The organism is Citrobacter sp. RHBSTW-01044, from assembly GCF_013781945.1.
GTDB lineage: Bacteria > Pseudomonadota > Gammaproteobacteria > Enterobacterales > Enterobacteriaceae > Citrobacter > Citrobacter braakii.
In genome coordinates, this window is record NZ_CP056180.1 from 1,551,131 (window position 1) to 1,608,625 (window position 57,495).

Annotated in this window: 54 protein-coding genes (2 of these 54 only partly in view); 35 read left to right on the top strand and 19 right to left on the bottom strand. The window is 53.5% G+C overall.

Features of this window, described 5'->3' with window-relative positions; genetic code table 11:
- Positions 1 to 775, bottom strand: partial view of an acetate kinase gene (ackA, locus tag HV352_RS07525; protein ID WP_016153843.1) — the 5' portion only. It extends 428 nt beyond the left edge of the window; the window shows 775 of its 1,203 coding nt (coding positions 1-775); its start codon is at positions 773 to 775; the stop codon falls past the left edge of the window.
- Positions 776 to 1,114: 339 nt separating this feature from the next.
- Here ackA and yfbV point away from each other — a divergent pair, with 339 nt between their 5' ends.
- The 4 genes from yfbV to HV352_RS07545 all read left to right on the top strand — a co-directional run bounded on the left by yfbV (position 1,115) and on the right by HV352_RS07545 (position 4,728).
- Positions 1,115 to 1,570, top strand: coding sequence for a terminus macrodomain insulation protein YfbV (yfbV, locus tag HV352_RS07530; protein ID WP_016153842.1), 456 nt, complete (start codon positions 1,115 to 1,117; stop codon positions 1,568 to 1,570).
- 83 nt (positions 1,571 to 1,653) lie between these two features.
- Positions 1,654 to 2,148, top strand: coding sequence for a YfbU family protein (locus HV352_RS07535; RefSeq protein WP_016153841.1), 495 nt, complete (start codon positions 1,654 to 1,656; stop codon positions 2,146 to 2,148).
- Positions 2,141 to 2,818: a sugar phosphatase gene (locus HV352_RS07540; RefSeq protein WP_181635470.1), complete on the top strand. Its 678-nt coding sequence runs from the start codon at positions 2,141 to 2,143 to the stop codon at positions 2,816 to 2,818. The genes HV352_RS07535 and HV352_RS07540 overlap by 8 nt, the downstream gene beginning before the upstream one ends.
- A 77-nt stretch (positions 2,819 to 2,895) precedes the next feature.
- Positions 2,896 to 4,728 (top strand): SLC13 family permease, encoded by a 1,833-nt coding sequence (locus HV352_RS07545; RefSeq protein WP_181635311.1) that lies wholly within the window; start codon positions 2,896 to 2,898, stop codon positions 4,726 to 4,728.
- A gap of 52 nt (positions 4,729 to 4,780) precedes the next feature.
- Here the strand turns inward: HV352_RS07545 and yfbR are convergent, their stop codons facing one another.
- Complete coding sequence (yfbR, locus tag HV352_RS07550; protein WP_003028083.1) at positions 4,781 to 5,380, bottom strand: 5'-deoxynucleotidase; 600 nt, start codon at positions 5,378 to 5,380, stop codon at positions 4,781 to 4,783.
- 95 nt (positions 5,381 to 5,475) lie between these two features.
- The gene (alaA, locus tag HV352_RS07555; protein WP_181635312.1) at positions 5,476 to 6,693 is read right to left on the bottom strand and encodes an alanine transaminase AlaA; all 1,218 of its coding nucleotides are present in this window, start codon (positions 6,691 to 6,693) and stop codon (positions 5,476 to 5,478) included.
- Between the two features lie 928 nt (positions 6,694 to 7,621).
- Between alaA and lrhA the strand changes: the two genes are divergently transcribed.
- From lrhA to nuoN, 14 genes are all read left to right on the top strand, one after another.
- The gene (lrhA, locus tag HV352_RS07560; RefSeq protein WP_181635313.1) at positions 7,622 to 8,563 is read left to right on the top strand and encodes a transcriptional regulator LrhA; all 942 of its coding nucleotides are present in this window, start codon (positions 7,622 to 7,624) and stop codon (positions 8,561 to 8,563) included.
- A gap of 627 nt (positions 8,564 to 9,190) precedes the next feature.
- Positions 9,191 to 9,634, top strand: a complete 444-nt coding sequence (gene nuoA / locus HV352_RS07565) for an NADH-quinone oxidoreductase subunit NuoA (protein WP_003028077.1) — start codon at positions 9,191 to 9,193, stop codon at positions 9,632 to 9,634.
- A gap of 15 nt (positions 9,635 to 9,649) precedes the next feature.
- The gene (nuoB, locus tag HV352_RS07570) at positions 9,650 to 10,312 is read left to right on the top strand and encodes an NADH-quinone oxidoreductase subunit NuoB (protein ID WP_003028075.1); all 663 of its coding nucleotides are present in this window, start codon (positions 9,650 to 9,652) and stop codon (positions 10,310 to 10,312) included.
- Positions 10,313 to 10,397: 85 nt separating this feature from the next.
- The gene (gene nuoC, locus HV352_RS07575) at positions 10,398 to 12,200 is read left to right on the top strand and encodes an NADH-quinone oxidoreductase subunit C/D (protein ID WP_016153837.1); all 1,803 of its coding nucleotides are present in this window, start codon (positions 10,398 to 10,400) and stop codon (positions 12,198 to 12,200) included.
- A 2-nt stretch (positions 12,201 to 12,202) separates the two neighbouring features.
- Positions 12,203 to 12,703, top strand: coding sequence for an NADH-quinone oxidoreductase subunit NuoE (gene nuoE / locus HV352_RS07580; RefSeq protein ID WP_003028069.1), 501 nt, complete (start codon positions 12,203 to 12,205; stop codon positions 12,701 to 12,703).
- Complete coding sequence (gene nuoF, locus HV352_RS07585) at positions 12,700 to 14,037, top strand: NADH-quinone oxidoreductase subunit NuoF (RefSeq protein WP_016153836.1); 1,338 nt, start codon at positions 12,700 to 12,702, stop codon at positions 14,035 to 14,037. The genes nuoE and nuoF overlap by 4 nt, the downstream gene beginning before the upstream one ends.
- An 80-nt stretch (positions 14,038 to 14,117) precedes the next feature.
- Entirely contained in the window at positions 14,118 to 16,844 is a 2,727-nt protein-coding gene (nuoG, locus tag HV352_RS07590; RefSeq protein ID WP_137367495.1) for an NADH-quinone oxidoreductase subunit NuoG, read from the top strand.
- Positions 16,841 to 17,818, top strand: coding sequence for an NADH-quinone oxidoreductase subunit NuoH (nuoH, locus tag HV352_RS07595; RefSeq protein ID WP_016153834.1), 978 nt, complete (start codon positions 16,841 to 16,843; stop codon positions 17,816 to 17,818). The genes nuoG and nuoH overlap by 4 nt, the downstream gene beginning before the upstream one ends.
- A 14-nt stretch (positions 17,819 to 17,832) precedes the next feature.
- Positions 17,833 to 18,375: an NADH-quinone oxidoreductase subunit NuoI gene (gene nuoI, locus HV352_RS07600; RefSeq protein ID WP_005129470.1), complete on the top strand. Its 543-nt coding sequence runs from the start codon at positions 17,833 to 17,835 to the stop codon at positions 18,373 to 18,375.
- A gap of 11 nt (positions 18,376 to 18,386) precedes the next feature.
- Positions 18,387 to 18,941 (top strand): NADH-quinone oxidoreductase subunit J, encoded by a 555-nt coding sequence (nuoJ, locus tag HV352_RS07605; protein ID WP_016153833.1) that lies wholly within the window; start codon positions 18,387 to 18,389, stop codon positions 18,939 to 18,941.
- The gene (gene nuoK, locus HV352_RS07610) at positions 18,938 to 19,240 is read left to right on the top strand and encodes an NADH-quinone oxidoreductase subunit NuoK (protein WP_006683663.1); all 303 of its coding nucleotides are present in this window, start codon (positions 18,938 to 18,940) and stop codon (positions 19,238 to 19,240) included. Before nuoJ ends, nuoK begins: the two co-directional genes overlap by 4 nt.
- Positions 19,237 to 21,078, top strand: coding sequence for an NADH-quinone oxidoreductase subunit L (nuoL, locus tag HV352_RS07615; protein WP_016153832.1), 1,842 nt, complete (start codon positions 19,237 to 19,239; stop codon positions 21,076 to 21,078). The genes nuoK and nuoL overlap by 4 nt, the downstream gene beginning before the upstream one ends.
- 76 nt (positions 21,079 to 21,154) lie before the next feature.
- On the top strand, positions 21,155 to 22,684 hold the full coding sequence (gene nuoM, locus HV352_RS07620; protein ID WP_016153831.1) for an NADH-quinone oxidoreductase subunit M: 1,530 nt from the start codon (positions 21,155 to 21,157) through the stop codon (positions 22,682 to 22,684).
- A gap of 6 nt (positions 22,685 to 22,690) precedes the next feature.
- Positions 22,691 to 24,148 carry an NADH-quinone oxidoreductase subunit NuoN gene (nuoN, locus tag HV352_RS07625; RefSeq protein ID WP_181635314.1) on the top strand — a complete coding sequence of 486 codons (1,458 nt, stop codon included), beginning with the start codon at positions 22,691 to 22,693 and terminating at the stop codon, positions 24,146 to 24,148.
- A 92-nt stretch (positions 24,149 to 24,240) separates the two neighbouring features.
- Here the strand turns inward: nuoN and HV352_RS07630 are convergent, their stop codons facing one another.
- Together HV352_RS07630 and rbn are read right to left on the bottom strand one after the other, a co-directional pair.
- The gene (locus HV352_RS07630) at positions 24,241 to 25,245 is read right to left on the bottom strand and encodes a chemotaxis protein (protein WP_016157041.1); all 1,005 of its coding nucleotides are present in this window, start codon (positions 25,243 to 25,245) and stop codon (positions 24,241 to 24,243) included.
- Between the two features lie 64 nt (positions 25,246 to 25,309).
- Positions 25,310 to 26,227: a ribonuclease BN gene (rbn, locus tag HV352_RS07635; RefSeq protein ID WP_029139612.1), complete on the bottom strand. Its 918-nt coding sequence runs from the start codon at positions 26,225 to 26,227 to the stop codon at positions 25,310 to 25,312.
- A 67-nt stretch (positions 26,228 to 26,294) separates the two neighbouring features.
- Between rbn and HV352_RS07640 the strand changes: the two genes are divergently transcribed.
- From HV352_RS07640 to pmrD, 9 genes are all read left to right on the top strand, one after another.
- Positions 26,295 to 26,756: a GNAT family N-acetyltransferase gene (locus tag HV352_RS07640; protein WP_181635315.1), complete on the top strand. Its 462-nt coding sequence runs from the start codon at positions 26,295 to 26,297 to the stop codon at positions 26,754 to 26,756.
- A 63-nt stretch (positions 26,757 to 26,819) separates the two neighbouring features.
- Positions 26,820 to 27,125 carry a stress response protein ElaB gene (elaB, locus tag HV352_RS07645; RefSeq protein WP_003027683.1) on the top strand — a complete coding sequence of 102 codons (306 nt, stop codon included), beginning with the start codon at positions 26,820 to 26,822 and terminating at the stop codon, positions 27,123 to 27,125.
- A gap of 104 nt (positions 27,126 to 27,229) precedes the next feature.
- Complete coding sequence (menF, locus tag HV352_RS07650) at positions 27,230 to 28,528, top strand: isochorismate synthase MenF (protein ID WP_029139611.1); 1,299 nt, start codon at positions 27,230 to 27,232, stop codon at positions 28,526 to 28,528.
- Positions 28,529 to 28,612: 84 nt separating this feature from the next.
- Complete coding sequence (menD, locus tag HV352_RS07655) at positions 28,613 to 30,283, top strand: 2-succinyl-5-enolpyruvyl-6-hydroxy-3-cyclohexene-1-carboxylic-acid synthase (protein ID WP_019077287.1); 1,671 nt, start codon at positions 28,613 to 28,615, stop codon at positions 30,281 to 30,283.
- Positions 30,280 to 31,038, top strand: coding sequence for a 2-succinyl-6-hydroxy-2,4-cyclohexadiene-1-carboxylate synthase (gene menH, locus HV352_RS07660; RefSeq protein WP_019077286.1), 759 nt, complete (start codon positions 30,280 to 30,282; stop codon positions 31,036 to 31,038). The genes menD and menH overlap by 4 nt, the downstream gene beginning before the upstream one ends.
- Positions 31,039 to 31,052: 14 nt before the next feature.
- The gene (gene menB, locus HV352_RS07665; RefSeq protein ID WP_019077285.1) at positions 31,053 to 31,910 is read left to right on the top strand and encodes a 1,4-dihydroxy-2-naphthoyl-CoA synthase; all 858 of its coding nucleotides are present in this window, start codon (positions 31,053 to 31,055) and stop codon (positions 31,908 to 31,910) included.
- Entirely contained in the window at positions 31,910 to 32,872 is a 963-nt protein-coding gene (menC, locus tag HV352_RS07670; protein WP_019077284.1) for an o-succinylbenzoate synthase, read from the top strand. Before menB ends, menC begins: the two co-directional genes overlap by 1 nt.
- A complete protein-coding gene (menE, locus tag HV352_RS07675) occupies positions 32,869 to 34,293 on the top strand; it encodes an o-succinylbenzoate--CoA ligase (protein ID WP_019077283.1) in 1,425 nt (474 codons plus the stop codon). The genes menC and menE overlap by 4 nt, the downstream gene beginning before the upstream one ends.
- Before the next feature lie 95 nt (positions 34,294 to 34,388).
- The gene (pmrD, locus tag HV352_RS07680; protein WP_181635316.1) at positions 34,389 to 34,652 is read left to right on the top strand and encodes a signal transduction protein PmrD; all 264 of its coding nucleotides are present in this window, start codon (positions 34,389 to 34,391) and stop codon (positions 34,650 to 34,652) included.
- Between the two features lie 2 nt (positions 34,653 to 34,654).
- Here the strand turns inward: pmrD and arnF are convergent, their stop codons facing one another.
- From arnF to nudI, 8 genes are all read right to left on the bottom strand, one after another.
- Positions 34,655 to 35,041 carry a 4-amino-4-deoxy-L-arabinose-phosphoundecaprenol flippase subunit ArnF gene (gene arnF, locus HV352_RS07685; RefSeq protein WP_016153820.1) on the bottom strand — a complete coding sequence of 129 codons (387 nt, stop codon included), beginning with the start codon at positions 35,039 to 35,041 and terminating at the stop codon, positions 34,655 to 34,657.
- Positions 35,041 to 35,376, bottom strand: coding sequence for a 4-amino-4-deoxy-L-arabinose-phosphoundecaprenol flippase subunit ArnE (arnE, locus tag HV352_RS07690; protein WP_016153819.1), 336 nt, complete (start codon positions 35,374 to 35,376; stop codon positions 35,041 to 35,043). Before arnE ends, arnF begins: the two co-directional genes overlap by 1 nt.
- Entirely contained in the window at positions 35,373 to 37,031 is a 1,659-nt protein-coding gene (gene arnT, locus HV352_RS07695) for a lipid IV(A) 4-amino-4-deoxy-L-arabinosyltransferase (RefSeq protein WP_019077281.1), read from the bottom strand. The genes arnE and arnT overlap by 4 nt, the downstream gene beginning before the upstream one ends.
- Positions 37,028 to 37,930, bottom strand: a complete 903-nt coding sequence (arnD, locus tag HV352_RS07700) for a 4-deoxy-4-formamido-L-arabinose-phosphoundecaprenol deformylase (protein ID WP_019077280.1) — start codon at positions 37,928 to 37,930, stop codon at positions 37,028 to 37,030. Before arnD ends, arnT begins: the two co-directional genes overlap by 4 nt.
- On the bottom strand, positions 37,927 to 39,909 hold the full coding sequence (gene arnA, locus HV352_RS07705) for a bifunctional UDP-4-amino-4-deoxy-L-arabinose formyltransferase/UDP-glucuronic acid oxidase ArnA (RefSeq protein WP_019077279.1): 1,983 nt from the start codon (positions 39,907 to 39,909) through the stop codon (positions 37,927 to 37,929). The genes arnD and arnA overlap by 4 nt, the downstream gene beginning before the upstream one ends.
- A complete protein-coding gene (gene arnC, locus HV352_RS07710; RefSeq protein ID WP_049268972.1) occupies positions 39,906 to 40,889 on the bottom strand; it encodes an undecaprenyl-phosphate 4-deoxy-4-formamido-L-arabinose transferase in 984 nt (327 codons plus the stop codon). The genes arnA and arnC overlap by 4 nt, the downstream gene beginning before the upstream one ends.
- A 2-nt stretch (positions 40,890 to 40,891) precedes the next feature.
- Positions 40,892 to 42,031 carry a UDP-4-amino-4-deoxy-L-arabinose aminotransferase gene (arnB, locus tag HV352_RS07715; protein ID WP_109017491.1) on the bottom strand — a complete coding sequence of 380 codons (1,140 nt, stop codon included), beginning with the start codon at positions 42,029 to 42,031 and terminating at the stop codon, positions 40,892 to 40,894.
- A 291-nt stretch (positions 42,032 to 42,322) separates the two neighbouring features.
- Positions 42,323 to 42,748, bottom strand: a complete 426-nt coding sequence (gene nudI / locus HV352_RS07720; protein WP_016153813.1) for a nucleoside triphosphatase NudI — start codon at positions 42,746 to 42,748, stop codon at positions 42,323 to 42,325.
- Positions 42,749 to 43,066: 318 nt separating this feature from the next.
- Between nudI and HV352_RS07725 the strand changes: the two genes are divergently transcribed.
- The 6 genes from HV352_RS07725 to yfaU all read left to right on the top strand — a co-directional run bounded on the left by HV352_RS07725 (position 43,067) and on the right by yfaU (position 49,286).
- On the top strand, positions 43,067 to 43,609 hold the full coding sequence (locus HV352_RS07725) for a YfaZ family outer membrane protein (protein ID WP_016153812.1): 543 nt from the start codon (positions 43,067 to 43,069) through the stop codon (positions 43,607 to 43,609).
- Positions 43,610 to 43,688: 79 nt separating this feature from the next.
- On the top strand, positions 43,689 to 44,891 hold the full coding sequence (locus HV352_RS07730) for a nicotinamide mononucleotide deamidase-related protein YfaY (protein ID WP_115190386.1): 1,203 nt from the start codon (positions 43,689 to 43,691) through the stop codon (positions 44,889 to 44,891).
- A gap of 218 nt (positions 44,892 to 45,109) precedes the next feature.
- A complete protein-coding gene (locus tag HV352_RS07735; protein ID WP_016153810.1) occupies positions 45,110 to 45,892 on the top strand; it encodes an IclR family transcriptional regulator in 783 nt (260 codons plus the stop codon).
- 13 nt (positions 45,893 to 45,905) lie between these two features.
- Entirely contained in the window at positions 45,906 to 47,111 is a 1,206-nt protein-coding gene (gene rhmD, locus HV352_RS07740; protein ID WP_016153809.1) for an L-rhamnonate dehydratase, read from the top strand.
- A gap of 56 nt (positions 47,112 to 47,167) precedes the next feature.
- The gene (locus HV352_RS07745) at positions 47,168 to 48,457 is read left to right on the top strand and encodes an MFS transporter (RefSeq protein WP_016153808.1); all 1,290 of its coding nucleotides are present in this window, start codon (positions 47,168 to 47,170) and stop codon (positions 48,455 to 48,457) included.
- Positions 48,458 to 48,482: 25 nt separating this feature from the next.
- Positions 48,483 to 49,286 carry a 2-keto-3-deoxy-L-rhamnonate aldolase gene (yfaU, locus tag HV352_RS07750; protein ID WP_049268981.1) on the top strand — a complete coding sequence of 268 codons (804 nt, stop codon included), beginning with the start codon at positions 48,483 to 48,485 and terminating at the stop codon, positions 49,284 to 49,286.
- Between the two features lie 235 nt (positions 49,287 to 49,521).
- Here the strand turns inward: yfaU and HV352_RS07755 are convergent, their stop codons facing one another.
- The 5 genes from HV352_RS07755 to glpA form a co-directional block, all read right to left on the bottom strand.
- Complete coding sequence (locus tag HV352_RS07755; RefSeq protein WP_019077272.1) at positions 49,522 to 49,803, bottom strand: helix-turn-helix transcriptional regulator; 282 nt, start codon at positions 49,801 to 49,803, stop codon at positions 49,522 to 49,524.
- Complete coding sequence (locus tag HV352_RS07760; protein WP_019077271.1) at positions 49,784 to 50,113, bottom strand: type II toxin-antitoxin system RelE/ParE family toxin; 330 nt, start codon at positions 50,111 to 50,113, stop codon at positions 49,784 to 49,786. The genes HV352_RS07755 and HV352_RS07760 overlap by 20 nt, the downstream gene beginning before the upstream one ends.
- Positions 50,114 to 50,506: 393 nt before the next feature.
- Positions 50,507 to 51,697 (bottom strand): anaerobic glycerol-3-phosphate dehydrogenase subunit GlpC, encoded by a 1,191-nt coding sequence (gene glpC / locus HV352_RS07765; protein ID WP_016153805.1) that lies wholly within the window; start codon positions 51,695 to 51,697, stop codon positions 50,507 to 50,509.
- On the bottom strand, positions 51,694 to 52,953 hold the full coding sequence (gene glpB / locus HV352_RS07770) for a glycerol-3-phosphate dehydrogenase subunit GlpB (RefSeq protein ID WP_181635317.1): 1,260 nt from the start codon (positions 52,951 to 52,953) through the stop codon (positions 51,694 to 51,696). The genes glpC and glpB overlap by 4 nt, the downstream gene beginning before the upstream one ends.
- A complete protein-coding gene (gene glpA, locus HV352_RS07775) occupies positions 52,943 to 54,571 on the bottom strand; it encodes an anaerobic glycerol-3-phosphate dehydrogenase subunit A (RefSeq protein ID WP_181635318.1) in 1,629 nt (542 codons plus the stop codon). Before glpA ends, glpB begins: the two co-directional genes overlap by 11 nt.
- Before the next feature lie 270 nt (positions 54,572 to 54,841).
- Between glpA and glpT the strand changes: the two genes are divergently transcribed.
- A complete protein-coding gene (glpT, locus tag HV352_RS07780; protein ID WP_016153802.1) occupies positions 54,842 to 56,200 on the top strand; it encodes a glycerol-3-phosphate transporter in 1,359 nt (452 codons plus the stop codon).
- 3 nt (positions 56,201 to 56,203) lie between these two features.
- On the top strand, positions 56,204 to 57,271 hold the full coding sequence (gene glpQ / locus HV352_RS07785; protein WP_016157024.1) for a glycerophosphodiester phosphodiesterase: 1,068 nt from the start codon (positions 56,204 to 56,206) through the stop codon (positions 57,269 to 57,271).
- Between the two features lie 172 nt (positions 57,272 to 57,443).
- Here the strand turns inward: glpQ and yfaE are convergent, their stop codons facing one another.
- Positions 57,444 to 57,495, bottom strand: the final stretch of a protein-coding gene (gene yfaE / locus HV352_RS07790; RefSeq protein ID WP_016153800.1) for a ferredoxin-like diferric-tyrosyl radical cofactor maintenance protein YfaE. 203 nt of this gene lie beyond the right edge of the window; only the last 52 of its 255 coding nucleotides appear in the window; the start codon falls outside the window, past its right edge; it ends in the stop codon at positions 57,444 to 57,446.

Consider the following 57,495-nt stretch of genomic DNA (forward strand, 5'->3'; position numbering starts at 1 on the left):
GGGTGTCGTGCAGGTGGAAGATGATCGCTGGGTCGATGTCACCGGAACGCGTACCCATCACCAGACCTTCCAGCGGGGTCAGACCCATGGAGGTATCAACACATTTACCGTTACGGATAGCAGAAACAGAACCGCCGTTGCCCAGGTGGCAAGTGATGATGTTCAGCTCATCAACCGGTTTGTTCAGAATTTTTGCCGCTTCCTGAGTCACGAAGAAGTGGCTGGTACCGTGCGCGCCGTAACGACGAACACCGTGTTCTTTGTACAGGCTGTATGGCAGAGCATAGAGGTAAGACTCTTCCGGCATGGTCTGATGGAACGCGGTGTCGAACACAGCCACGTTTTTGTCTTTCAGATTCGGGAAGGATTTCAGCGCTTCTGCGATACCGATCAGGTGTGCAGGGTTATGCAGCGGTGCAAAAGAGGCTGCGTCTTTGATACCCTGAATAACAGAATCGTCGATAACCACAGAGCCGGTGTATTTCTCGCCGCCGTGAACAACACGGTGACCAATCGCAGTCAGCTGAGCAGACAGTTCTGGTTTTTGTGCCAGAATAGTATTAACGATAAAATTCAGCGCTTCACTGTGAGCGGCGCCTGCACCTAAAGCCGCTTCTTGTTTACCGCCGTCCATTTTCCACTTGATACGTGCTTCTGGGAGATGGAAACATTCGGCTAAACCAGAGAGGTATTCTTCACCGTTTACTGCATCGATGATGGCAAATTTCAGTGAGGAGCTACCGCAGTTCAGAACCAGTACTAACTTACTCGACATGGAAGTACCTATTTATGATACGTGGCTAAAAAAACGTCAGGAAGTCATAGAGCGTAGCGCATGATGACACCGACGTTTATGATTAACATCATGCGCCATAGTCTTTTTGGGCACGATGGAATAAATACCTTTGAGTCTATGTCATTTTGCGTATTTTTCAGCCAATGGCATACTATGTGTCAATTTGACGACTCAATGATTTTGGACTAAAGGCCTTACAGGCCGGCACAGGATACCTGAATGTGGGTATCAAAGACAAAATGTTTTGAACGATGTCCCTTGTAGTTGTTGTTTTGCACAAATTTTTTAATTTTTATATGTGAAGTTGAGGTAACCGCCATGTCGACACCGGATAATCGTTCCGTCAATTTTTTTAGCTTGTTTCGCCGGGGGCAGCACTATGCGAAGACGTGGCCAATGGAAAAGCGCCTCGCGCCTGTGTTTGTAGAGAACCGCGTGATCCGCATGACGCGTTACGCGATCCGTTTTATGCCGCCTATCGCCGTCTTCACCTTATGCTGGCAAATTGCGTTAGGGGGGCAGTTGGGACCGGCCGTGGCGACTGCGCTGTTTGCGCTCAGCCTGCCGATGCAGGGCATGTGGTGGCTGGGTAAACGTTCTGTAACGCCGCTGCCGCCTTCAATACTCAACTGGTTCTACGAAGTACGGGGTAAATTGCAAGAAGCCGGGCAGGCGCTCACTCCGGTAGAAGGAAAGCCTGATTATCAGGCGCTGGCTGACACGCTTAAGCGCGCCTTCAAACAACTGGATAAAACTTTCCTTGATGATTTGTAATTGACCCCTGATTACGCATATAAAAGAAGGCACAAGATGCCTTCTTTTTTTTCATCGCAGTAGTAGTGATACAGGAGTCCCAAATGGAAATGACCAACGCTCAACGTCTGATTTTGTCTAATCAGTACAAAATGATGACTATGCTCGATCCCACTAACGCCGAGCGTTATCGTCGTTTGCAGACGATTATTGAACGCGGTTACGGCTTGCAGATGCGCGAGCTGGATCGTGAGTTTGGTGAGCTGACGGAAGAAACCTGTCGTACGATAATCGATATTATGGAGATGTATCACGCATTACATGTGTCCTGGACTAATCTTAAGGACGCGCAGGCTATTGATGAGCGCCGCGTGACCTTCCTTGGCTTTGACGCCGCAACGGAAGCCCGTTACCTCGGGTACGTACGTTTTATGGTTAATGTGGAAGGTCGTTATACCCACTTTGATGCGGGTACGCATGGCTTCAACGCCCAGACCCCGATGTGGGAAAAATATCAGCGTATGCTGAATGTCTGGCACTCTTGCCCGCGCCAGTATCACCTGAGTGCGAATGAAATTAACCAAATCATTAATGCCTGAGGGGGCGAGCGTGCAGTGCAAAGGTTTTCTGTTTGATCTGGATGGAACGCTGGTCGATTCCTTACCCGCAGTAGAACGCGCGTGGTGCAACTGGGCCGATCGTTTTGCCCTCGATCACGCCGAGGTGCTCGGCTTTATTCATGGCAAGCAGGCCATTACCTCCCTGCGACACTTTATGGTGGGCAAATCTGAAGCTGAGATCGCCGCGGAATTCACCCGCCTGGAGCAGATCGAAGCGACGGAAACCGCTGGGATCACTGCGCTGCCGGGAGCGGTTGATTTACTCAACCACCTCAATAAAGCGGGTATTCCATGGGCGATTGTGACCTCCGGATCCATGCCGGTCGCACGAGCGCGTCATCGTGTCGCGGGGCTGCCTGCTCCTGAAGTGTTTGTCACCGCCGAGCGGGTAAAAAGAGGCAAACCCGAGCCTGACGCCTATCTGTTAGGCGCCCAGCTTCTGGGTCTTGCGCCACAGGAATGCGCGGTGGTGGAAGATGCGCCCGCTGGGGTGCTTTCAGGACTGGCGGCAGGGTGTCATGTGATAGCGGTCAACGCGCCTGTGGACACGCCGCGTCTGGATGAGGTCGATTTTTCGCTGACCAGTCTGGAACATATTTCTGTGACCAAACAGCCTAACGGAAATGTGGTCGTAGTAAGAAGTACCTGAACATGATTTAGCCCCAGATTGTTGGGGCTTTTTTATGGCAGAATCGATCCATCCCTCTCATTTAACAAGGATATGTTGTGAACGGTGAATTGATATGGGTTCTCTCATTGCTGGCGATTGCCGTCGTCTTGTTTGTCACTGGCAGAGTGCGTATGGACGCGGTCGCTTTGCTGGTCATCATTGCCTTTGTTCTGAGCGGAACATTGAGCATCACAGAAGCCTTTTCCGGATTCAGCGATCCTAACGTTATTTTGATAGCGGCATTATTCATTATCGGCGACGGCCTGGTGCGTACCGGGGTGGCGACGGTAATGGGTGCCTGGCTGGTGAAGGTGGCTGGCAGCAGTGAAGTCAAAATGCTGGTGTTGCTGATGATTACCGTTGCCGGGCTCGGGGCGTTTATGAGTTCGACCGGCGTGGTCGCCATCTTTATCCCGGTGGTCTTAAGCGTTTCCATGCGCATGGAAATTTCCCCTTCACGCCTGATGATGCCGCTGAGCTTTGCCGGCCTGATAAGCGGCATGATGACGCTGGTGGCGACGCCGCCTAACCTGGTTGTCAACAGTGAACTGTTACGTGAAGGACTTAACGGGTTCAGCTTTTTTAGCGTTACCCCGCTGGGGCTGGTGGTTCTGGTTCTCGGCATAATTTATATGCTGCTGATGCGCTTTATGCTCAAGGGAGAAGATTCCAAACAGCCGGGAGACGGCTGGAAACGCCGGACCTTTCGCGATCTGATTAAAGAATATCGCCTGACCGGGCGCGCGCGTCGGCTGGCGATTCGTCCCGGTTCTCCTATGATTGGCCAGCGTCTGGATGATCTGAAGCTGCGTGAGCGCTACGGAGCAAACGTGATTGGCGTGGAACGCTGGCGTCGCTTTCGTCGCGTAATAGTCGACGTTAACGGGGTTTCTGAGTTTCGCGCCCGTGACGTATTGCTGATTGATATGTCCGCGGCCGATGTCGACCTGCGTGAATTTTGCAGTGAACAGTTTCTGGAACCGATGGTACTGCGCGGCGAATACTTCTCGGAGCAGGCGCTTGATGTGGGGATGGCCGAGATCTCTCTGATCCCTGAATCGGAATTGATCGGCAAAACGGTACGGGAAATCGCTTTTCGTACCCGCTACGGGCTGAATGTCGTTGGGCTGAAGCGCGATGGTGCGGCTCTGGCTGGAGCGGTGGTGGATGAGCCATTGCTGATGGGCGATATCATATTAGTGGTGGGCAACTGGAAGCTCATCACACTGTTGGGACAAAAAGGGCGTGATTTTGTCGTGCTGAATATGCCCGAGGAAGTCAGTGAAGCTTCTCCGGCGCACAGCCAGGCACCGCATGCGATTTTCTGTCTGGTGCTGATGGTCGCTCTGATGCTCACTGATGAAATTCCCAATACGGTGGCTGCGATCATCGCCTGTCTGCTGATGGGGAAATTTCGCTGTATTGATGCCGAAAGTGCCTATAAAGCGATTCACTGGCCAAGCATTATTTTGATTGTCGGGATGATGCCCTTCGCGCTGGCTTTACAAAAAACCGGCGGTGTCGATTTGGTGGTGAAAGGGCTGATGGATGTCGGCGGCGGGTATGGTCCGTATATGATGTTGGGCTGCCTGTTCGTGCTGTGTGCGACTATCGGGTTATTTATCTCCAACACCGCGACGGCGGTGCTGATGGCGCCAATCGCGCTGGCGGCTGCAAAGTCGATGGGCGTTTCACCGTATCCTTTTGCGATGGGGATTGCGATGGCGGCATCCGCAGCCTTTATGACACCTGTCTCTTCCCCGGTAAACACTCTGGTGCTCGGACCTGGCAACTACAGCTTTAGCGATTTCGTGAAGATTGGCGTACCGTTTACCATCATTGTGATGGCGGTGTGCGTGGTGATGATCCCGATGCTGTTTCCGTTTTGATGTTGCTGGCGGATGGCGACGGGGATGTCTTCGCCGCCACCGGGTCATGCGTTTATAGCGGAGAATCCTGGCTGATTTCATCTAATGAGAGGTGAAAACTCGGGACAAACACGTCCATAAAGTAGTCCATCTCTTCGCTGCGTCGCGACTCGAGCGTTTTTTCCAGACGCGTCTTGGCAAGCAGAAATTCGTTGTTACCGGCAGAGAGTTCCTCCAGACACTTCAGATACGCGCACAGGGCATCGGCCTGTTTAACAATCGATCTCTCTTCTTCACTTAAGGCATGTTCATCAATGAGCGGCGCAAAAATATCGCGCAGTTCATCAGGTACCATATCGACCAGTTTTTGCTGGGCAATTTTCTCTATCGCTTTATATTCCTGCGCAATCTGCGAGTTGAAATATTTCACCGGGGTAGGGAGATCACCGGTCAGCACTTCTGACGCATCGTGATACATCGCCAACAGAGCAATACGCTCAGCATTAACCTGACCACCAAATTTGCGGTTTTTGATCGCGGCCAGCGCATGGGCAACCATGGCAACCTGCAGACTGTGTTCAGACACGTTTTCGGTGCGCACGTTGCGCATCAGCGGCCAGCGATTAATGAGCTTCAGACGGGAGAGGTGGGCAAAAAAATGGCTCTGCTTCATAACGACCCTTATATGATGGCAACCTAAGAGTCATTTTGCGCAGAGAAGGCTGTCAGATGCAAATACTCGTCATTCATCCGACAGCCTTTGTTTAATTACAACTGGTGATACCCTGACAGGAAACGCTCAAATTTACTCAGCGACATTTCAATATCGTCAATACGCGGCAGCGTGACGATGCGGAAATGATCCGGCCACGGCCAGTTGAACGCTGTTCCCTGAACCAGCAGTACTTTTTCCTGCAGCAGGAAGTCGAGTACCATCTTCTGGTCGTCATGAATGTTGAAGCGTTTAGCATCAATTTTCGGGAACATATACAGCGCGCCGCTCGGTTTTACGCAGGAGACACCAGGAATGTCATTGAGCAGTTCCCAGGCGCGGTTGCGTTGTTCATACAGACGCCCACCAGGCATGATAAATTCGCTGATGCTCTGGTATCCGCCCAGCGCGGTCTGAATGGCATGTTGCGCCGGAACGTTGGCACACAGGCGCATAGAGGCCAGCATCTCAAGACCTTCAATATATCCTTTAGCATGTTTCTTCGGCCCGTTCAGCACCATCCAGCCCTGACGGAAACCGGCAACGCGATAGGTTTTTGACAGGCCATTGAAGGTGATGGTCAGCAGATCCGGCGCCATTGCAGCGATGGAGTGGTGTTCAGCATCGTCGTAGAGAATTTTGTCGTAAATCTCATCCGCAAAGATGATGAGGTTGTTCTGGCGAGCAATCTCAACAATCTCCATCAGCAGCTCTTTAGAGTAAACAGCGCCGGTTGGGTTGTTTGGGTTGATGATGACGATTCCACGCGTACGCGGCGTGATTTTGGCGCGGATATCATCCAGGTCCGGGAACCAGTCTGATGATTCGTCACACAGGTAGTGCACGGCATTACCGCCGGAGAGCGATACCGCCGCCGTCCACAGCGGATAATCAGGAGCAGGAACCAGCATTTCGTCCCCACTGTTCAGCAATGCCTGCATAGCCTGCACAATTAATTCAGAAACGCCGTTGCCGATATAAATATCTTCCACGGTTACGTCGCGCATACCACGGGCCTGGTAATGCTGCATAATCGCTTTACGGGCGGAATAAAGGCCTTTGGAGTCGCAATATCCTTGCGCTGTTGGCAAATTGCGGATCACATCCACCAGTATTTCATCTGGCGCTTCAAACCCGAATGGCGCCGGGTTGCCGATGTTCAGTTTCAGAACCTTATTGCCTTCTTCTTCCAGGCGCTTTGCTTCCTTCAGAACCGGGCCGCGAATGTCATAACAGACGTTTTCTAATTTGCTGGATTTTTCAATGGGGGACATGAACGTTGACCTTTTTAGCTGTGAATGCCACTCCCTGCCATGGAAGTCAGCCCAGCACAATGTACTCCCACGGCGGTGAGTTTTGAAGGGTCTTTAGTAGAAGATTTTGAAAAGCTATGAAGTGATAATTAACTGTTAACAACTAAATAATGTAAATATTATGAGATAATAATCTATCTAGATGTGTTTTGTTGGTAGTATGTTTTGTTTTATTGGTTTGGTTGTGGTGAATTGTTTGGTCAAAAAAAGTTAAGCCTGTAAAGCGAAATGTCACGGGTGTCTAAGCTGGATGAGGTAATTCGAAAATACTGAGGTTTTAACTGCGGGACCTGTTATCGGCCTGATCCGTACGTGATACGGTGTGAATTCATTGTTAAGCAGAATTAATGAATTGAAGAATTCTTAATTAATTATTATTTAATATTTAAACGACATTAAATTGAATGGGCCAATAATAGCAAAACCGCTGCTCTGACATAACACCTGGTAGCCTGGAATTATTCACGATAACACTTATAAATATAGTGGTTTTAGGTTAAGATAAGTCTCATGAAATGGTAAGTAGTCTGAATTTTAAGATAATTCAAATGTTTGTTGGTTGTTCCTAACACACTGAAAAGTTAGTTTTTAATGTGTAAATTATTGTTCGTTAACTTTTTTTTAAATTTACAAAATTTACATGTTTTCCCTAAGTCAGAATCATCCAGCAGCTAAAAATTCGGCTCTTTCTCGTTGCTATATTCCGATGAATGTCACGGGAATTAAAATAGCCAGGAAAGAGAATTGTTTCGTTTGTTAAACCAAATACATCCTTATTTTCACTTGGTTACACTAAGCGAAACTGCGAGGGAGGCACATTACAAATGGAGTTGTTTGATTCCAAATGCACAGCATTAACCCGGTATGACCCGCGAGTAAGTGAAAAACTATGATAAATGCAAATCGTCCGATAATTAACCTCGACCTCGATCTGCTGAGAACCTTCGTTGCTGTTGCCGACCTGAATACCTTTGCGGCTGCGGCAGCTGCGGTATGTCGAACTCAGTCTGCGGTGAGTCAGCAAATGCAGCGTCTTGAGCAACTCGTGGGGAAAGAGTTGTTCGCGCGCCATGGACGCAACAAACTACTGACCGAACATGGTATACAACTGTTGGGTTACGCCAGAAAAATACTGCGCTTTAATGATGAGGCATGCTCATCATTAATGTTTAATAATCTTCAGGGAGTGTTAACTATCGGTGCTTCTGATGAATCAGCCGATACCATACTGCCTTTCCTGCTCAACCGAATAAGTTCGGTTTATCCGAAGCTTGCGCTGGATGTGAGGGTCAAGCGTAACGCCTACATGGTGGATATGCTGAAGTCGCAAGAAGTGGACTTGGTTGTGACTACCAACCGTCCTGGCGATTTTGAATGTCTGAATCTGCGTACCTCGCCAACGCATTGGTACTGTGCTGCCGAATATATTCTGCAAAAAGGTGAGCCGGTACCGTTGGTTCTGCTGGACGATCCGAGCCCGTTTCGCGATATCGTGCTGGCGACATTAAACGCTGCTGCTCAGATCCCGTGGCGTCTGGCTTATGTTGCTTCAACATTACCTGCGGTTCGCGCGGCGGTAAAAGCAGGGCTCGGCGTCACTGCGCGGCCTGTTGAAATGATGAGTCCGGATTTACGCGTACTGGGCGCCGCCGACGGATTACCGCCATTGCCTGATACTGAGTATTTGTTGTGCTGCGATCCGTCCACGCAAAATGAGTTGGCAGAAGTTATCTTTAAGTCGATGCAAACGTATCAAAATCCTTGGCAATACAATCAGTTTACCCCGGAAGGGGGAGATGACTCGCTGATTGTTGAAGGCGACTTTGAGTAATCCGTCACAAAAAATCGTTTTAAAATGTTAGTGTAAAAAAGAGCCACTGGTGATGAAAAAACATCCAGTGGCTCTTTTTTTATGCAAATATTGCCGCTTTATGTCATTTGCTATACTAAAACTTAACAAAATCAGAAGGTAAAAAAACGGCCTGACATCTGGTTGAAAAATAAGCAGCAGCGTTACTAATTGTTTCCATGTTAAAAAACTAGAGAAATTGTTGCTGTTTTTTATGGTGAATTAACAAAAGCGTGTCACAGATCAAGAAAATACTCCCATTTAGGGGGAGGCATCTGGGTGAATTCCTGTCAAAATAGGTGAGTATTATCTTTTTTACTTCACTACGGACACGATTCAACAACATTAAAAATGACCGATGATGCGATCGAAATTGGTCTAAATAGCACTTTATGTTAATGAAGTTGGAGCGGTGTAAAATAATGTGAGGAAACTTTTGTTAAAGTTGACAAAAGGTTATAGAAAGGAGTAAAAAACCCCATCAATTAGCTGTATAAAATGGTTTTTCACAGTGATTGTAAGGTTTTTTTTATTCCTCCCCATGAATCGATGTGGCGTTCATCTGCCGAAAAGAGCAGAGAATTTGGCGCTACTTTTGATGAGTAAGCAATGAGTATGTCAACATCCACTGAAATCATCGCTCATCACTGGGCATTCGCTATCTTTCTTATTGTTGCCATTGGCCTGTGCTGCCTGATGCTCGTCGGCGGCTGGTTTTTAGGTGGTCGCGCGCGCGCGAGATCTAAAAACGTGCCGTTTGAATCAGGTATCGACTCGGTCGGCACCGCCCGCTTGCGCCTGTCTGCCAAGTTTTATCTGGTAGCCATGTTCTTCGTTATCTTCGACGTTGAAGCGCTGTATCTGTTCGCATGGTCAACTTCTATCCGTGAAAGCGGCTGGATTGGCTTTGTGGAAGCTGCAATTTTTATTTTTGTGTTACTGGCAGGTCTGGTTTATCTGGTGCGTATTGGCGCGCTGGACTGGACGCCCGCGCGTTCACGCCGCGAGCGTATGAACCCGGAAACGAACAGTATCGCTAATCGTCAACGCTAACCGCGAGGCATTAAGATGGATTATACGCTCACCCGCATAGATCCTAACGGTGAGAACGACCGTTACCCCCTGCAAAAACAGGAGATCGTAACCGACCCCCTGGAGCAAGAAGTTAACAAAAACGTGTTCATGGGCAAGCTGCATGACATGGTTAACTGGGGCCGTAAAAACTCAATTTGGCCATATAACTTTGGCCTTTCCTGCTGCTACGTTGAGATGGTGACCTCGTTTACCGCCGTGCACGATGTGGCCCGTTTTGGTGCGGAAGTACTGCGTGCATCGCCGCGTCAGGCTGACTTGATGGTCGTAGCCGGAACCTGCTTTACCAAAATGGCGCCGGTTATTCAGCGCCTCTACGATCAGATGCTGGAACCGAAATGGGTTATTTCCATGGGCGCATGCGCCAACTCCGGCGGTATGTACGACATCTATTCTGTGGTGCAGGGCGTTGATAAATTTATTCCGGTCGATGTGTACATCCCGGGATGCCCGCCGCGTCCGGAAGCGTATATGCAGGCTCTGATGCTGCTGCAAGATTCCATTGGCAAAGAACGCCGTCCGCTCTCCTGGGTGGTTGGCGATCAGGGCGTTTATCGCGCCAATATGCAGTCAGAACGCGAGCGTAAACGCGGCGAACGTATTGCTGTAACGAATCTTCGTACACCAGACGAGATTTAATTTGCGCCTGTCGGCAGCAGCACTTCCTTCGCTTATCACTACATAAATAGCGCGAAGCACTGCCGACCACCACGGACCATTTGCAATGGTGAACAATATGACCGACTTAACCGCGCAAGACGCTGTATGGCAAACACGGGATCACCTTGATGACCCGGTCATTGGCGAACTGCGCAACCGTTTTGGGCCGGATGCCTTTACCGTTCAGGCGACTCGCACCGGGGTACCTGTTGTTTGGGTCAAGCGTGAACAATTACTGGAAGTTGGCGATTTCTTAAAGAGACTGCCGAAACCTTACGTCATGCTGTTTGACTTACACGGCATGGACGAACGTCTGCGTACGCACCGCGAAGGGTTACCTGCCGCGGATTTTTCCGTTTTCTATCACCTGATCTCCATTGAACGCAATCGCGATATCATGCTCAAGGTGGCATTGTCTGAAAACGACCTGCGTGTACCGACGTTCACCAAACTGTTCCCGAACGCCAACTGGTATGAGCGTGAAACCTGGGAAATGTTTGGCATCGACATCGAAGGTCACCCGCACCTGACGCGTCTGCTGATGCCGCATACCTGGGAAGGTCATCCGCTGCGTAAAGACTACCCGGCGCGTGCGACCGAATTCGATCCGTTTGAGCTGACCAAAGCCAAACAGGATCTGGAAATGGAATCACTGACCTTCAAACCAGAAGAATGGGGCATGAAGCGTAGTTCCGAAAACGAGGACTTCATGTTCCTCAACCTCGGTCCTAACCACCCGTCTTCTCACGGTGCGTTCCGTATTGTGCTGCAGCTTGATGGCGAAGAAATCGTCGACTGCGTGCCTGACATCGGCTACCACCACCGTGGCGCTGAAAAGATGGGTGAACGTCAGTCCTGGCATAGCTACATTCCGTACACCGACCGTATCGAGTACCTCGGCGGCTGCGTTAACGAAATGCCTTACGTACTGGCCGTTGAGAAACTGGCTGGCATCACCACGCCGGATCGCGTCAACGTGATTCGCGTTATGTTGTCTGAACTGTTCCGTATCAACAGCCACCTGCTGTACATCTCCACGTTCATCCAGGACGTCGGCGCGATGACGCCGGTCTTCTTCGCCTTTACCGACCGTCAGAAAATCTATGACGTAGTGGAAGCGATCACCGGTTTCCGTATGCACCCGGCCTGGTTCCGTATCGGCGGTGTGGCACACGATCTGCCGCGCGGTTGGGACAAACTGCTGCGTGACTTCCTCGACTGGATGCCAAAACGTCTGGATTCCTACGAGAAAGCCGCACTGCGTAACACCATCCTGAAAGGCCGTTCGCAGGGCGTTGCCGCTTACGGTAAGAAAGAAGCGCTGGACTGGGGTTGTACCGGTGCTGCGCTGCGTGCGACCGGTATTGATTTTGACGTGCGTAAAGCGCGTCCATACTCTGGCTACGAAAACTTTGACTTTGAAGTCCCGGTTGGCGGCGGCGTGTCCGACTGCTATACCCGCGTGATGCTGAAAGTTGAAGAGCTGCGCCAGAGTCTGCGCATCCTTGAGCAGTGCCTCAACAACATGCCGGAAGGCCCGTTCAAAGCGGATCACCCGCTGACTACGCCGCCGCCGAAAGAGCGCACGTTGCAACATATCGAAACCCTGATCACCCACTTCCTGCAAGTTTCGTGGGGACCGGTTATGCCGGCAAACGAGTCCTTCCAGATGGTGGAAGCGACCAAGGGTATTAACAGTTACTACCTGACCAGCGATGGCAGCACCATGAGTTACCGTACCCGTATCCGTACCCCGAGCTATGCGCACCTGCAGCAGATCCCGGTAGCGGTACGTGGCAGCCTGGTGTCCGACCTTATCGTCCACCTGGGTAGTATCGATTTTGTTATGTCAGATGTGGACCGCTAATTATGCACGAGAATCAACAACCACAAACCGAGGCTTTTGAGCTGAGTGCGGCTGAGCGTGAAGCGATTGAGCACGAGAAGCACCACTACGAAGACCCGCGTGCGGCGTCCATTGAAGCGCTGAAAATCGTTCAGAAACAGCGTGGCTGGGTGCCGGATGGGGCGATCTATGCGATCGCTGATGTGCTGGGGATCCCGGCAAGCGACGTAGAAGGTGTTGCCACGTTCTATAGCCAGATCTTCCGCCAGCCGGTAGGTCGCCACGTGATCCGCTATTGCGACAGCGTGGTGTGCCATATCAACGGCTATCAGGGGATCCAGGCTGCGCTTGAGAAAAAACTCAACATCAAGCCGGGGCAGACGACCTTTGACGGTCGTTTTACGCTGCTCCCGACCTGTTGCCTGGGGAACTGCGATAAAGGGCCGAACATGATGATCGATGAGGATACTCATGCTCACCTGACCCCGGAAGGCATTCCCGAACTGCTGGAGCGGTATAAATGAAAGACATTATCCGTACTCCCGAAACGCATCCGCTGACCTGGCGTCTGCGTGATGACAAACAGCCGGTCTGGCTGGACGAATACCGTAGCAAGAACGGCTACGAAGGTGCACGTAAGGCCCTGACCGGGCTGTCACCGGACGAAATCGTTAACCAGGTAAAAGACGCTGGCCTGAAAGGGCGCGGCGGTGCGGGCTTTTCCACCGGTCTGAAGTGGAGCCTGATGCCGAAAGACGAATCCATGAACATCCGTTACCTGCTGTGTAACGCCGATGAAATGGAGCCGGGTACCTATAAAGACCGTCTGCTGATGGAACAACTGCCGCACCTGCTGGTGGAAGGCATGCTGATCTCCGCGTTTGCGCTGAAAGCGTACCGTGGTTACATCTTCCTGCGTGGTGAATATATCGAAGCGGCTGTGCATCTGCGTCGCGCGATTGCCGAAGCAACCGAAGCCGGCTTGCTTGGCAAAAACATCATGGGCACCGGTTTCGACTTCGAACTGTTTGTCCACACCGGGGCAGGGCGCTATATCTGCGGTGAAGAGACGGCGCTGATTAACTCCCTTGAAGGTCGTCGTGCTAACCCACGTTCCAAGCCGCCGTTCCCGGCAAGCTCTGGCGCTTGGGGTAAGCCGACCTGCGTTAACAACGTCGAAACCCTGTGTAACGTACCGGCTATCCTCGCGAACGGCGTGGAGTGGTACCAGAACATTTCGCAGAGCAAAGATGCGGGCACCAAGCTGATGGGCTTCTCCGGTCGCGTGAAGAACCCTGGCCTGTGGGAACTGCCTTTCGGTACTACCGCGCGCGAGATCCTCGAAGATTACGCGGGCGGCATGCGCGATGGCCTGAAATTCAAAGCCTGGCAGCCGGGCGGCGCGGGTACTGATTTCCTGACTGAAGCGCACCTCGATCTGCCGATGGAATTCGAAAGCATTGGTAAAGCCGGTAGCCGTTTGGGCACCGCGCTGGCAATGGCCGTCGATCACGAGATTGGCATGGTTCCTCTGGTGCGTAACCTCGAAGAGTTCTTTGCCCGCGAGTCCTGCGGCTGGTGTACGCCGTGCCGTGACGGTCTGCCGTGGAGTGTGAAAATTCTGCGCGCGCTGGAGCGTGGCGAAGGCCAGCCAGGGGATATCGAGACGCTTGAGCAACTGTGTCGTTTCCTCGGCCCGGGTAAAACCTTCTGTGCACACGCACCGGGTGCGGTGGAGCCGCTGCAGAGCGCCATTAAATATTTCCGCGAAGAATTCGAAGCTGGCATCAAGCAGTCCTTCAGCAATACCCATCAGATTGGTGGTATTCAGCCGAACCTGCTGAAAGAGCGCTGGTAATAGCAGGGTAACCCTGAATCGCGATCAGAAATTCGATTAACGCTCGGTTTTAGACCGAGCCAACTGGAAGCATGCTGACTATGGCTACGATTCATGTAGACGGCAAAGAATATGAGGTCAACGGAGCGGACAACCTGCTGGAAGCTTGTCTGTCTCTCGGCCTTGATATTCCGTACTTTTGCTGGCACCCGGCGCTGGGAAGCGTCGGTGCTTGCCGCCAGTGTGCGGTGAAGCAATATCAAAACGCGGAAGACACGCGTGGTCGCCTGGTGATGTCTTGTATGACACCGGCCACCGAAGGCACCTTTATTTCAATTGATGACGAAGAAGCGAAGCAGTTCCGCGAAAGCGTAGTGGAGTGGTTGATGACTAACCACCCGCACGACTGTCCGGTCTGTGAAGAGGGCGGTAACTGCCACCTTCAGGATATGACCGTCATGACCGGTCATAGCTTCCGTCGCTACCGCTTCACGAAGCGTACTCACCGCAACCAGGACCTGGGGCCGTTCATCTCTCACGAAATGAACCGCTGCATCGCCTGCTATCGCTGCGTACGTTACTACAAAGATTACGCCGATGGTGCGGATCTGGGCGTCTATGGCGCACATGACAACGTCTACTTTGGTCGTCCGGAAGACGGTACGCTCGAAAGCGAATTCTCCGGTAACCTGGTGGAAATTTGCCCGACCGGCGTCTTCACCGATAAAACGCACTCCGAGCGTTATAACCGTAAATGGGACATGCAGTTTGCGCCGAGCATCTGCCAGCAGTGTTCTATCGGTTGTAACATCAGCCCGGGCGAGCGCTACGGTGAACTGCGTCGTATCGAAAACCGCTACAACGGTACCGTTAACCACTACTTCCTCTGCGACCGTGGTCGTTTTGGCTATGGTTACGTGAACCTGAAAGACCGTCCGCGTCAGCCGGTACAGCGTCGTGGCGATGACCTGATCACGCTGAACGCCGAACAGGCGATGCAGGGCGCGGCAGATATTCTGCGTCAGTCGAAGAAAGTGATTGGTATCGGCTCCCCGCGTGCCAGCGTTGAAAGTAACTTCGCGCTGCGTGAACTGGTCGGTGCGGATAACTTCTATACCGGTATTGCCCAGGGCGAGCAGGAACGTCTGCAACTGGCTCTGAGCGTGCTGCGTGACGGCGGTATTCATACCCCGGCACTGCGCGAAATCGAGTCATACGATGCGGTTCTGGTCCTGGGCGAAGATGTCACCCAAACCGGCGCGCGCGTTGCGCTGGCAGTGCGTCAGGCGGTGAAAGGTAAAGCGCGTGAAATGGCGGCGGCGCAGAAAGTGGCCGACTGGCAGATTGCGGCAATCCTCAACATTGGCCAGCGCGCCAAGCATCCGCTGTTCGTTACCAACGTCGATAACACCCGTCTGGATGATATCGCGGCATGGACCTACCGTGCGCCGGTTGAAGATCAGGCGCGTTTAGGTTTCGCGATCGCCCATGCGCTGGATAACAACGCACCGGCGGTTGACGGTATCGACCGTGACCTGCAGAACAAAATTGACGTCATCGTTCAGGCTCTGGCCGGGGCGAAGAAACCACTGATTATTTCCGGTACCAACGCCGGTAGCGCCGACGTGATTCAGGCTGCTGCCAACGTGGCGAAGGCGCTGAAAGGCCGTGGCGCAGACGTCGGGATCACCATGATTGCTCGCTCTGTCAACAGTATGGGGCTGGGTATGATTGGCGGTGGTTCCCTCGACGACGCGCTGACCGAACTGGAAACAGGTCGTGCTGACGCCGTTGTGGTGTTGGAAAATGACCTGCATCGCCATGCTTCAGCAACGCGTGTGAACGCCGCGCTGGCGAAAGCGCCGCTGGTACTGGTCGTTGACCATCAGCGCACGGCTATTATGGAAAACGCCCATCTGGTGCTTTCCGCCGCTAGCTTCGCTGAAAGCGATGGTACGGTAATTAACAACGAAGGGCGCGCCCAGCGTTTCTTCCAGGTCTATGACCCATCCTACTACGACAGCAACACCGTAATGCTGGAAAGCTGGCGCTGGCTGCACTCGCTGCACAGTACCGTGCAGAGTCGTGAAGTGGACTGGACGCAGCTCGACCATGTTATCGACGCGGTCGTTGAGAAGTTACCGCAGTTGGCGGGTATTAAAGATGCCGCGCCGGATGCAAGCTTCCGTATCCGTGGACAGAAACTGGCACGTGAACCGCACCGCTACAGTGGCCGTACCGCAATGCGCGCCAACATCAGCGTCCACGAACCGCGTCAGCCGCAGGACAAAGACACCATGTTCGCTTTCTCTATGGAAGGGAACAACCAGCCGTCTGCGCCGCGTTCACAAATTCCGTTTGCCTGGGCTCCGGGCTGGAACTCCCCACAGGCGTGGAACAAGTTCCAGGATGAAGTGGGCGGTAAACTGCGTCATGGCGATCCGGGCGTGCGTCTGATCGAAGCTTCTGCAGATGGTCTGGATTACTTCACAACCGTTCCGGCGAGCTTCCAGGCTCAGGATGGTCAGTGGCGTGTCGCGCCTTACTATCATCTGTTTGGTAGTGACGAAATGTCCCAGCGTGCGCCTGTCTTCCAGACCCGTATGCCGCAACCGTACATCAAACTCAACCCGGCTGATGCCGCGAAGTTGGGTGTGAATGTCGGTACGCGCGTTTCTTTCAGCTACGATGGCAACACGGTTACGCTGCCGGTTGAAATCGCTGAAGGATTAACGGCAGGGCAGGTTGGTTTGCCAATGGGTATGCCTGGCATCGCGCCGGTTCTGGCTGGTGCACGTCTTGAGGATCTGCAGGAGGCACAACAATGAGTTGGATTACACCCGATCTGATTGAGATCCTGCTGAGCGTTCTCAAAGCGGTCGTGATTCTGCTGGTGGTGGTCACCTGCGGGGCATTCATGAGCTTTGGCGAACGTCGTCTGCTCGGTCTGTTCCAGAACCGTTACGGACCGAACCGTGTTGGCTGGGGCGGTTCGCTCCAGCTGGTTGCGGACATGATCAAGATGTTCTTTAAAGAAGACTGGATCCCGAAATTCTCGGATCGCGTCATCTTTACCCTGGCACCGATGATCGCCTTCACCTCGCTGCTGCTGGCTTTCGCCATCGTGCCGGTGAGCCCGAACTGGGTGGTTGCAGATCTGAACATCGGGATCCTGTTCTTCCTGATGATGGCAGGCCTCGCGGTATACGCGGTGCTGTTCGCAGGCTGGTCCAGTAACAACAAATACTCGCTGCTCGGTGCGATGCGTGCGTCTGCGCAGACGTTGAGCTACGAAGTATTCCTCGGACTTTCCCTGATGGGCGTGGTGGCGCAGGCCGGTTCATTTAACATGACCGACATCGTCAACAACCAGGCTGATATCTGGAACGTTATTCCGCAGTTCTTTGGTTTTGTCACCTTTGCCATCGCGGGCGTGGCGGTGTGTCACCGTCACCCGTTTGACCAGCCAGAAGCCGAGCAGGAACTGGCCGACGGTTACCACATTGAATACTCCGGTATGAAATTCGGTCTGTTCTTCGTGGGTGAGTACATCGGCATCGTCACCATTTCTGCACTGATGGTTACCCTGTTCTTCGGTGGCTGGCATGGTCCGTTCTTACCGCCATTCGTCTGGTTCGCGCTGAAAACCGCGTTCTTCATGATGATGTTCATTTTGATTCGTGCGTCGTTACCGCGTCCTCGTTATGACCAGGTAATGTCCTTCGGCTGGAAAGTCTGTCTGCCGCTGACGCTCGTCAACTTGCTGGTAACGGCGGCTGTCATTCTCTGGCAGGCGCAATAAGGGACACAAAGACCATGACCTTAAAAGAATTGTTAGTAGGTTTCGGCACCCAGGTACGCAGTATCTGGATGATCGGCCTGCATGCGTTCGCGAAACGCGAAACGCAGATGTACCCGGAAGAGCCGGTCTATCTCCCGCCCCGTTTTCGTGGTCGTATCGTTCTGACCCGTGACCCGGACGGCGAAGAGCGCTGCGTTGCCTGTAACCTGTGTGCGGTAGCGTGTCCGGTAGGCTGTATCTCTTTGCAAAAAGCAGAGACCAAAGACGGCCGCTGGTATCCGGAGTTTTTCCGCATTAACTTCTCACGCTGCATTTTCTGCGGCCTGTGCGAAGAAGCCTGTCCGACAACGGCTATTCAGCTGACTCCAGATTTCGAGCTGGGTGAGTACAAGCGCCAGGACCTGGTTTACGAGAAAGAGGATCTGCTGATCTCCGGTCCGGGTAAATACCCGGAATATAACTTCTACCGGATGGCAGGTATGGCAATCGACGGCAAAGATAAGGGCGAAGCAGAGAACGAAGCCAAGCCTATCGACGTCAAGAGCCTGTTACCGTAAGGAGAGGGGCAATGGAGTTCGCTTTTTATATCTGTGGCCTGATAGCCATTCTCGCAACCTTGCGGGTGATCACCCATACCAATCCGGTACACGCACTGCTGTACCTGATTATTTCGCTGCTGGCGATTTCCGGGGTGTTCTTCTCGTTAGGTGCTTACTTCGCGGGGGCGCTGGAAATAATCGTCTACGCGGGCGCCATCATGGTGTTGTTCGTGTTTGTGGTCATGATGCTCAACCTCGGTGGTTCTGAAATTGAACAGGAACGCCAGTGGCTGAAACCGCAGGTGTGGATTGGACCGGCGATTCTGTCGGCCATCATGCTGGCGGTTATTGTTTATGCCATTCTGGGTGTTAACGATCAGGGCATCGACGGGACGCCAATTAGCGCGAAAGCTGTCGGTATTTCCCTGTTCGGACCGTATGTACTGGCGGTCGAGCTGGCTTCGATGCTGCTGCTGGCAGGTCTGGTTGTAGCCTTCCACGTAGGGCGCGAAGAGCGTTCTGGTGAAGTGCTGAGCAATCGCACCGATGACCGCGCGAAAAGAAAAACGGAGGAGCACGCATGATCCCCTTACAACATGGACTGATCCTCGCGGCTGTTTTATTCGTACTGGGCTTAACCGGTCTGGTTATCCGCCGCAATCTGCTGTTTATGCTGATCGGGCTGGAAATCATGATTAACGCCTCCGCGCTGGCCTTCGTGGTCGCCGGAAGCTACTGGGGCCAGACCGATGGTCAGGTGATGTATATTCTCGCCATCAGCCTTGCGGCTGCGGAAGCGAGCATTGGACTTGCGCTGTTGCTGCAACTTCATCGCCGTCGCCAGAACCTGAACATCGATTCAGTAAGTGAGATGCGTGGATGAACATGCTTGCCTTAACCATTATTCTGCCATTTATTGGCTTTGTATTACTGGCGTTCTCTCGCGGTCGTTGGTCAGAAAATCTGTCCGCCACCGTGGGCGTCGGGTCGATTGGCCTGGCGGCGCTGGTGACCGCGTTTGTTGGCGTTGACTTCTTTGCTAATGGTCAACAGGCCTACAGCCAGCCGCTGTGGACGTGGATGTCTGTCGGTGACTTCAATATCGGTTTTAACCTGGTGCTGGACGGCCTGTCGCTGACCATGCTCAGTGTGGTGACCGGTGTGGGTTTCCTGATCCACATGTTCGCCTCCTGGTATATGCGCGGTGAAGAGGGATACTCCCGTTTCTTCGCCTACACCAACCTGTTTATCGCTAGCATGGTGGTTCTGGTACTGGCGGATAACCTGCTGCTGATGTACCTCGGCTGGGAAGGCGTGGGCCTGTGCTCCTATCTGCTGATCGGTTTCTATTACACCGATCCGAAGAATGGCGCTGCGGCAATGAAAGCCTTCGTCGTGACCCGTGTGGGTGACGTGTTCCTCGCCTTCGCATTGTTTATCCTCTACAACGAGCTGGGTACGCTGAACTTCCGCGAAATGGTGGAACTGGCGCCTGCTCACTTTGCAGATGGTAACAACATGCTGATGTGGGCAACCCTGATGCTGCTGGGCGGTGCGGTGGGTAAATCCGCGCAGCTGCCGTTGCAGACATGGCTTGCTGACGCGATGGCAGGTCCGACGCCTGTCTCCGCGCTGATCCACGCTGCGACGATGGTTACCGCCGGTGTCTACCTGATTGCACGTACTCACGGCCTGTTCCTGATGACGCCGGAAATCCTGCATCTGGTGGGGATTATCGGGGCTATCACTCTGGTACTGGCTGGTTTTGCCGCGCTGGTACAGACCGACATTAAACGCGTTCTCGCGTACTCCACCATGAGCCAGATTGGTTATATGTTCCTGGCTCTCGGGGTTCAGGCGTGGGACGCGGCGATTTTCCACCTGATGACGCACGCCTTCTTTAAAGCGCTGCTGTTCCTGGCATCCGGCTCGGTTATCCTGGCCTGTCACCACGAACAGAACATCTTCAAGATGGGCGGTCTGCGTAAGTCTATTCCGCTGGTGTATCTCTGCTTCCTGATCGGTGGCGCGGCGCTGTCGGCTCTGCCGCTGATTACCGCAGGCTTCTTCAGTAAGGATGAGATTCTGGCCGGTGCGATGGCGAACGGTCATATCAATCTGATGGTTGCAGGTCTGGTCGGTGCGTTCATGACCTCTCTGTACACCTTCCGTATGATTTTCATCGTGTTCCACGGTAAAGAGCAAATTCACGCTCACGCAGGGAAGGGGATTACACATCATCTGCCGCTGATTGTGCTGATGATCCTGTCCACCTTCGTTGGCGCACTGATTGTGCCACCGCTGCAGGGTGTACTGCCTGCGACGACCGAGCTTGAGCATGGTCGCGTGATGACCCTGGAAATTACCTCCGGTATCGTCGCGATTGCAGGCATTCTGATCGCTGCATGGCTGTGGCTGGGTAAACGTACGCTGGTGACGTCGATTGCCAACAGTGCGCCAGGCCGTCTGCTGGGTACCTGGTGGTATAACGCCTGGGGCTTCGACTGGCTGTACGACAAAGTGTTCGTCAAGCCGTTCCTGGGCGTTGCATGGCTGCTGAAACGCGATCCGCTGAACGCAATGATGAACATTCCGGCGATCCTTTCCCGCTTTGCAGGTAAAGGCCTGTTGTTAAGCGAGAACGGCTATCTGCGTTGGTATGTAGCATCAATGAGCATCGGTGCCGTCGTTGTGCTGGCTCTGTTGATGGTACTGCGTTGATCGTAAAGTGAATTTTATCCAAATTCGTTGAAAATCAGGCCTCTATTAGGGGCCTTAAAAAGGAATAAAAATCGCCATGTTACTACCCTGGCTAATATTGATTCCCTTTATCGGTGGCTTCCTGTGCTGGCAGACCGAACGCTTTGGCGTGAAGGTGCCGCGTTGGATCGCGCTGATTACCATGGGACTGACGCTGGCGCTTGGCCTGCAACTTTGGTTGCAGGGCGGCTATTCACTGACGCAATCCACTGGCATTCCGCAGTGGCAGTCTGAGTTTGTCCTGCCGTGGATCCCACGCTTTGGCATCTCGATTCATCTTGCTATCGACGGTCTGTCGCTGCTGATGGTGGTGCTGACCGGCCTGCTCGGTGTTCTGGCGGTACTTTGCTCCTGGAATGAAATCGAAAAATACCAGGGCTTTTTCCACCTGAACCTGATGTGGATCTTAGGCGGCGTAATCGGCGTGTTCCTTGCCATCGACATGTTCCTGTTCTTCTTCTTCTGGGAAATGATGCTGGTGCCGATGTACTTCCTGATCGCGCTATGGGGGCATAAAGCCTCTGACGGTAAAACGCGTATCACGGCAGCAACCAAGTTCTTCATTTATACCCAGGCGAGTGGTCTGGTGATGTTGATTGCCATCCTGGCGCTGGTATTTGTGCACTACAAAGCGACCGGCGTGTGGACTTTCAACTATGAAGAATTGCTGAATACTCCGATGTCCCACGGCGTGGAATACCTGCTGATGCTGGGCTTTTTCATCGCTTTCGCGGTGAAAATGCCGGTGGTTCCGCTGCACGGCTGGTTGCCGGATGCTCACTCCCAGGCACCGACCGCAGGTTCCGTTGACCTGGCAGGTATCTTGCTGAAAACCGCAGCCTACGGTCTGCTGCGCTTCTCCCTGCCGCTGTTCCCGAATGCGTCAGCGGAGTTTGCACCTATCGCAATGTGGCTTGGCGTCATCGGCATCTTCTACGGCGCGTGGATGGCCTTTAATCAGTACGACATCAAACGTCTGATTGCTTACACCTCCGTATCCCACATGGGCTTCGTACTGATTGCTATCTACACCGGCAGCCAGCTGGCATACCAGGGTGCGGTGATTCAGATGATCGCGCACGGCCTGTCCGCAGCCGGTCTGTTCATCCTGTGTGGTCAGCTGTACGAACGTCTGCACACGCGTGATATGCGTATGATGGGCGGCCTGTGGGGCAAAATGAAATGGTTGCCTGCGCTGTCAATGTTCTTCGCAGTGTGTACGCTGGGTATGCCGGGTACAGGTAACTTCGTTGGCGAATTTATGATTCTGTTCGGCAGCTACCAGGTGGTTCCGGTTATTACCGTGATCTCGACATTTGGTCTGGTGTTTGCTTCTGTTTACTCGCTGGCGATGCTGCATCGCGCTTACTTCGGTAAGGCGAAGAGCCAGATTGCCAGTGTTGAACTGCCAGGGATGTCGCTGCGTGAGCTGTTTATCATCCTGTTGCTGGTCGTGCTTCTGGTACTGCTTGGCTTCTATCCGCAGCCGATTCTGGATACCTCGCATTCTGCGATGAGCAACATCCAGCAGTGGTTTGTTAATTCCGTTACTACTACAAGGCCGTAAATCGCCATGACAATAACTCCACAACACCTGATTGCGCTGCTACCGCTGCTGATCGTCGGCTTGACGGTGGTGGTTGTGATGCTCTCCATTGCGTGGCGACGCAATCACTTCCTCAATGCCACGCTGTCGGTCATTGGGCTTAACGCCGCACTGGTTTCGCTCTGGTTTGTTGGCCAGGCGGGCGCTATGGACGTCACCCCGCTGATGCGGGTTGACGGTTTCGCCATGCTCTACACTGGGCTGGTGCTGCTGGCGAGTCTTGCCACCTGTACCTTCGCTTACCCGTGGCTGGAAGGCTACGACGACAACCGGGAAGAGTTCTATCTGCTGGTGCTGATTGCCGCGCTCGGCGGTATTCTGCTGGCTAACGCTAACCATCTGGCGGCGCTGTTCCTTGGTATTGAGCTTATCTCTCTGCCGCTGTTTGGTCTGGTTGGCTATGCGTTCCGTCAGAAACGTTCGCTGGAAGCCAGTATCAAATACACCATTCTGTCTGCCGCAGCGTCTTCCTTCCTGCTGTTTGGTATGGCGCTGGTGTACGCGCAGTCTGGCAACCTGTCGTTTGTTGCGCTCGGTAAGAGCCTCGGCGACGGTATGCTGCAAGAAACGCTGCTGCTGGCGGGCTTCGGTCTGATGATTGTTGGCCTCGGCTTTAAACTCTCGCTGGTTCCATTCCACCTGTGGACGCCAGACGTATACCAGGGCGCTCCGGCTCCGGTTTCCACCTTCCTGGCGACGGCGAGCAAAATCGCTATCTTCGGCGTGGTGATGCGTCTGTTCCTGTACGCACCGGTAGGTGATAGCGAAGCGGTACGGATCGTGCTGGGTGTGATTGCCTTTGCTTCTATTATCTTCGGTAACCTGATGGCGCTGAGCCAGACCAACATCAAACGTCTGCTTGGTTACTCTTCTATCTCTCACCTTGGTTACCTGCTGGTGGCGCTGATTGCCCTGCAGAGCGGCGAGATGTCGATGGAAGCGGTTGGCGTTTACCTGGCCGGTTATCTGTTCAGCAGCCTCGGTGCGTTCGGTGTGGTCAGCCTGATGTCCAGCCCGTACCGCGGCCCGGATGCAGACTCTCTGTTCTCCTACCGTGGTCTGTTCTGGCATCGTCCGATTCTTGCCGCGGTGATGACGGTGATGATGCTGTCTCTGGCGGGTATTCCGATGACGCTGGGCTTTATCGGTAAGTTCTACGTACTGGCGGTGGGTGTGCAGGCTAATCTGTGGTGGCTGGTTGCCGCCGTGGTGGTGGGTTCCGCGATTGGTTTGTACTACTACCTGCGCGTTGCCGTGAGCCTGTATCTGAGCGCACCGCAGCAACTGAATCGCGATGCGCCGTCCAACTGGCAGTACAGCGCGGGCGGTATCGTGGTGCTGATTTCTGCTCTACTGGTACTGGTGCTGGGTATCTACCCGCAACCGTTGATCAGCATCGTGCAGTTAGCGGCTCCGTTGATGTAATTCGCCATGCTGTGATCGAAAAAGAGTCTGGACAATGTCCAGACTCTTTTTTTTACCTGTCTATACTCGTCATACTTCAAGTTGCTGGAGCGTCAGGCCGAAAGTTGACGGCTCACCAGCGGGCCGCTGATGCCTTTCGCTGTGCGATCCATCACTTCCTGAATGACTGAAGACAGCTCATTGACTTCGAATTTGGCCACGTAACCATCTGCTTTCACTCGGCGTACGTGATCTTCATTGGCGCTACCGGAAAGTGAGGAGTGGATAACGACCGGGATCTTCTTCAGGCGTTCGTCGGTTTTTATCTTACGGGTAAGCGTAAAACCGTCCATCTCCGGCATTTCCAGATCGGTGAGCACCAGCGCAATCTTCTCGCTGATTGGTTTACCTTCCGCTTCTGCTTCTTCAGATAGCTGTTGTATCTTTTCCCACGCATCCTGGCCCGTCACATGCATCAAGTGTGGGATCTCCATGGCGTTAAGCCCTTTTTCCAGCATCGCGCGAGCCACTTTGGAATCATCAGCCACAATCGCCACCGCACCCGGCGTAATGTTGAACTTATTGGTTTTCAGCTCTGTTGCGCGCAGGTCGTGGTTCGACGGTACGATGTCGTACAGGATCTGTTCGACATCGAGCACCAGCGCCAGATTGTTAGTCTCTTTGTTGTCGTCCAGACAGGCGATACTGGTAATGTAGCGACCATTGACGGCTTTCTCGGCGGTATGCACTTGTTGCCAGTCCAGACGCATAATGTTTTCTACCGACTCCACCGCAAACGCCTGAACGCTGCGGGCATATTCCGTGATCAACAGGATGTTGAGTCCGGTCTCTGGCTTACAGCCCGCGACGGCAGGCAGATCAATCACCGGGATCACCTGATCGCGAATGTTAACCATACCCAGCAACGGGGCTTTCATACCTGCGGGACGCGTAAAGGTCGGCATCGGTACGATTTCACGCAGTTTGAATACGTTGATGCCAAACAGTTCTGATTTCTGCTCCTCGACGGATTTGCCAAGGCGAAACAGCAGCAGTTCAAAACGGTTAGACAGGGTTAGGTTTGTCCTGTCATCAATATCTTTCTGGAAATTGTTCATCCTGTCCTCAGTGTGAAAGCCAGCCTTTCCACTGTTATCGGCACTGAGGCGGAAAAATGGAGCATTAAACGGTGAAAATGGCGAAATCGTGAGCCAGTTCAGTGTCTGGAAATATCGCTTTGCACTCTTCGAGTAACCGCTGACAGCCTTTTTCATCGTAGCGTGAGCTAACGTGGGTCATGATCAGGCGTCCCACTCCGGCCTCAAGCGCCAGCTGGGCGGCTTGTCGGGTCGAGCTGTGACCGCGGCTGTTGGCTTTTTCCTCCATTGAGGAGTCCAGTGTGGTTTCATGTACCATCACATCCACACCGCGTGCCAGTTCAATGGCGGACGCGCAAGGTCCTGTGTCGCCGAAAATAGCCACAGATTTTCCTCTGGTGGCAGGGCCGAGAAAAACGGCGCCGTTAATCGCTCGACCATCCTCCAGCACGATGGTTTTCCCGGCTTTCAAATCCTGGAACCACGGGCCCGCTTTAACACCAGCCGCCTTCAAGGCGCTGGCGTCAAGTGCCCCCGGTTTGTCGTGCTCTTCAACACGAAAACCGTAGCACTCCAGCGGATGCTCCAGCGGGTACGCCGTTACTTTACGCAGGCCGTCATCGACAATTTCACCCGCGGTGATTTCGACAATATTCAGCGGATAATCGGTCCAGGAGCCGCTCAAACGCAAAGCCGTTTCGGTAAACTCTCGCAACCCCTTTGGTCCGTAAAGCGTCAGTGGCTGGACGTTCCCGGCCATTGAGCGACTGCACAGCAGCCCCGGTAAACCAAACAGGTGATCGCCGTGTAGATGGCTGATAAAAATACGCTCGAGTTTTCCAGGGTTAAATGGCGTGGTCAGCATCTGATGTTGCGTTCCTTCACCACAATCGAAAAGCCACAGCCCCGCCTGAGTCGGGTGTTGCAGATTCAGTAAAATTGCCGTTACATTGCGTGAGCGCGTGGGGACTCCCGCAGACGTGCCTAAAAATAGTAATTCCATCTTCGCGTTACACTTTTCGCCATCAATAAGGCAGGGTGTTCAGGTTATCACAACAAAGGGGCAGACTATGATTCACTGGCAAGATCTCCACCATGCAAAGCTCAATACACAGCAGCTGTACGCCATTCTTGAGCTTCGCTGTGCGGTATTTGTTGTTGAGCAACGGTGTCCGTATCAGGATGTGGATGGTGATGACCTGAGTGGTGAAAACCGGCACATTCTGGGTTGGCATAACGATGAACTGGTGGCGTATGCGAGGATTCTGAAAAGCGATGATGAGCTTGAGCCGGTCGTCATTGGGCGGGTGATCGTAAGCGAAGCGCTGCGGGGTGAAAAATTGGGGCAACAGCTAATGACTCAGACGCTGGCCTCCTGTACGCAGCATTGGCCGCACAAGGCGCTGTATCTGGGGGCGCAGGCACATTTGCAGTCATTCTATGCGCGCTTTGGCTTTGTGCCGGTCACGGATATCTATGACGAAGACGGTATTCCACACGTCGGAATGGCGCGGGAAGCATATCAGGCGTAAACAGGCGCAAACACGCCTGATTGTCTATAGTTAGCGGGTACGTCAATAGAAAGGGAGAATAAAATGTCTTTTCATTCTTATGAATCACGTATCGATGACGATCTGGAATTATTGAGTGAAACGCTGGAGGAGGTGCTGCGTTCTTCCGGCGATCCAGCCGATCAAAAATACCTTGAGTTAAAAGCGCGGGCAGAGCGGGCGTTAGAAGAGGTGAGAAATCGCGTCAGCCACGCCTCTGACAGCTACTATTACCGCGCGAAGAAAGCCGTTTGCCGGGCGGATGATTATGTGCATGAAAAACCCTGGCGCGGAATCGGCGTTGGTGCCACGGTCGGTTTAGTGATGGGATTATTGTTAGCACGGCGATAAATTCCATTCCGTCAGCGCATTTGTACGTACTCCCTAACTGGGGGTACTGCTTTTTCTGCTCAGTACCCCGTATAATGTGAGGTTTTTAACAGGGAGAGGTCCGCGTGCATTCAATTACTACTGCGCTGGAAAGTCTGATGCGTCATTTGTCGCAAGAGATACCAGCAGCACCTGGAATTCGTATTTACGATATCCCTTTCCCACTGAATGATGCGTTTGACGCTTTAGGATGGCTGGCCAGTCAACCTGTCTGGCCCCAGTTTTACTGGCAACAGCGTAATGGCGATGAAGAAGCCGCCGTACTGGGCGCTGTTGCTACATTTTCCTCGCTCGAATTAGCCCAGCATTTTTTACATCAGCATAATGATAATCCTGACCTGCGTATCTGGGGCCTGAATGCCTTTGAGCCTCAGCGCGGCCATTTGTTATTGCCACGGCTGGAGTGGCGACGTTGCGCCGGGGTGGCGAGCTTACGCTTACATCTTTTTAGCGACGTGTCGCTGCGTGAAGACGCCGCGCAGGCGGTGGCGTTTATCTCATCGCTCGCCAACGTAAAGCCGCTGCCCGCATTGCGTCTGCGTTTGACGGGAGAACAGAACTGGCCGGATAAAACTGGCTGGACAGACCTGATAAAGCTCGCCACGCAAACGATCAATAGGGAACAGCTCGATAAGGTCGTGCTGGCGCGGGCGACCGATTTACAGTTTTCTCAGTCGGTTAACGCCGCGGCCGTGATGGCTTCCAGTCGTCGTCTAAACCTGAACTGCTACCATTTCTTTATGGCGTTCTCCGCAAAGTGTGCGTTTCTTGGTTCTTCCCCTGAACGGCTGTATCGGCGGCGTGACACGGCGCTGCGCACCGAGGCGCTGGCGGGAACCGTTGCCAACCACCCTGAGGATCATCGGGCCTGGCAGTTGGGGGAATGGCTAATGAAAGATGATAAAAACCAGCGCGAGAATATGCTGGTGGTCGAAGATATTTGCCAGCGTCTGCAAGGCTGTACGCAAACTCTTGATGTGCTGCCGCCGCAGGTGCTTAGACTGCGCAAAGTGCAGCACCTGCGCCGCTGTATCTGGACGGAACTGAATCAGGCTGATGATACGCTTTGTCTGATGCAGCTCCAGCCCACGGCGGCAGTCGCAGGTATTCCGCGTGAGCTGGCGCGTGAATTTATCCAACATAATGAACCGTTTGAACGCGAGTGGTATGCCGGTTCTGCGGGTTACCTTTCTCTGTGCCAAAGCGAGTTTTGCGTGTCATTACGGTCGGCGAAAATTAGTGAAAATGTGATACGCCTGTATGCCGGGGCAGGGATCGTGCGTGGTTCAGATCCTGAACAGGAATGGCAAGAAATAGACAATAAAGCGGCAGGACTGCGCACTTTATTACAGATGGAAGGGTAATGAGTTGTATATTACCGACTCATATCAAAAATCCATTTATTCGATTCTTTATACTGTGTCGCAATATTGATACCGGACAATCTCATGTCAGTAAGCGCATTTAACCGACGCTGGGCGGCGGTCATTCTGGAAGCACTCACTCGCCACGGCGTCAGGCATGTCTGCATTGCCCCTGGCTCTCGTTCTACACCGTTGACTCTGGCGGCTGCGGAAAACCCCGCTTTTATTCACCATACTCATTTTGATGAGCGTGGCCTTGGGCATCTGGCCTTAGGTCTGGCAAAAGTCAGCCGGCAGCCTGTCGCTGTGATTGTGACGTCCGGTACGGCGGTGGCAAATTTGTATCCCGCGTTGATTGAAGCGGGCCTGACCGGTGAAAAGCTGATTCTACTCACGGCTGACAGACCTCCTGAGCTTATCGACTGCGGCGCTAACCAGGCGATTCGTCAGGCCGGAATGTTTGCCTCGCATCCATCGCAAACGCTCTCTTTACCGCGCCCGACTCAGAACATTCCGGCTAGTTGGCTGGTATCCACCATTGATAACGCCTTAGCTGCGCTGCATAGCGGGGCGGTTCATATCAATTGCCCATTTGCGGAACCGCTGTATGGCGACATGGACGAAACGGGGATTGACTGGCAGCAGCGCCTTGGCGACTGGTGGCAGGATGATAAACCCTGGCTGCGTGAGTCGCGTCGGCTGGAAAGCGACAAACAGCGTGACTGGTTTTTCTGGCGACAAAAACGCGGCGTTGTTGTTGCAGGCCGCATGAGCGCGGAAGAGGGCAAAAAGGTTGCGCAGTGGGCGCAGATGCTAGGCTGGCCGCTGATTGGCGATGTTCTGTCGCAAACCGGACAACCTTTGCCGTGCGCCGACCTGTGGCTGGGGAATGCGAAAGCGGTCACTGAATTACAGCAGGCGCAGATTGTGGTGCAGCTTGGCAGTAGCCTGACCGGAAAACGGCTCCTGCAGTGGCAGGCCAGCTGTGATCCGCAGGAATACTGGATTGTCGATAATATCGAAGGCCGCCTTGATCCGGCTCACCATCGTGGGCGCAGGCTGGTAGCGACGGTTGGCGACTGGCTGGAGCTGCATCCGGCGGAGAAACGTCAGCCCTGGTGCGTGGAGATCCCACGCCTGGCGCAACTGGCCTGGCAGGCGGTAGAAGCCCGTCGTGACGCGTTTGGTGAAGCGCAATTAGCCCACCGTATCCGCGAATACTTACCGGAGCAGGGGCAACTGTTCGTGGGCAACAGTCTGGTGGTGCGCCTGATCGATGCGCTGTCGCAGCTTCCGGCGGGTTACCCGGTCTATAGCAACCGTGGCGCGAGCGGCATTGACGGCCTGCTGTCAACGGCAGCAGGCGTACAGCGTGCCAGCGCGAAATCGACGCTGGCTATCGTCGGCGATTTATCTGCGCTGTATGACCTCAATGCGCTGGCGTTATTGCGCCAGGTTTCCGCGCCGTTTGTCCTGATAGTGGTCAATAATAACGGCGGGCAAATTTTTTCCCTGTTGCCGACGCCAGCAAGCGAACGCGAACGATTCTACCTGATGCCGCAGAACGTGCATTTTGAGCATGCTGCCGCCATGTTTAACCTTAAATACCAGCGCCCGGAAAACTGGGAGCAACTGGAGCGCGCGCTGACTAACGCCTGGCGTACTCCGGCGGCAACGGTGATTGAGCTGGTGGTAAACGAAACTGATGGGGCGCAAACCCTGCAGCAACTGCTGGCGCAGGTAAGCCATCTATGATCCTGCACGCGCAGGCGAAAGTGGGCCAGACGGGATTTCCCTGGCTGGTTTTCCTGCACGGTTTTTCCGGTGATTGTCGGGAATGGCAGACGGTTGGCGAAGCGTTTAAGAATTATTCGCGGCTGTATATCGACCTGCCGGGACACGGTGGATCCGCTGACATCAGCGTGAGCGGATTCGACGACGTAAGCGCTTTGCTGCGTAACACGTTGCTTAGTTACAACATACTTAAATACTGGTTGGTAGGTTACTCTCTTGGCGGCAGAGTCGCGATGATGGCGGCTTGTCAGGAGATGCCAGGACTGTGCGGTCTGGTGGTTGAAGGTGGACATCCAGGCTTGCAAAGTGAGGAGGCGCGCGTTCAGCGTCGCCTCTCTGATGGTCGCTGGGCTGCGCGTTTTCGCGCTGAGCCGTTGTGCGAGGTGTTTATTGACTGGTATCAACAGCCAGTTTTTTCCTCGCTGAATGCGGCGCAAAGAGAAGCGCTGGTCGCACTGCGTAGCCAGAATAACGGGCATACGCTGGCGGCGATGCTGGAGGCCACCTCGCTAGCCGTACAACCTGATTTACGTGCGCAACTCACTATGCGCACATTTCCGTTTTATTATTTATGTGGTGAACGTGACGATAAATTCCGCGCTCTGGCGGCGGAAATATCCGTACCAAGCCATGTGATTCGTAATGCCGGACACAACGCGCATCGGGACAATCCCGCTGGCGTGGTGGACTGTCTGGCTCAGATTCTGCATCGCTGACTATAGGACATTTTATGATCTATCCTGATGAAACAATGCTTTACGCACCGATAGAATGGCACGATTGCTCTGAAGGCTACACCGACATTCTCTACGAGAAATCCACCGACGGTATCGCAAAAATCACCATTAATCGTCCGCAGGTACGCAATGCCTTCCGTCCGGTCACCGTGAAAGAGATGATCCAGGCGCTGGCGGATGCTCGCTATGATGACAACATTGGCGTGATTATTTTGACCGGTGCTGGCGACAAAGCGTTCTGCGCAGGTGGCGATCAGAAAGTGCGCGGTGACTACGGCGGATACCAGGATGATTCCGGTGTGCATCACCTGAACGTACTGGACTTCCAGCGCCAGATTCGTACCTGTCCGAAGCCAGTAGTGGCGATGGTTGCAGGCTTTTCCATCGGCGGCGGCCATGTGCTGCACATGATGTGTGACCTGACCATTGCGGCTGAAAACGCCATCTTCGGCCAGACCGGTCCGAAAGTCGGTTCCTTCGATGGCGGTTGGGGTGCCTCTTACATGGCGCGTATTGTCGGTCAGAAAAAAGCGCGTGAAATCTGGTTCCTGTGCCGTCAGTACGATGCGAAGCAAGCGCTGGATATGGGCCTGGTAAACACCGTGGTTCCGCTGGCCGATCTGGAAAAAGAGACCGTACGCTGGTGTCGCGAAATGCTGCAAAACAGCCCGATGGCGTTGCGCTGCCTGAAAGCTGCACTGAACGCCGACTGCGATGGTCAGGCTGGTCTGCAAGAGCTGGCGGGTAACGCCACCATGCTGTTTTACATGACGGAAGAAGGTCAGGAAGGCCGTAACGCCTTTAACCAGAAACGTCAGCCGGATTTCAGCAAATTTAAACGGAATCCGTAATGCGTAGCGCGCAGGTATACCGCTGGCAGATCCCCATGGACGCGGGGGTGATTCTGCGCGACAGGCGGTTAAAAACGCGTGACGGGCTGTACGTTCGCCTTTGTGACGGCGAGCGCGAAGGGTGGGGAGAGATCTCCCCGCTGCCGGGCTTCAGTCAGGAGAGCTGGGAAGAGGCGCAAACCGAGCTGCTGGCCTGGGTCAACGGCTGGCTACAGGGGGATTCTTCCTTACCGCAGCTGCCTTCGGTCGCCTTTGGCGCAAGCTGTGCGCTGGCCGAACTGGCTGGCGTATTGCCAGAAGACGCAGACTACCGTGCAGCACCGCTGTGTACGGGTGATCCTGATGATCTGGTACTGCAACTGGCTGACATGCCGGGTGAAAAAGTAGCGAAGATCAAGGTCGGACTGTATGAAGCGGTTCGTGACGGTATGGTCGCCAACCTGCTGCTTGAGGCTATCCCGGAGCTGCATTTGCGACTTGACGCCAACCGAGCCTGGACGCCGTTGAAAGCCCAGCAGTTCGCGAAGTACGTTAATCCAGAGTACCGCGGGCGCATCGCTTTTCTCGAAGAGCCATGCAAAACCCGCGATGACTCTCGTGCTTTTGCGCGTGAAACCGGCATTGCCATTGCCTGGGATGAAAGCTTGCGTGAAGCGGATTTCATTTTCGAAGCCGAAGAGGGCGTCAAGGCAGTGGTTATCAAACCTACGCTGACGGGCAGTCTCGATAAAGTGCGAGAACAGGTGGAGGCGGCGCATGCACTTGGTCTCACCGCTGTTATTAGTTCGTCGATCGAGTCGAGCCTGGGCTTAACCCAACTGGCGCGAATTGCCGCCTGGCTGACGCCGCAGACCATTCCGGGGCTGGATACCCTGAGCCTGATGCAGTGCCAGCAGGTACGCACCTGGCCGGGTAGCGCATTGCCGTGTATCGATGTTGATGCGCTGGAACGCCTGCTATGACCCAGCGGGAAATGCCCGATAGCGTAAGCATATCGGGCCTGGTACAACCCGATGACTGGCCGTGGCGTCACTGGCGACAGGTTCGTGCAGAGGTGCCTGCTCTACGCCTCAACGATGAAGTATTAAGCTGGAGCGAGCTTTGCACGCGCGTTGACCATCTGGCCAGCGGTTTTGCCGCTCAGGGCGTGGAAGAGGGAGATGGCGTCCTGCTTCGCGCCTGGAATCATCCACGTGCTTTGCTGGCCTGGCTGGCATTGCTGCAATGTGGGGCGCGGGTTTTACCTGTTAACCCACAGCTGCCTCAATCGCTGCTTGACGCGCTGGTCCCGGACTTAACGCTGCGTTTTGCGATGGATCTGGAGACCGCTAATGTTCTCACGGGACTCCATCCGTTGCAGATGCAGGCAGTGCCAGGCAAGCATGCCGCCGCGTGGTTACCCCAGCGTTTGAGTACGATGACGTTAACCTCAGGTTCTACCGGATTGCCAAAGGCAGCGGTGCATACCTGTCAGGCTCATCTGGCAAGCGCGCAGGGCGTGCTGTCATTAATGCCGTTTGACGCTGAAGATGACTGGCTGCTCTCGCTGCCGCTGTTTCATGTTTCCGGCCAGGGTATTTTGTGGCGTTGGTTGTTTGCCGGGGCACGAATGACCGTGCGCGACAAGCAACCATTGGAGCAAATGCTGGCTGGATGCACTCATGCTTCGCTGGTGCCCACGCAGCTGTGGCGCCTGCTGGTCAACAAAACGGCGGTAACGCTCAAAGCAGTGCTCCTGGGTGGCGCGGCAATTCCTGTTGAATTGACGGAACAGGCGCGCGAGCAAAGGATTCGCTGCTGGTGCGGTTACGGTTTAACGGAGTTTGCTTCTACGGTCTGTGCGAAAGAAGCGGATGGCCTGGCGGATGTGGGGTCGCCCCTGGCAGGCAGAGAAGTCAGAATCGTTGGTGGTGAAGTCTGGCTGCGTGCCGCCAGCATGGCACAAGGTTACTGGCGTAACGGGCAGCTGATTCCTTTAGTAAATGCGGAAGGCTGGTTTGCCACCCGCGATCGCGGGGTGTTGAAGGACGGCAAGTTAACCATTGTCGGTCGGATGGACAATCTGTTCTTTAGCGGCGGGGAAGGCATACAGCCGGAAGAGGTGGAACGCGTGATTGCTGCGCATCCGCATGTTCTGCAAGCCTTCATTGTGCCGATAGAAGACAAAGAGTTTGGTCATCGCCCGGTGGCGGTCGTTGAGTATGACACCAATGCGGGTGACACAAATCTGGCAGAGTGGGTGAAAGATAAGCTGGCCCGCTTTCAGCAACCGGTATGCTGGCTGACATTGCCACCCGAACTAAAATCCGGAGGGATTAAAATCTCTCGTCGTGCGCTGTCAGATTGGGTAAGTGCTTCATTGTTAAAATTAAGCAAACAGTAATTACATTTCTCACTTTCACCATTAAGTCGCTATTGTCATTTTGTTTATCTGCTAAAGTGTAACCTGTTGTGAAATCTTTTAACAAAAGGTGCGCTATGGAATGGCATGTGAAGAAGTCTTGCTGTCACAAAAAAGCAGGCAGGCTCTATATCGTACTTTGTGATAGCGGCGGTTCGCTAAAGATGCTGGCTGAGGCGCAATCTTCCGAGTGGGTTAAGCCCGGAGACCCCCTTTCACCGCTGAAAGATGCACTGTATTGCATTAATCGCGATACCTCACGGTTAATCAAAATAGTTGATGCCAGACAGTACATGTGCGACGAATGGGAACGCCTGTTACGACTGTCTGAAGATAAATAATCTCAGGGTTGGCGCTGGTGTGAAGGTAAAAAAATCGTCAGTAGCCCTGCCATGATGCACAGCACACCGGCGAGCGCTTTCGCTGAAAATATTCCCTGCCAGCCGGGCAGGATCATTGATGCAACCCACACCAGTACATAGCTCAGGCTGAGCAGGGCATACGCTTTGCTCAGTGCGAGCTGGTGCAGCGCTTTATGCCAGCAAATCACCGACAGTAAATACCCTGCCAGTCCGGCATACAGAGCAAACGCGCCAACGCTAAGAGAGAATACGGCAGAAATGAATTGCTGCGGCTGCAGCATTGGCGGCAGATTATCCATCGCAAAGCCGAGACTCAACTGGGCGGCTGAAGTGATAATAACGCTGCATAATCCCCAAAAGATGCCCATTACACCGCACTCCCAAGAATAAAGATGCCGGTGATGATTAACCCCACTCCCAGCCAGTGGCGCGGGGTGACGGGTTCGCGCCAGATTTTCCAGGCAGCCAGAGTCACCCATACAAAATTAAGACTCAGCATGGGGTAGGCGATGCCGACCGGAATGTTCTGCAGCACCGCCAGCCATAGCAGCATGGCCAGACCGAGACTTGCCAGAGCAAGCCCAATCCATAGCGTAATGTGGCGTTTTCGCGCTCGAACGGGAACGGGTCGCGACGCCTGCTTCTGACATAACTGACCGCAGACGCTGAGCAGGCTGGCGAGAACTAAGGCTATCCAGATCATTTCGGCCGATACTGAATCAGGACCAGACGCCCCTGATTATCGATATAGTCAGCGGGAGGGATAGCAAGTCGATTAATATCTTCATCCTTATCGACTGAAAGCACGAGCGTAATGTTTCCTTGCTGACGATGTTGCGCTAACCACTCGGCAAAGTTCCCCCGACCGACAAAACGCCCCTGGGCATCCGGGTAGTTAAGGCCATATTTTAACTCGCCCGTTTGTCCGTACATTATGATGTCGTCACGCTTCAGGCTCCAGGCCAGCCCCGCGGCGACGCCAACGCTGTCGGTGAGAATATAACGGCTCGACTCCAGCGACTCTTTGGTCATCTCGACAAAAAATTGTGGCTGTTTAGATTCCATCACCCGGTCAGGAATGGAGAAGCCAAACAACAGTGCCAGGCCTAATGGACACAGCGCTGCGAACGTCCAGTTCTTCTCGCGGTTATTTAGCGTATACCAGCCAAAGAGTGTCCAGATGATAAAAATGCCCCACGCACAAAACACCTTATACGTTTCGATATGCGACCAGACCGGCGTCTTTAATGGACCCAGTGTAGAAACAATAAACGTGGCGACAATGCCGGTTACACCGAACAGAACGTTGATCCAGCCATTCACGCGCAGCGCGGTTGCGCCTTTTTCCGCGGCCTGCAGGCCGAAACGCGCCGTCAATATTGCCAGCGGCGCGAAGCAGGAAAGAATATAGGTCGGCAGTTTTCCTTTCGCGATGCTGAAAAACAGGATTGGCATGATAATCCAGCTTAACAGGTACAGTGCGCTGCGCGGAACATCCCGTTCACGCCAGCCCGTACGCAGCGCGCCGGGGAGCAGCCCGAGCCACGGTAATGCGCCAGCCACCAAGACCGGAATGTAGTACCAGACGGGGGCCTTATGTTGGGCATCCTCTTGCGCGAAGCGTTGAATATGTTCGACCCAGAAGAAGTAATGCCAGAAATCCGGCTCACGCCGGGCAATCGCTATTCCCCAAGGCAGCACAGTCACGATGCAACCGACTACTGCCAGCAGACCGTAGATAATGAGATCTTTCCAGCGCTTTTGTACGAAAACCCACGGCAGTACGCTGAGCACAGGAACGGCGAGTGCCAGGAAACCCTTGGTCATCACGCCCATGCCGCAGGTTAACCCTAACAGCAGAAAGGCGGTAATTTTGCGCGTTCTGCTGGTGGCTTGCATCCCCTCCCAAAAGCAGCACATGCCCGCCATTAGCCAGAGCGCAATGATAGGATCAAGTACCGCGTAGGTACCGATGCTGTAAACCGAAAAAAACGTTAAAAAGATAACCGAAGAGAGTACGGCGGTGCGCTTATCCCGCCACAACCGCATGGCAAGCCAGGCTACCATTAGCGCCGTCAGCAAAGTGGCAAAAATGGCTCCTGCTCTGACGCCGAAATTATTGGCGCCAAACAGCCATTGCCCGATGCTGTTTAACCAGTATCCGGCAATCGGTTTTTCAAAATACCGCAGCCCTAAAAAGTGCGGAACGATCCCATCGCCAGAGGTCAGCATTTCCCGACTGATTTCGGCATAGCGCGTTTCATCAGGTTGCCACAGCAGGCGACTGTTGATGGGGAGAATAAAATACAGCGCAATAAAAGCGATAAATGCCAGGGTGTAGCGGACAGTAAGTTTCATCTTGTCACACTCACTGGTTGTTGGCGGCCGACCCATCCCTCTCTGCCGGGTATTTTGCCACGCACGATCTGCCCTGTTGGCAGCGAACTAACATCGTCCGGTAACAGGTCGCCGAGCGGGCAAAATGTTATCCCCATGTCTGCGGCGCGAGTAAGCAGCTCGTCAAAATTCTGCTGAAAGGCGATGCCTTCAACTTCCGCATGAATGGTATACACCGGTGTTCCTCTGCTCATCTGGATGTGGGAGAGAATGTAAGCGTTGAAGTCCACTGCCTGGACTTCCTGACCAACCACTTCATCCCAGGTGGGTAGCGTGACGGGAATTTGCGGCGTACCTGTTTTCCCGGACGTCAGCACCGGACGGAATAACGACGTTCCCCGACAGTCGCTGTTATAACGCAGATGGAACGTTTCTTTGGCGTGGACGACGCGATCGTCGGCACGCCATCCGGCAACGGCAGAGCAGGTGACGGGTTGTCCGATAAGAGTTTCAAGGGCCGTGATGCCTCGTGAAATATCATCAATCAGCTGTTTGTCATTCCAGTTTCCGCTTCGCGCCTGCCAGGCATGGTGATCCCAGGCATGCAGACCGGTTTCATGAAGCAGGGCGGTTTGCGCAATGATCGCCGCGTTGGCCTGGCCGATCTCTTTTCCCGGCCAGGCGGTTCCCGCCAGCAATATATCCCATCCGTAAAGTGATGCGGCGTTTGAGCGCAGCATCTTCCACAGAAATTGTGGTTTCACAAGACGCCAGAGATGGCGTCCCATGTTGTCCGGTCCAACGCTAAAGAAAAAACTTGCCCGCACGTTATGTCGGTTCAATGTCTCCAGCAGGCGGGGTACGCCTTCGCGCGTCCCCCTGAAAGTATCGACATCTATGCGCAAGCCGACTTGGGTCATGATGTGTGTTCCGTGATATTCACACTGCGTAAGAAGAAGTCCAGCGTCTCTTCTACCGTTTCCTGCATCTCAATGGTGGGCTCCCAGTTCAGGCAGCGTTTCGCATTGCGGATGTTGGGCTTACGATGTTCAACGTCTTGATAACCTTTACCATAGTAGCTGCTGCTTTCGACGTCACGGAAACCGGCAAACGGCGGGAAGTGGTTACGCAATGGATGTTTTTCAAAGCAGGTAAGCAGCATTTCTGCCAGTTCCTGAATACTCGCTTCGTTCTGCGGATTACCGATGTTGATAATCTCACCGTCGCAGCGTCCGCCTTCGTTTTCAATGATGCGGTACAGGGCTTCGATACCATCCCGAATGTCGGTAAAGCAGCGTTTTTGCTTGCCGCCTTCAATCAGCTTAATCGGTGAACCTTCCACCAGATTGAGGATCAGTTGGGTAATGGCGCGTGAGCTGCCGATACGCGCGGCGTTAAGGCTGTCCAGACGCGGTCCCATCCAGTTAAATGGCCGGAACAGGGTGAAACGCAATCCCTCTTTTTCGCCGTATGCCCAGATTACGCGGTCCAACAACTGCTTGGAAACGGAGTAGATCCAGCGTGGTTTATTCACCGGACCGACGATCAGATTTGAGCTGTCCTCATCGAAGACTTTGTCGGTACACATGCCGTAGACTTCGGACGTTGACGGGAAAATGATGCGCTTACGGTATTTCACGCAGTAGCGAATGATTTTCAGGTTCTCTTCAAAATCGAGCTCAAATACGCGCAGCGGGTTGCGGGTATATTCGATTGGCGTTGCGATCGCCACCAGCGGCAGCACGACGTCGCATTTTTTAACATGGTATTCAATCCATTCGGAGTGAATGCTGATGTCGCCTTCGACGAAGTGGAATCGCGGATGCTGCAGAAAACGCCCAATGGCGTCACTGCCAATATCGAGACCATACACTTCGTAATGATCTTCTTGCAGCAGGCGTTCGGTCAGATGGTTACCAATGAAGCCATTAACGCCGAGGATCAGCACGCGTGTACGACGTTTAGTGGTGGCAACCGACTGGCTGTTCAGGCGGGAGCCTGGAACCAGGCCCAAAACCTGAGCCAGTTGCGAGCCTTGCATTGCAATACCATCGCCAGCTTGTCCGGTAATAATTTCCAGGGCGCCATCGCCACAGGCGATCAGCAAAGGAGAAACGGAGATGACGGTACCCGGTTGGGTCGCTGAGTCATTTACGCAAACGCGCGATGACCAGACGGTGAACTTTTGTGTACCGACATAGCTAAATGCGCCCGGCCACGGATCGCTGACGGCGCGGACCTGGTTATGCAACTCTGCGGCAGGTGTGTTCCAGTCGAGGAAGCTATCTTCCGGTGTACGGCGACCAAAACAGGTAGCATCTGCTTCCTGTTGGGGGCGTTCTGCATAATCCCCGGTTTTAATCGCGGGCAGTGCCTGTTCCAGCAGGTGACGCGCAGCCTGGCACAATTTATGGTGCAGCGTTAACGCCACGTCATCCGGCGAAATAGCGACGCGCTGCTGGGCAATAATGGCACCAGCATCCGCGCGTTTGACCATGCGGTGAAGCGTGACGCCGGTTTCGGTTTCGCCATTGACCAATACCCAGTTCAGCGGCGCGCGACCACGGTATTTCGGCAGCAACGAACCGTGCAGATTAAAAGCCCCCGCAGGCGCAAGACTGAGGATCTCATCACTCAGTAAATGACGATAGTAGAACGAGAAGATAACATCCGGTGCCAGTTGGCTAATGCGTTCAATCCACAAGGGATGATTGACCTCGTCCGGGGCGTAAACCGGAATTCCGGCGCTGGCGGCAAGGCGGGAAACCGAACCAAAAAATGCTTTTTCGCCCGGATTATCGGTGTGCGTAAAAATGGCAGCGATTTCATAACCGGCATCCAACAAAGCCTGGACACCCTGACATCCCATATCGTGATAGGCAAATACGATGGCTTTCATGCGCGGTTTTCCTCGGTTGGCTGCGTGGTTTGTGGGCGGATAACGTGTTGAACAAAATAGCGGGGGCGGGCGCGGACATCGTTATAGATGCGACCGATATATTCGCCGAGTAAACCCATGCCAATAAACTGTGCGCCGATAAAGGTAAACAGGACGGCAAACAGCATGAATACCCCTTCCGCGGCCCACTGTGGACCGAGCGTCAGACGCAGAACCACAAGCAGGATAGACAAGATAAAGCCAGTGGCGGCGATTACGCTGCCCAACAGGCTCAACATACGAAGTGGCGTTGTGGTCAGACAGGTCACCAGGTCATACATCAGGTTGATCAGACGCATAAAGCTGTATTTGGAGTCACCAAATTCTCGCTCTGCATGGTGTACCGGGATTTCCGTAGCACGCCGGGCAAAAATGTTGGCCAGAATCGGGATAAAGGTGCTGCGCTCCTGGCAATGCAGCATGGCATCGACGATGTGGCGGCGATAAGCGCGTAACATGCAACCGTAGTCGCCCATCGCTTTACCGGTGGTGCGCTGAATCAGATGGTTAATCATTCGCGAGGCGGTCTTACGAAATACGCTGTCCTGACGGTTCTGACGTACCGTGCCGACCACATCGAAGCCTTCATCTGCGGTGGCGACCAGCCGTGGGATCTCCTCCGGCGGGTTTTGCAAATCGGCATCCAGTGTGATGATCACGTCGCCGGTGACATGACTGAAACCGGCCATAATCGCCGAGTGTTGCCCGTAATTGCGATTCAATAAAATAGAAACAATATGACTGTTCGGTGCCTGGGAAGCGTCCATCATCAGCTGAGCGGAATGGTCGCTGCTGCCGTCATCAATTAGCAGAATTTCATAGTCTTTGCCCAATTTTTCGCAGGCAGCGCTGGTACGTCTGATTAACTCTGGCAAGCTTTCCTGTTCATTAAAAACGGGAATGACCACCGAGACTTTTTTGATCGGTGCTGCTTCAAACATGGTTATTGTCCTGCAATCTCGCGAAGTGCCGTAATTACCCGCTGGGTGTCATCGGCGGTCATGTCGGGGAATAACGGCAGTGAGCAAATGCGCGCGCTATTCCATTCTGTATTGGGGAGCGAAAGGGTAGTGAAGCGTTCGCGGTAATATTTTTGCGTATGGGCCGCACGAAAATGCAGACCGGTGCCGATATTTTTGGCCTTTAACGCCTCCATTAAGGCATCTCTGCTCAGACCGCAGCGGGCTTCGTCAACGCGAATGATGAACAGGTGCCAGGCGTGAACGTGCGCCCACTGGGGCAGACTCAGTGGTTGAAATGGCGTATCGGCCAGCGCCTGTTGATACTCGCAGGCAATTTGCGCCCGGCGTGAGTTCAGGTGTTCCAGTTTATTTAGTTGTACCAACGCAATGGCGGCGTTGATATCCGTGAGGTTGTACTTGTACCCTGGCGCAAGAACTTCGGCCTGCGGCGCCCGGCCATAGGTTTGTCGATCAAAGGCATCAACGCCCAGACCGTGAAACTTCAGGCTGCGAAGCCGTTGGGCAAGCTGGCTGTCGTCGGTAACGATCAACCCGCCTTCGGCGCAGGTAATATTTTTGATGGCGTGAAACGAGAATATTGCCGTGCCGCGCGCGCCGACATGACGACCTTTATACAACGTCCCTACGGCGTGGGCCGCATCTTCTATAATCGGAATGCCATAGCGTTCGCCAATGGCATAAATCGCGTCCAGGTCGGCGGGGGCGCCTGCGTAATGTACCGGAATAATGGCTTTGGTTCGCGGGGTGATGGCGGCCTCAATTTGCTCCGGTGTGACCATGAGCGTATCGCGGTCGACGTCGATCATGACTGGCGTCGCACCCAGCAGGACAATCATGTTGAGGGTAGAAACCCACGTCATTGACGGTGTAATGACCTCATCGCCTGCACCGATGTCCAGCGCCATCAGCGTGATGTGCATACCTGCCGTAGCGGAGCAGACGGCGACGGCGTGTTGATTTCCCGTGAGCTGGCAGAAGGCTTCTTCCAGCTGTTGATTTTTCGGGCCGGTGGTTATCCATCCAGAGTCCAGAACCGTCTTCACAGCAGCAAGTTCTTCAGCCCCCATTGCCGGGCGAGAGAAAGGCAAAAAGTCAGACATCATTATTCCTTCAAGCCATTTAACGCCACCGACGTTTTATTTTTAGTGATAAACAGGGGCGTCGTTAATTATTTCATCAGGCTTCAAAGGGTAATGACGGAAGGTTAATTTATCCTTAAGAGTTTAAGGTTTGGGAAAGAGAGAGGAATAGCGTGTTTTTTATTTATCTTAATGAAAAAAAGATCATGTAGGTTCTTGAGTAGTTTGGGCGACATTGCTGTTATCTGCAGACTGATGAGCGCAATGCCGCTATTAAGAATGCTAATTATATGCCGTTATTAAAATGATGATTTACAGTAACCCTTTCAAGGTTAACGTTTTACGCGTGGCGATATTTAAATCGTAGGAGCCGAGATCTTCCGCTTTAACCCAGGCGAATGCCTGGAATTCTTCGTTAATCTTCACTTCACGATTAGCCGCCACACAATCGAAGATGAGATAAATCATATAAATCTCTTCCTGACTGCCATCGGCGTATGTTTTGGTGCGAACATCGTCACTGAAGGTCCATGGCGTAATATCTGATAACACCAGTTGTTCGCCCAGCTCTTCTCTTACTTCACGGCGCAAAGCTTCTTCAATACGTTCACCCGGTTCAACGCCGCCGCCAGAAAGCGCCCACTGACCGGGGAACACACCGCGGTCGTCAGCCATTTTGCACAGTAAATAACAGCCATCGTTTTGAATTAATGGGCAAACAATTGTTCTTTGGCGCATAAGTCGAATCCTTGTAGGGGGAGGTATAGAAAATTCCATCGTGCACGCATCTTACCTTTTGCTGGCGGTAGAAAAAACGCTTCATCGACGAATAACGTTGCTTTGGCAGGGAAAACAGGATGTGTGTTGAAAATGGCGTTCTGCTGCCCTCAGTGGCGTAATTGCTACAAGAATTTAACCTTATCTAAATCTTGTGAGTAGTATTTGCTTACAATATGTTATTGCATCGCTTTTTTAGTGCATTGATTCCTCGTGATCTGACAGTACAATTCACCGGTTTTGGGGCTATGTTTTGATTCTTGCTGGAAAGGATAGAAAATGAAAAAAAGTTTAATGTTGGGTTTTGCCGGAATGCTGTTTGTTTCCGCGTCGGCGAGCGCGATTAGCATCAGCGGCCAGGCTGGCGAAGACTACACCAACCTGGGGTTCGGTATGGGTACTGAGACCACCGGTCTGGCCGTCAGCGGTAACTGGATGCATAACGATGACGACGGCGATGCGGCCGGTCTGGGACTGGGTCTGAATATTCCTCTCGGTCCGCTGCTGGCAACGGTCGGTGGGAAAGGCATTTATACTAACCCGAATGATGGTGACGAGGGTTACGCGGCGGCGGTCGGTGGCGGTTTGCAGTGGCCGATTGGCGACAGCCTCCGCCTGTTTGGTGAGTATTATTACTCTCCCGATTCTCTTTCCAGCGGTATCGACAGCTATGAAGAAGCGAATGCAGGTGCGCGTCTGACCATTATGCGTCCGCTGAGCATTGAAGCCGGTTATCGCTACCTGAACCTGGCAGGCAAAGACGGTAACCGCGATAACGCGATTGCTGACGGCCCGTACGTTGGGGTTAACGCGAGTTTCTGATTTTTCCGGCGCGGCGTTCAGTCGCGCCTTCCCCCCTCCATGCGTTATAGTGTTTTCATCATAAAAGCAGGAGAACACGATGTTAAACGTGGAGATGCTATCCACCGGGGATGAAGTGTTGCACGGACAAATCGTCGACACGAATGCCGCCTGGCTGGCCGATTTTTTCTTTAATCAGGGGTTACCGCTAACCCGTCGCAACACGGTAGGCGACAATCTTGATGATTTGGTCGCCGTTTTGCGTGAGCGTAGCGAACATGCCGATGTACTGATCGTTAACGGCGGTCTGGGACCAACCAGCGATGATTTGAGCGCGCTGGCGGCGGCCACGGCAAAAGGTGAAGGGCTGGTGCTGCATGAAGCATGGCTCGACGAGATGGCGCGTTATTTCCGCGATCGTGGACGCGTGATGGCACCGAGTAACCGCAAACAGGCTGAGTTACCTGCCAGTGCGGAATTCATCAATAATCCGGTAGGAACCGCGTGTGGGTTTGCCCTGAAGCTTAACCGCTGCCTGATGTTCTTTACCCCAGGAGTGCCATCAGAATTTAAAGTTATGGTTGAGCATGAGATCCTGCCGCGTTTGCGTGAGCGTTTTTCGCTGTCTCAACCCCCGCTATGCCTGCGATTAACCACCTTTGGTCGTTCTGAAAGCGAGCTGGCGCAGAGCCTGGATCCGCTGCAATTGCCTCCGGGAGTGACAATGGGCTACCGCTCGTCAATGCCGATTATCGAACTGAAGCTGACCGGGCCGGATTCCCAACGGGAAGCGATGCTGGCGCTGTGGCCAGAAGTGAAGCGGGTTGCCGGGCAGAATATGATTTTCGAAGGTACGGAAGGTTTACCCGCGCAAATCGCCCGCACGTTGCAGGAACGGCAATACAGCCTGACGCTAAGCGAACAATTCACCGGCGGTCTGGTGGCGCTGCAGCTTTCGCGCGTGAATGCTCCGCTGTTGGCGAGCGAAGTGGTTCCGCCCCAGGAAGAAACGCTGGCGCAAACGGCACACTGGATAACCGAACGACGCGGCAACCATTATGCCGGGCTGGCGCTGGCGGTATCGGCTTTCGAAAACGAACATATTAACTTTGCGCTGGCAACGCCTGATGGAACACATGCCTTACGCGTACGGCTGAACGCTAATCGTTATAGTTTGTCGGTGCGTCAGGAAGTGTGTGCAATGATGGCGCTCAATATGCTGCGCCGTTGGCTCAACGGGCAGGATATTGCCAGCGAACACGGTTGGATAGAAGTGGTTGAATCCCTGACGCTGCCTTCCTGACTTGCACTCTCTCACGCGCTTGTTATGGGAAGGCATTCTGGCCTTCCCGTTATCAGTCCAACCTGTTGTACTCTCTGTAAAAAAATCCGTGCGTTAGTTCACAATTATGCTCGTTTTTTCTCCAGCCAGCTGGAAGAACGAGAGGATTTGATGCGCTTCACAATTTTAACCCCCTTAACCTACCACACTGATTCCAGTATCTCAGACTGGAGTCCAGTATGTTGGAATCAAGCAAAGTTCCCGCGCTCACCAGGGCGATCGAAATACTCAATCTCATTGCGCGTATCGGCCCATGTAGCGCCGCCACCATCATAGAGGCGCTGGGTATTCCAAAAAGCACCGCGTACCTGTTACTTAACGAACTGAAGCGTCAGCGCTTTATTAGCATTGATCATCAGGAAAATTACTGCCTGTGGACCAAGCTGGTTGAGCTGTCCGGGCATGCGCTGAGCAAGATGGATTTACGTGAACTGGCGCGTCCCCGGCTGACACAGCTGATGGATGAGACAGGGTTACTTTGCCATCTCGGGATCATCGACCACGAAAGCGCGTATTACATTCTGAAAGTGGAATCGTCATCCACTATCAGCGTGCGCTCCCACGAAGGGAAAAGTCTTTCGCTCTATCGCTCGGGTATCGGCAAATGCCTGCTGGCCTGGCAACCGGCAGCCGCACGAAAAGCCATTATTGAACAGCTGATATGGGAACAGGCAACGCCGACCACTATCACCAGGCCACAGCAGTTGAATGACGAGCTGGAGCGTATTCGACAGCGTGGATGGAGCTTTGATAATGGCGAAGATTATCCCGATGTTCGCTGCGTCGCAGCGCCTGTTTTTAACGCTAACAATGAACTGACCGCCGCGATTTCAGTCGTCGGCACTCGTCTGCAAATTAACGAAGAGAACCGTGATTATCTGGCCGGTAAAGCGATTGCCTGCGCCAGAGATATTTCACGCCTGTTGGGATGGAAAAGTCCCTTCGACTCACTCGCTTCATAAAAAGGAGAACACCATGACCCTACCTAAAATTAAACATGTTCGTGCCTGGTTTACCGGTGGCGCTACGGCGGATAAAGGCGCTGGCGGCGGCGACTATCACGATCAGGGGGCTAACCACTGGATTGACGATCATATCGCCACGCCAATGAGCAAATATCGTGAATATGAGCAATCGCGCCAGTCCTTTGGCATCAACGTATTAGGAACACTGATTGTTGAAGTGGAAGCTGAAAACGGACAGACCGGTTTTGCTGTTTCCACAGCAGGGGAGATGGGGTGCTTTATTGTGGAAAAGCATCTCAATCGTTTTATTGAAGGGAAATGCGTCAGTGATATCAAACTCATTCACGATCAGATGCTGGGCGCAACGATGTACTACTCCGGCTCCGGCGGTCTGGTGATGAACACCATCTCGTGCGTGGATCTGGCGCTGTGGGATCTGTTTGGCAAGGTGGTGGGTTTACCGGTCTACAAACTATTGGGTGGCGCGGTACGCGACGAAATTCAATTCTACGCGACCGGAGCGCGCCCTGATCTGGCGAAAGAAATGGGCTTTATTGGCGGCAAAATGCCGACCCACTGGGGGCCGCACGACGGGGATGCAGGGATCCGCAAAGATGCGGCAATGGTAGCCGACATGCGTGAGAAATGCGGTCCGGATTTCTGGTTGATGCTCGATTGCTGGATGAGTCAGGACGTGAACTATGCCACCAAACTGGCCCATGCCTGCGCACCGTCTAATCTGAAGTGGATCGAAGAGTGTCTGCCGCCGCAGCAGTATGAAGGTTATCGCGAGCTGAAACGTAACGCCCCGGCGGGGATGATGGTTACCAGCGGTGAACACCACGGGACGCTGCAGTCCTTCCGCACGCTCTCAGAAACCGGCATCGATATCATGCAGCCGGATGTGGGCTGGTGCGGTGGGTTAACCACGCTGGTGGAAATTGCCGCTATTGCTAAATCGCGCGGACAGCTGGTGGTGCCACATGGTTCCTCGGTTTACTCGCACCATGCGGTGATCACGTTCACCAATACCCCGTTCAGCGAGTTTTTGATGACCAGCCCGGATTGTTCAACGATGCGTCCACAGTTTGATCCGATCCTTCTGGACGAACCGGTACCCGTCAATGGCCGCATTCATAAGTCGGTGCTCGACAAACCAGGATTTGGCGTCGAGCTTAACCGCGACTGCAATCTGAAGCGCCCTTATAGCCACTAATGACCAGTGCGTTGCCAATGCCACGGCAACGCCCTCATTTTTTTGAGGATCTTGCTATGAGTACCACGTTACTTGATGGTGTGGTGAAGAAAAACCGCGCCCGTTTGATTCCCTTTATGCTGGCGCTGTATGTGCTGGCGTTTCTTGACCGCTCGAACATCGGTTTTGCCAAAGAGACCTATCAGATTGATACCGGTCTGAGCAACGAAGCTTATGCGTTGGGCGCGGGGATTTTCTTTGTGGTTTATGCCTTTCTGGGGGTTCCTGCCAACCTGTTGATGCGTAAATTTGGTGCCAGAACCTGGATTGGTACCACCACGTTGCTGTGGGGATTCCTCTCTGCGGCGATGGCATGGGCGGATACTGAATCGAAATTTCTGATTATCCGTACTCTGCTGGGGGCGGCAGAGGCGGGCTTCTTCCCCGGTATGATCTACCTGACGTCCCAGTGGTTCCCCCAGCGTAACCGCGCCAGCATCATGGGGCTGTTCTACATGGGGGCGCCGCTGGCGTTAACCCTGGGATCGCCGCTTTCCGGTGCGCTGTTGGAGATGCACGGGTTTATGGGGCATCCAGGGTGGTTCTGGATGTTCGTTATCGAAGGTTTACTGGCGGTAGGCGCGGGCATTTTCACCTTCTTCTGGCTGGATGATACCCCGCAGCAGGCGCGTTTCCTGAGCGCGGAGGAAAAGGCTGTGCTCATTAGCCAGTTGACAAGTGAAGAGGAAAAAAAGGTTACTTCACGCCTGTCGGATGCGCTGCGTAATGGCCGTGTCTGGCAACTGGCGATTATCTATCTGACGATCCAGGTGGCGGTGTATGGCCTGATCTTCTTCCTGCCAACTCAGGTTGCTGCGTTGTTAGGGACAAAAGTGGGCTTTACGGCTTCGGTCGTGGCGGCAATACCGTGGGTGGCGGCGCTGTTTGGTACCTGGCTTATTCCCCGCTACTCCGATCGCACTGGCGACCGGCGTAATGTTGCCGCGCTGACGCTGCTGGCGGCAGGAATCGGCATTGGCCTTTCCGGGCTGGTTTCACCGGTACTGGCGATTGTGGCGCTCTGCGTCGCGGCGGTCGGTTTCATTGCGGTACAGCCAGTGTTCTGGACGATGCCAACGCAACTTCTTTCCGGGACTGCTCTGGCGGCGGGGATCGGCTTCGTCAACCTGTTTGGTGCCGTCGGCGGCTTTATTGCTCCCATTCTGCGCGTCAAAGCCGAAACGGTGTTTGCCAGCGATGCGGCGGGCCTGCTGGTCCTCGCGGGCGTCGCGATTATTGGCTCGCTAATCATCTTTACGCTGAGTGTGAACCGTTCAGTTTCACAAGCAGGCGCTGCGCATCATTAATCTTATCTACGTTGTAAGGATCGTTATGAACGCATTGTTATCAAATCCCTTCAAAGAAGGATTACGCAAAGGGGAAGTCCAGGTCGGCCTGTGGCTTAGTTCGACCACCTCTTACATGGCGGAGATTGCCGCGACGTCGGGCTATGACTGGCTGCTGATTGATGGAGAACACGCGCCGAACACGGTGCAGGATCTTTACCATCAGTTGCAGGCGATTGCGCCTTATGCCAGCCAGCCTGTGGTTCGCCCGGTGGAAGGCAGTAAAGCGTTGATCAAGCAGGTGCTGGATATTGGCGCGCAGACGCTGCTTGTCCCGATGGTCGATAGCGCAGAGCAGGCGCTTCAGGTGGTTTCCGCGACTCGTTATCCACCGCTCGGCGAGCGTGGTGTCGGCGCCAGCGTGGCACGGGCGGCGCGCTGGGGGCGTATCGACAATTATATGGCCCAGGCTAATGAATCACTCTGCCTGCTGGTACAGGTCGAAAGCAAAGCGGCACTGGATAATCTGGATGCCATTCTGGACGTTGACGGTATTGACGGTGTCTTTATTGGTCCGGCGGATCTTTCTGCGTCGTTAGGCTACCCGGATAATGCCGGACACCCGGAAGTGCAGCGGATCATTGAGCAAAGCATTCGCCGTATCCGCGCAGCCGGAAAAGCAGCCGGTTTCCTCGCTGTTGACCCAGCAATGGCGCAGAAATGTCTGCAATGGGGAGCAAATTTTGTCGCGGTAGGCGTGGATACCATGCTTTATACCGAAGCGCTGGATCGCAGGCTGGCAATGTTTAAGCCAGACCAGAGTACGCAAAAGTTGAAAAGCAGTTATTAATATCGGGCCCGATGGTGTAGCGCCATCGGGCCTGAAATAGCTCCTAATGGTGATGTTCTGTCACGTCGTCAGATACCATCGTGATATCCACCAGCGGAAACTGATATGAAGTTGACAGATGAAGCTTGAGTTCCCGTGCGCCGTCTGATTTTGATTAACTCACATAATATTCTTACCACGAAATATGCACGGAGATGATTTTCTCCAACAGACCGGCTCCGGAGTAACGGGTTAATCAATACAGGGCGATGACTGGTTTTTTGATGCCGCAGGCGTAGGCGTAGCGAGTCAATGTCTCAATACTGGCTTTGGTAATGTTATTTTCAAGGCGGGAAATAACCGGAGGCGTCACCCCCATACGTTCGGCAACCTGAGCTTTTGTCAGGTTGTTATGCCTCCGCCATTCTGCAAGCAGTTCTCTAAGCATCTCTTTACGTTCTTCTTCCCGCCATGCAGCACGAAACTCATCATTCTGCATCCATTCGTTATGCAGTTCTTTATGGCTTACCAGTTTCATTAAGCACCTCCGCTAACCGATTTTTGGCGAGTTCGATTTCTTTTGCTGACGTTTTCTGTGATTTCTTGATGAAAACGCGGAGCATGATGATAGTGTTGCCTTTATGGTATAGCCAGATACCTCTGGCTATATCAGTACCCATCGTGCGGATCTCAAAAAGTCCATCGCCAAGAGGTTTCGTATCCGGCTCCCGCAACAACTGGGCGTTATGTTCCAGCTTACCAATGAGCCGGTCAAACTTAACCCGAATTTTTACGGGTAATGCAGTTGCTTCTGCCCTGGCCTCAGGGTGATAAACAACGCTAAACATATGGCTGCCCACTCCAAATAAATGTTAGCTCATAGGCTAATTCATAACCATTCAAAATTAACCTGAAGGCTAATATATTTGACGATTGCCGCAGCAATCTGGTTACAGCCTGTCAGTATTGGTTTTGTGTGCTTCACATAATTATTCTCAGGATAAGAAACCATCTTTTAAAAACCGCATCGTACGGTGTTGATGTTGCTGATTTAGCCATGGTAGTCCGTCACCAGAGGGAGAAGATGGTGTGACGATACCTACAAATGAAGCGGGGTGCATTTGAGGAATTGATTTTTTGCGTGGAGGAGTCAGAGGTAAATACGTCCGGTTGCAACGTATTCAGTTATGTACAACGGCATTCGCAAAATGCCCGGTAGCAAATGCCACCGGGCAACAGAATTAACCTAACGCTTTGGCAAGCAGGGTGATGGGGTGTTCGCAGCGTTTGCTTGTCGACATCTCAATCTGCCATTTACAGGTTTCGCAGTCGGTGACGACGATATCAGCGCCGCTGTCTTCAATCTGGCGGAACAGCGGTGCGCCAATGGACTGCGATGTCGGGTAGTTTTCCTTTTTAAAGCCGTATGTCCCGGCAATCCCGCAGCATTGCGAGTCCAGCACCGTTAACTCCAGCCCTGGAATTTGTCGTAGCAGTTCCAGCGTGTAGAGCGTCCAGCCCATTTTCTCCATGTGGCATGGCGTGTGGTAGACCACTTTCAGCGGCAGCGTTTTCAGCGGCAGCGTTTTGCCTTCATCCAGCTTGCGCCACAGCCAGCGGGTTGCCAGTTCAATGTGTTCGCGTAGACCTGAGTTGTCGACGTCCAGCACTTCCGGATATTCATCACGCAGCGCAAAGGTGCAGGTTGATGAGGTGGCGATCACCGGAATGCCTTTGCCGTCAATTGCTTCTCTGAGCGAGGCCACGTTGCTCACCGCCTGCTTACGCGCTTTATCGGTAAAACCGTTGGCAATCAGCGGTACGCCGCAGCATTTCTCTTTGCTCAGCAGTTGCACCCCGGTTCCCATCGCATTCAACACTTTGATCAGATCTTTGCCGAGTTGCGGATGGTTGTAATTCACAAAACAGCCGTGGAAAAAGGCAACCTGATCCTGATATTGCGCTTGCTGAGCGGCAACGCTGCGATACCAGCGGCGGAAGGTACCGAAAGAGTACTTCGGCAGCGTACGGCGATGGTCGATTTTTAGCGCGTAATCCAGCAGCTGACGCACCGGTTTGAGTGAGGTGGCGGTATTCACTATCGGGGCGAATGGTGTGGATACGCTACCCATCAAATCAGTATGGCTTAAGACGAAGTTACGCAGCGACGGACGCGTAGTGTCGTATTTGGCGCGCGCGCGTTGGATGATATCGCCAATCTTCACATCTGACGGACAGGCTACTTCGCAACGCTTACAGTTGATGCAGTATTTCAGCGCATCGTCATATAACGCGCCATCTTTCAGGCGCAGACGCTCACCGTCCGGTCCGGCCTGTTTAGGACCAGGGTAGTTCGGATTGACGCGACTTACCGGGCAGGCCGTGGTGCACACCGTGCATTTGATACAACTTTCAAAACGTGTGTCGCTCATTGCTGGCCTCCTGCACGTTTCGCAATATGATGTGCGGCGTGTAAGGCGCTAACAGCGCACACGCCGCCTCCGCAACCCTGGGCGATAGGGTCGAATCCGCCGAGAACGGAACCGATGGCATACATGTTCTCTATCGTTTGTCCCGCCAGCGACGGGCGCAGCCCGGCATCGGTCGTAACACCAAACTGCTGCCACGGTTGTGGGTCGAAGACGTCACGCTCATACCACTCGGCGCGCGTGGCGGTTTGCTGTACATCTAGCCCCAGGATAGGTTCGTAGATGGCCTCACGCGTGGCGACCAGCCCGCTGCTGAAGAAGCTGCCGCTGGCGAGCACGGCGAAACGTGGCCGCAAAGGAATATCGGCATGATTACGGGTCCAGATTTCGCTGACTACGCCATCCTGACAGGTGATTTTCTTCACTTCATCACCCGGCATCCAGACGCCGCCCTGGCGCACAAACTGGCGCTGCAATTTGTTATGCAAACGCATACCCAGTACCGAAGGCGGTAGGGTCGGTAACAGCGTCAGCGAGCAGGGGAGACGCTCGTTAAGCCATTGCCAGAGCTGTTCATCCGCCAGACCGAAGCAGGCCGGCATAATTATCATGTCGCAGGTTTTTGCTATTGGCAGTAAAGCGTCATAGAGCAGCGACCATTTATCTTCGTTATCCAGCAGGCGCGCAATATTGACGGCGCGAAACTCGGTCGGGTTATCACGCAGGACATCCAGCTCAGGCAGATCGATTTCTGCCGTCTCGACGCTGAGATTGCGTTGACGCAGTGACGCCGCGGCGAGATGTGCCTGAAAATCCAGTAAACCGCTAATACCTACAACGCAGATACGCTGCGCGGACAGCGGCCAGACCGGAACTTCCGGGGAACTTAACCAGGTTGAGCGTAGCGTTCCCAGCGGGGTGATGCGTTGATGTGACTGATGTACCTTGCCTTGCAAATGCGTTCCGCATTCTTCCAGCAGATTTTGCGCCTGCTGGGCCAGCTCCAGGACGTTGTGCGTTCCGATGGTGCTGTACGGGTGCGCGGGTGCCTGAGTGCGCAGCGCATTCAGGCCTGCTTCTATATCCGTCACCGGTTGGCCATCGGGTAAGTTGCTGAGCAAATCCAGTGAGCCGGAGGAGAAATGCAGGGCGCTTTGGCCGCGAGTGACAATCGTGCAGCGTAAACCGCTTTTTTGCAGTTGCAGGCCGCACAGTAGTCCGGCCAGGCCGCCGCCGATAATGACGGTATCAAATTTCATCCTGGTGCTCCTTTTCCAGACCGCACAATCCCTGATAGACCCAGCGTGTGAATTCGCTTTCGCGCAGCGCATCTCCCCAGGCGATAGGCTGCACGCCTTTCCAGCGTTCATTGAGAAAATCGGAAAGCTGGGTGATAGATTGCGCGGCGGTGGTGACATTAAAACGCTGCAGCAAACCTGCGGCGCGGCAGGCACACAATTCGCCCTGGCAGGTCCCCATTCCAACACGGGTACGGCGACGCAAATCCAGCAGGCTGTTGACGGTCAAATTCTCGACGGCGTACTGCACTTCACCTGCAGTGACCGCTTCGCATTCACAGACCAGGCTGCGGTGCTGACGACCTTCGCTAAGCCACGCAGGGGTGCGATCGCCGTGACGGTAGACCGCTGAGCCGCGCAGTGGCGCGGGCAACGAGATCACGCGTTTGAGCGTATGCTCGGTCGATTCTTGTGAGCCAGGCAGCGCCGTGTCTGCCGTTGTGCAAGGTTGGGTATTGCCCAGCTTACGGCAAACGGCATCGGTGGCCCACTCTGCCATCAGGCGGTAGGTCATCAATTTGCCGCCGGTAATGGTGATAAACCCGTCCAGTCCGTCACGCTGGGCGTGATCGAACAGTACAATCCCACGACTGACGTTACGGCCACTTGGATCGTCGTCGCTGGCTACCAGAGGACGCACGCCGGAGTAGGCGCGTAAAATGCGCGTTTTCGCCATAATCGGCGCCAGTTTTTCGCCTTCACGCAGCAGTATATCGACCTCTTCTGCGGTGACGCGGTTGCTGTCGATATCATCGTAATCGATGTGCTGTGAGGTGGTGCCAATCAGCGAAATGGTATCACCGGGCACCAGGATATCGGCGTCAGACGGCTTACGACAGCGGTTGATGACATGCTGGTTAATGCGGTGATCCATAATCAGCAGCGAACCTTTGGCCGGGAACATACGGATGCTCAGGTCGGCATATTCCGCAATGCGCTGGCCCCAGATCCCGGCGGCGTTGACGACTACCGGCGCATGCAGAGACTGCATCTCACCCGTCAGATGATTGCGTACGTTCACGCCGCAAACCGTTGCCCCTTCACGAATCAGTCCCGTCACTTCATGCGCCGTTAAGATTACTGCGCCATGCTCACGCGCATCCAGCATGTTGGCGGCGGTTAAGCGGAAAGGATCAACCGTGCCGTCCGGCACTTTTACCGCGCCAATCAGCTGTGGGTTGACGGAAGGTTCGATAATGCGCGCCTGCTTAGGGTCAATTGCTTCTGCGCGAATACCAGCCTCTTCACAGGCGCGAATAAAGGTTGCCTGGAAGGAGAGTTCATCTTCCGGCAGGGTAATAAACAGACCGTTTGTCGGCTCAACGCAATGACGGGCGATACGTTTGAGAATTTGGTTTTCGCTGATGCACTCCCGGGCAGATTCAGCGTCGGTGACGGCGTAGCGTGCACCGCTGTGCAGCAGACCGTGGTTACGTCCGGTCGCCCCTGTGGCGATATCGTGGCGTTCCACTAAGATGACGCGCAACCCGCGCAGCGCACAATCGCGTGCGATCCCTGCACCTGTTGCTCCTCCACCAATGATAATCACGTCACTTGTTTGCGAGTCGCGAATTTTCATTGTTTTTCCTCACAGTTCGTTTTTTATCATTTAGCCACATAAAAAACATGGATTGTTTGATTTCGCGCATAATCGCTCATTATTCGAAAATGAAACGTGATTTCGTGCGCCTTTATGAACATTTGTCATAAATCTGTAACAATATGTGCAGCGTTTCACATTTTTGTTATGTATCTTTCCTTAACATCGCGGCCACACTGGGAGCGGTAGGGTAGTAATGACGAACTGCAGTGTTTACTTCGAATGAAAGACGGCCACGGAGGCTACACTATGTTGAGCATTTTTAAACCAGCGTCACACACGGCGCGTTTGCCTGCAGCGGAGATCGACCCGACATATCGTCGATTACGTTGGCAGATCTTTCTGGGGATTTTCTTTGGCTATGCCGCGTACTATCTGGTACGTAAGAACTTTGCCCTTGCGATGCCGTATCTGGTTGAGCAAGGTTTCTCGCGTGGCGATCTGGGTTTTGCGTTATCCGGTATCTCCATTGCTTACGGATTTTCGAAATTCATCATGGGGTCCGTTTCGGATCGCTCGAATCCGCGCGTTTTCCTGCCAGCGGGTCTGATTCTGGCCGCCGCTGTCATGTTGTTCATGGGCTTTGTGCCGTGGGCGACTTCGAGCATTGCGGTTATGTTTGTGCTGCTGTTCCTCTGCGGATGGTTCCAGGGAATGGGTTGGCCGCCGTGTGGTCGTACCATGGTGCACTGGTGGTCGCAGAAAGAGCGTGGGGGCATTGTCTCCGTCTGGAACTGTGCGCACAACGTGGGCGGTGGTCTGCCTCCTCTGTTGTTCCTGCTGGGTATGGCCTGGTTCAATGACTGGAAAGCGGCGCTGTACATGCCTGCTTTCGGTGCGATCGTCGTCGCGCTGTTTGCTTTTGCTCTGATGCGTGATACGCCGCAGTCTTGTGGCCTGCCGCCTATCGAAGAGTACAAGAACGACTATCCGGACGATTACAACGAGAAAGCGGAAGAAGAGCTGACTGCGAAGCAGATCTTCATGCAATACGTACTGCCGAACAAACTGTTGTGGTACATCGCTATCGCCAACGTGTTTGTTTATCTGCTGCGCTACGGCATCCTGGACTGGTCCCCGACCTATCTGAAAGAAGTGAAACATTTCGCGCTGGATAAATCATCCTGGGCCTACTTCCTGTATGAATATGCGGGTATTCCGGGCACGCTGCTGTGCGGCTGGATGTCGGATAAAGTCTTCCGTGGCAACCGTGGTGCGACCGGCGTGTTCTTTATGACGCTGGTGACTATCGCGACTATCGTCTACTGGATGAACCCGGCAGGCAACCCGAACGTGGATATGGCTTGTATGATCATCATCGGCTTCCTGATCTACGGTCCGGTAATGTTGATTGGTCTGCATGCGCTGGAACTGGCACCGAAAAAAGCGGCGGGTACGGCGGCTGGCTTTACCGGTCTGTTCGGTTATCTCGGCGGTTCCGTAGCGGCGAGCGCCATTGTTGGCTATACCGTTGACTTCTTCGGTTGGGACGGCGGCTTTATGGTGATGATTGGCGGTAGCGTGCTGGCGGTTATTCTGCTGGTGGTCGTCATGATTGGCGAAAAACGCCATCACGAAGAGATCGCACTGAAGCGTAACGGGGGCTAATAGATGAAAACCACATTGAAAAGTCTCAGCGTGGCGCTAATGCTGACAGGTATTGTGGTGAGCAGCGCGGCGGTTGCCGCAGAAAAAATCGTGATTGCGCACCGTGGCGCCAGCGGTTATCTACCGGAGCATACGCTGCCAGCAAAAGCGATGGCTTATGCTCAGGGGGCTGATTACCTGGAACAGGATTTGGTGATGACCAAGGACGACCATCTGGTTGTCCTGCATGACCACTACCTTGACCGCGTCACCGATGTTGCCGAGCGTTTCCCGGATCGTGCGCGTAAAGATGGGCGCTACTACGCTATCGACTTTACGCTGGATGAGATTAAATCGCTGAAATTTACCGAAGGCTTTGATATCGAAAATGGCAAAAAGGTCCAGACCTACCCAGGGCGTTTCCCGATGGGTAAATCTGATTTCCGTGTGCACACTTTCGAAGAAGAGATTGAGTTCGTTCAGGGATTAAATCATTCAACCGGTAAAAACATTGGCATTTACCCGGAAATGAAAGCGCCGTGGTTCCATCATCAGGAAGGGAAGGACATTGCGGCTAAGACGCTGGAAGTGCTGAAAAAGTACGGGTACACCGACAAGAACGACAAGGTTTATCTACAGTGTTTTGATGTCGCAGAGTTAAAGCGCATTAAGAATGAACTGGAACCGAAGATGGGGATGGATCTCAATCTGGTACAGTTGATTGCGTACACTGACTGGAATGAAACTCAGGAGAAAAAGCCGGACGGTAGTTGGGTTAATTACAACTACGACTGGATGTTTAAACCGGGTGCCATGAAGCAGGTTGCGCAGTATGCGGACGGCATTGGGCCGGACTATCACATGCTGATTGATGAGAAGTCGAAGAAAGGCAATATCTCGTTAACGGGTATGGTACAGGACGCGCATCAGAATAAGATGGTGGTGCATCCTTATACCGTTCGTGCCGATCAACTGCCGGATTACACCACTGATGTAAACCAGCTGTATGACATTCTGTATAACAAGGCGGGCGTTGACGGGCTGTTCACCGACTTCCCCGACAAAGCAGTGACATTCCTGAATAAAGAGTAATGGCACAAGGTCTGTGATGCACCTCCGGTCACAGGCCTGGTTGGATCAAATGTTATTAACGGCTAGATAAGGCCGTCTGCCGTCAACGTGGCCATACCTGCCTCCAGGAGAAATAAAGAGCTGCCGTCCATCGGCGGCTCTTTTTTAGTCGTAATTTTTATCCCGCCACGCGTTACAGCTCTATTTCAATATCGCCTTTTGCCCGACAGCAGCAGGGCAAAATT

Bases quoted from the DNA above. Each gene is read 5' to 3' on its own strand.
- menH (WP_019077286.1), top strand. From the start codon at position 30,280: ATGATCCTGCACGCGCAGGCGAAAGTGGGCCAGACGGGATTTCCCTGG.
- nuoH (WP_016153834.1), top strand. From the start codon at position 16,841: ATGAGTTGGATTACACCCGATCTGATTGAGATCCTGCTGAGCGTTCTC.
- yfaU (WP_049268981.1), top strand. From the start codon at position 48,483: ATGAACGCATTGTTATCAAATCCCTTCAAAGAAGGATTACGCAAAGGG.
- arnA (WP_019077279.1), bottom strand. From the start codon at position 39,909: ATGAAAGCCATCGTATTTGCCTATCACGATATGGGATGTCAGGGTGTC.
- arnE (WP_016153819.1), bottom strand. From the start codon at position 35,376: ATGATCTGGATAGCCTTAGTTCTCGCCAGCCTGCTCAGCGTCTGCGGT.
- HV352_RS07725 (WP_016153812.1), top strand. From the start codon at position 43,067: ATGAAAAAAAGTTTAATGTTGGGTTTTGCCGGAATGCTGTTTGTTTCC.
- nuoM (WP_016153831.1), top strand. From the start codon at position 21,155: ATGTTACTACCCTGGCTAATATTGATTCCCTTTATCGGTGGCTTCCTG.
- nuoE (WP_003028069.1), top strand. From the start codon at position 12,203: ATGCACGAGAATCAACAACCACAAACCGAGGCTTTTGAGCTGAGTGCG.
- lrhA (WP_181635313.1), top strand. From the start codon at position 7,622: ATGATAAATGCAAATCGTCCGATAATTAACCTCGACCTCGATCTGCTG.
- HV352_RS07760 (WP_019077271.1), bottom strand. From the start codon at position 50,113: ATGTTTAGCGTTGTTTATCACCCTGAGGCCAGGGCAGAAGCAACTGCA.
- yfbV (WP_016153842.1), top strand. From the start codon at position 1,115: ATGTCGACACCGGATAATCGTTCCGTCAATTTTTTTAGCTTGTTTCGC.
- rbn (WP_029139612.1), bottom strand. From the start codon at position 26,227: ATGGAATTACTATTTTTAGGCACGTCTGCGGGAGTCCCCACGCGCTCA.
- glpC (WP_016153805.1), bottom strand. From the start codon at position 51,697: ATGAGCGACACACGTTTTGAAAGTTGTATCAAATGCACGGTGTGCACC.
- HV352_RS07540 (WP_181635470.1), top strand. From the start codon at position 2,141: ATGCCTGAGGGGGCGAGCGTGCAGTGCAAAGGTTTTCTGTTTGATCTG.
- arnF (WP_016153820.1), bottom strand. From the start codon at position 35,041: ATGGGCATCTTTTGGGGATTATGCAGCGTTATTATCACTTCAGCCGCC.
- menD (WP_019077287.1), top strand. From the start codon at position 28,613: ATGTCAGTAAGCGCATTTAACCGACGCTGGGCGGCGGTCATTCTGGAA.
- nuoG (WP_137367495.1), top strand. From the start codon at position 14,118: ATGGCTACGATTCATGTAGACGGCAAAGAATATGAGGTCAACGGAGCG.
- nuoJ (WP_016153833.1), top strand. From the start codon at position 18,387: ATGGAGTTCGCTTTTTATATCTGTGGCCTGATAGCCATTCTCGCAACC.
- alaA (WP_181635312.1), bottom strand. From the start codon at position 6,693: ATGTCCCCCATTGAAAAATCCAGCAAATTAGAAAACGTCTGTTATGAC.
- nuoL (WP_016153832.1), top strand. From the start codon at position 19,237: ATGAACATGCTTGCCTTAACCATTATTCTGCCATTTATTGGCTTTGTA.
- HV352_RS07755 (WP_019077272.1), bottom strand. From the start codon at position 49,803: ATGAAACTGGTAAGCCATAAAGAACTGCATAACGAATGGATGCAGAAT.
- nuoC (WP_016153837.1), top strand. From the start codon at position 10,398: ATGGTGAACAATATGACCGACTTAACCGCGCAAGACGCTGTATGGCAA.
- HV352_RS07730 (WP_115190386.1), top strand. From the start codon at position 43,689: ATGTTAAACGTGGAGATGCTATCCACCGGGGATGAAGTGTTGCACGGA.
- arnD (WP_019077280.1), bottom strand. From the start codon at position 37,930: ATGACCCAAGTCGGCTTGCGCATAGATGTCGATACTTTCAGGGGGACG.
- HV352_RS07630 (WP_016157041.1), bottom strand. From the start codon at position 25,245: ATGAACAATTTCCAGAAAGATATTGATGACAGGACAAACCTAACCCTG.
- nuoB (WP_003028075.1), top strand. From the start codon at position 9,650: ATGGATTATACGCTCACCCGCATAGATCCTAACGGTGAGAACGACCGT.
- menB (WP_019077285.1), top strand. From the start codon at position 31,053: ATGATCTATCCTGATGAAACAATGCTTTACGCACCGATAGAATGGCAC.
- yfbR (WP_003028083.1), bottom strand. From the start codon at position 5,380: ATGAAGCAGAGCCATTTTTTTGCCCACCTCTCCCGTCTGAAGCTCATT.
- HV352_RS07735 (WP_016153810.1), top strand. From the start codon at position 45,110: ATGTTGGAATCAAGCAAAGTTCCCGCGCTCACCAGGGCGATCGAAATA.
- arnC (WP_049268972.1), bottom strand. From the start codon at position 40,889: ATGTTTGAAGCAGCACCGATCAAAAAAGTCTCGGTGGTCATTCCCGTT.
- HV352_RS07535 (WP_016153841.1), top strand. From the start codon at position 1,654: ATGGAAATGACCAACGCTCAACGTCTGATTTTGTCTAATCAGTACAAA.
- nuoN (WP_181635314.1), top strand. From the start codon at position 22,691: ATGACAATAACTCCACAACACCTGATTGCGCTGCTACCGCTGCTGATC.
- nuoK (WP_006683663.1), top strand. From the start codon at position 18,938: ATGATCCCCTTACAACATGGACTGATCCTCGCGGCTGTTTTATTCGTA.
- arnB (WP_109017491.1), bottom strand. From the start codon at position 42,031: ATGTCTGACTTTTTGCCTTTCTCTCGCCCGGCAATGGGGGCTGAAGAA.
- HV352_RS07745 (WP_016153808.1), top strand. From the start codon at position 47,168: ATGAGTACCACGTTACTTGATGGTGTGGTGAAGAAAAACCGCGCCCGT.
- nudI (WP_016153813.1), bottom strand. From the start codon at position 42,748: ATGCGCCAAAGAACAATTGTTTGCCCATTAATTCAAAACGATGGCTGT.
- rhmD (WP_016153809.1), top strand. From the start codon at position 45,906: ATGACCCTACCTAAAATTAAACATGTTCGTGCCTGGTTTACCGGTGGC.
- glpA (WP_181635318.1), bottom strand. From the start codon at position 54,571: ATGAAAATTCGCGACTCGCAAACAAGTGACGTGATTATCATTGGTGGA.
- menC (WP_019077284.1), top strand. From the start codon at position 31,910: ATGCGTAGCGCGCAGGTATACCGCTGGCAGATCCCCATGGACGCGGGG.
- HV352_RS07640 (WP_181635315.1), top strand. From the start codon at position 26,295: ATGATTCACTGGCAAGATCTCCACCATGCAAAGCTCAATACACAGCAG.
- menE (WP_019077283.1), top strand. From the start codon at position 32,869: ATGACCCAGCGGGAAATGCCCGATAGCGTAAGCATATCGGGCCTGGTA.
- nuoA (WP_003028077.1), top strand. From the start codon at position 9,191: ATGAGTATGTCAACATCCACTGAAATCATCGCTCATCACTGGGCATTC.
- pmrD (WP_181635316.1), top strand. From the start codon at position 34,389: ATGGAATGGCATGTGAAGAAGTCTTGCTGTCACAAAAAAGCAGGCAGG.
- arnT (WP_019077281.1), bottom strand. From the start codon at position 37,031: ATGAAACTTACTGTCCGCTACACCCTGGCATTTATCGCTTTTATTGCG.
- elaB (WP_003027683.1), top strand. From the start codon at position 26,820: ATGTCTTTTCATTCTTATGAATCACGTATCGATGACGATCTGGAATTA.
- nuoI (WP_005129470.1), top strand. From the start codon at position 17,833: ATGACCTTAAAAGAATTGTTAGTAGGTTTCGGCACCCAGGTACGCAGT.
- glpQ (WP_016157024.1), top strand. From the start codon at position 56,204: ATGAAAACCACATTGAAAAGTCTCAGCGTGGCGCTAATGCTGACAGGT.
- nuoF (WP_016153836.1), top strand. From the start codon at position 12,700: ATGAAAGACATTATCCGTACTCCCGAAACGCATCCGCTGACCTGGCGT.
- glpB (WP_181635317.1), bottom strand. From the start codon at position 52,953: ATGAAATTTGATACCGTCATTATCGGCGGCGGCCTGGCCGGACTACTG.
- glpT (WP_016153802.1), top strand. From the start codon at position 54,842: ATGTTGAGCATTTTTAAACCAGCGTCACACACGGCGCGTTTGCCTGCA.